This is a genomic window from uncultured Roseobacter sp. (assembly GCF_947493125.1).
Lineage (GTDB): Bacteria > Pseudomonadota > Alphaproteobacteria > Rhodobacterales > Rhodobacteraceae > Roseobacter.
This window is the reverse complement of sequence record NZ_CANLQB010000007.1, coordinates 1-57,671: the sequence shown is the minus strand read 5'-3', so window position 1 is coordinate 57,671 and position 57,671 is coordinate 1. Positions and strand designations below refer to the sequence as shown.

The following is a 57,671-nucleotide window of genomic DNA, read 5'->3' as shown; positions in this document are numbered from 1 at the left end:
CTGAGATGCGCTCATAAAGGAACTCGCGCACCTCGGCGAGCCCCATGTTCAGCGCCTTCTGCTGCCGCCCCAGGATCTGGTCCTCGGACCCCAGCGCCCAGTCGGGATGCGCGCGGTGAATGTTGCTGTCGGGGTTGATCATCTCCGGCTCGAACCAGATGCCGAAGGCCATGCCCGCGCCATGCACATGATCAATGAGCGGCCCCAGACCATCGGGGTACTTGCGCGGGTCCACTTCCCAATCCGAGAGGGAGGAGGTGTCGTCGTCGCGCTGTCCGAACCAACCGTCATCCAAGACGAAGCGCTCCGCCCCCAGAGCGGCGGCGCGGGTCGCGATGTCTTTCAGCACCGGCAAGTCATGGGCGAAATAGACCGCCTCCCAGCAGTTGTAATGCACCGGGCGCGGGCGGCCCGGCTTGGTCCAGGTCACGATGCGGTCGCGCAGATGGCGCTGGAACGACACCGCGCAGCCGTTGAACCCATCCGAGGAATAGACCGCATAAAGCGGCGCTGTGCGAAACTCGGTGCTGGGCGCCGTCTCCATCCGGGCGGCATGTCCGAACTGGATCTGCCGCCGCCCGTCGGGCAGCTCTTCGGCGATCATCCGGTGTCCGCCGGACCAGCCATAATGAAAGGCGAAGGCCTCGCCGCTGGCATTGGTCGCGCCCCGGCAGGGCACGATCAGCCCCGGGAAATGCTCATGTCCTGTGCGCCCGGTGCGGTTCTCGCGATAGCGGATGCCGGGCGACCAGGCGGTGCGGTTGAGCTGGAACTCGCCACACCAGCGCCCCGCCACGTCGATCATCTCATCCGACTGTTGCGGTGCGGGCAGCACGGGCGCGGCCAGCCAGTGCAGGTGCAGCGGCCGGTCAGAAGTCACCCGTGCCGACAGCGCAATCACATGGGTGTCCGGGTCCAACACAAACTCCGCCGTATAGGTCAGCCGGTTCCGGGCATCCTCGCAAATCACGGTCAGGTGCTGCCCGGCCTCCACCACCTCCCGCAACTTGAAGGCGGGCAGCAGCGGCGCGCCGTCGCTGTCGCGCACGATCAGACCGGGTTGGCCGGGAAAGGTGCGCGAGGCTTCCGGGCAGATCGACAGATCCGGGTTCTCATCCAGCATACCGCCGGTGACGTCCAGCGTCACCGCCGCTGCCAGTTGCGCCAGATCCTCTCCCTCAGGCAGCGGCGGCCCCCAGTAGATCACCTGGGGGCAGCGTCCGCCTGTGGAGGCGAGAACCATGGTCTGGCGATCATCGTCCAGACGCCAGTGGGTTGTCACTTTACGGCCCCCAGGGTCAGACCGGCGATGAAGTGTTTCTGCATCAGGAAGAACATCAGCACCGGCGGCAGGGCGGCCACAATTGAGCCCGCACTCATCAGGTGATAGGCGGCGCGGAACTGCGCGTTGAAGCTGGTGATCCCGGCGGTGACCGGCTGGCTTTCGGGGCCTTGGGTCAACACCACGGCCCAGAAGTAATCGTTCCAGATGAAGGTGAAGATCAGCACGGAAAGCGCCGCAATTGCGGGCTTCATCAGCGGGATGACCACGTACCAGAAGATCTTCCACTCGGCGATGCCTTCGACGCGCGCGGCTTCCACCAGTTCGATGGGCAGCGCGCGGATGAAATTGCGCATGAAGAGTGTGCAGAACCCGGTCTGGAACGCGATGTGAAAGAGCACGAGGCCCGTCTTGGTGTTGTACAGCCCCATGTCGAGCGTCAGGTCCCGCACCGGCACCATCAGGATCTGAAAGGGCACAAAATTGCCCGCCACGAACATGAAGAACACCCAAATGTTCGACTTGAACTTGTAGATCCCCAGCGCAAAGCCCGCCAGACACGACAGCGCCACAGCCCCGATCACCGTCGGCACCGTGATCAGCACCGAATTCAGCATGTACCGCGGCATATCGGAGTTGAAGAACACCTGCCCGTAGTTGTTGAACATCTCGAACGACGAGGGCATCCCCCAGTAGTTGCCTTGTGTGAAATCCACCGCCGGCTTGATCGAGAAGACGGCCACCGCAATGAGCGGCAACAACCACATGATCAGAGCGACGGGCAACAGTGACTGATAGGTCAGCTGCCAGGAGCGCGGGGTTTTTTCAATGGGTGTCGGAAACATCTCAGCACTCCTCCGGCAGGGGGGGCAATGCGGCCTGCGCCTTCTTGGTCAGGCCACTGCGAATGGTTGTGTAGGAGACGGCAACGCGGTGCCGCGCCTCCTCCGGGTCCAGCGCGGGCAGGTCCAGCCGCACCCAGGCGCCCCGGAAATAGGCGGGCTTCCCGGCCGCCCCGCTCTCGATCAGCATGCGCGCCATCTCCGTATCGGCACAGCGCACCACCACATGATCGTCATTGGTCGCGCGCTGATCTGTATGCCCGAAACAGGCGAACATCTTGCCGCCCACCTTCCAGGCGTCGAGCTCGCCGGGCCCCGAGAGCACAGCCCCGGGATGCACGGCACAGAGGTCATCGAACTCAGGCCGGGTCATGCGCGCGCGCTCTTCATTCTTCGACAAATACTCCCGCCGGAGGCGTCCTGACGCTGCACCCCGCTCATCGGCCCTTCTCCTCGGCCCACATTGACCAAAGGAAGTACGCAATGAAGACCAGCATGATCAGGAAGAGCACCACCGCGATGGCCGCACCATAGCCCATGCGGAACCCGTATTCCGACAGCGCCTTTTCGAACATGTAGAACGACAGCACCCGGGTCTGCCCGAACGGCCCGCCGTTGGTCATGATGGAAATCAGGTCAAAGGACCGCAGCGCGCCGATGATCGTCACCACGAAGGCAATGAAGGTCGCGGGCTTCAGCTGTGGGATGATGATGTACCACAGCATCTTCCAGCCCTTGGCCCCATCGAGCCGCCCGGCTTCGATCTGTTCGGGGTCCACCGCGTTGAGACCCGTGAGATAGAGGATCATGCAATAGGCCGTCTGCGGCCAAAGCCCGGCGGCAATAATACCATAGGTGGCCATGGTCGGGTCGCCCAGCACGTTGATCGGCCCCAGACCCACAAGGCCCAGGATGCCGTTCAACAACCCTTCATTGGGCAGGTAGAACCAGGAAAACACGAGACCCACAACCACCTGAGACAGAACAAAGGGAAAGAAAAACAGCGACTTGTAGATGCGAATGCCCGTGACGGTCTGATTGAGAAACAGCGCGATGAACAGCCCGCCTGGAATCGCCAGCAGGTAAAACAACAACCACTTGAGATTGTTCCACAGCGATACCTCAAAGGCACTGTCATCCATCAGCTCGACGTAATTCGCCATGCCCACAAAGCGCGCCTCGCCCAGCCCGTCCCAGTCGTAGAAAGAGATCGCAATCGACTGGTAGATCGGCCAGATCACGTAGAAGGCAAAGAACAGAATCGCGGGCGCCAGAAACAGCCAGGGCGTGACCGCAATCTCGTTGCGCTTGTACCAGCCGCGCTGCGGCGCACTGGTAACAGGGACAGCTGGGGCGTTTGTCATCGACGCGTCTCCTCTGTGGTACGGCGCAGGGTCTGGTCTGCGATACGGCTCTTGCGGCGCATTCGGCAGAATGACGGATCATGCTGGCGGATGTGTCGCGGTCCAGGGAAAGGGCCGGGCGTTTGGGAGCCGCCCGGCCAGGTCTTGTTATTGGTAGACGCGTTCCTGCACCTTATCGAGGCGAGCCAGGATGTCGTCGAGGTTGTCCGGGAAGACCATGAATTCCTGCAGGCCCTGCATGGCTTCAGCGGCCATCTCGGCGGGGAAGTCGCGGTCGAAGAACTGCGCCACACCGCCGGGGCTGTTCTCGGACAGCATGGTAAAGCCTTCATTCAGGAACTTGTCATCATCCACGGAGGAGCCGGCGTTTACAGGCAGCTGGCCCAGGTTCTCGCCGTTGTTGATCTCGGTCTGCACGTTGGCCGAGACGACAAAGCGCAGGAATTCCTTGGCGTTTTCCTTGTTCGAGGCATTGGCCGGGATGTGGAACGTATCGGTCGGCGCATCTTCGGCCAGCGCCACGCCTTCGGTGATCGCCGGGAACTGGTAGAAGTCCAGCTTGCTGTCATCCAGACCCGCTTCGCGCAGTGGGGCCACGGCAAAGTTGCCTTTCAGGATCGCGGCGGCCTCGCCGTTCACGATGAACGGCAGCGATTCCTGCCAGCTGTAGTTCTGGTGGTTGTCGACAAAGGCGCCCATATCAATCAGCTCGCGCCAGTTGGCGAAGGTCTGTTTGACGCGATCGTCGGTCCACTTCACATCCCCATTGGCCAATTCCATATGGAAATCAAATCCATGCGTGCGCATGTTCAGGTAGTCGAACCAGCCGCCCGCGGTCCAGAGGAACTTGGTGCCGATGGTGTAGCACTTGCGCCCGGAATCGAGGATCGCCTGGCAGTTGGACTTCATTTCCTCGAAGGTCGCCGGCTCGTTCAGCCCCAGCTCCTCGTAGATGTCCTTCCGGTAGTAGATGCCCCACTGATAGTAGGTGTAGGGCACGCCCCACTGCTTGCCGTCGATCGTCATCGCCCCCTTGGTCGAGGCGAGGTTTTCGGCAATCTCGGGCTCCGCCCAGAGGTCGGAAACATCTTCAAAGAGGCCGGCTGAAACATAAGGTGTCATCCGGTTCGCCGCATACCAGGTGGCCACATCGGGCGCATCCGCCGTCAGGAAGTTGCGGATCTGCGTCTTGTAGGCCTCGCGGTCGATCACTGTGGTTTCGATGTTCAGATCCGGGTGCAGCTCGCCGAAATCCGCGATCATCGCTTCCATGGTCGCGCGCGGCGCCGGGTTCGATGTGTCGAGGAAAATCTTGAGATCCCCGGTCAGCTCGGCCGTCGCAGCGCCGGCCAGCATGGTGGAGCCCGCCAATGCCATGAGCATTGTCTTGGTGGTGAAACGCATGGTGTCCTCCCTCAGGTACGTGCGTGTATGTCCTCCCTGGCTCCCAATAATGATGTTCCATTATTTGAAACCAAGTTTTATATATTGAAAACTACAGCGCAATCTGCTTAGCCTGTCAACAGTGTTCTTAATGCGATGGAGGACACAGCGCAGCCTGCAAGGAGGCGGAAAAGCGCGCAAGCCACTGGTTTGCAATAGATTTTCCGAAACGCAGGCGGTTCGCGCATCACGGGAGGAGTGGGCCATGTCCGGTGACGGCACGGTTGGCAAAGCGCTGGATGTTCTGGATCAGGTGGCCGCATATGGCCAGCCGGTGCGCTTTGCGACGCTGCTCGCCGAGAGCAAATTTCCCAAGGCGACGCTCTATCGCTTCCTACAGACGCTCACGTCGCAGGGCATGTTGGAATACGACCCGGACCGTCAAACCTATGCGCTGGGCGTGCGGCTCGTGCGGCTAGCCCATGCCGCCTGGACGCAGAGCTCGCTCGCGCCTATTGCGCGCCCCTTCCTCGACCAGCTCAGCGCCGAGACCGGGCAGACCGTGCACCTCGCACAGCTCGACAACGCTCAGGTGCTCTATGTCGACAAGCGCAACGCCGCGCAGCCGGTCGAGATGTTCTCGGACGCAGGCAAGGTCGGCCCCGCCTATTGCACCGGCGTCGGCAAGGCGATGCTCGCCTTCCTGCCCGAGGAGCATCTGGCCCGCGTGATCGCGCAGCAAAGCTTTCACCGCTTCACCGAGCACACGTATACGACGCCCGAGGCGCTCTGTGCCGAGCTCGCGGCGATCCGCACCCGCGGCTATGCCTTCGACCGCGAAGAGCACGAGCCCGGCATCATCTGCATCGCGCATCCGATTCTCACCGGCACCGGCCGCGTGCTGGGCGCGATGTCGATCACCGGCGCGCTGCAGGCCACAGATCTCAAGCAACTGGAAAGCTGGGCCCCGCGCCTTGCGCGCACGGCAGACGCCATCGCGCAGGAAGCACAGACCTGGCGCTTTCCAGACACCCACCTTCAACACACGGGGACCTAAGACCATGACAGGCGTGACACTGAACCAGGCCATCAAACGCTACGGCGATGTGCAGGTGATCCACGGGATCGATCTGCAGATCGAGGACGGCGAGTTCTGCGTCTTCGTCGGCCCCTCGGGCTGCGGCAAGTCCACGCTCTTGCGCATGATCGCGGGGCTCGAGGAGACCAGCGACGGCAAGATCGCCATCGGCCCGCGTGACGTGACCCACATGGATCCCTCCGAGCGGGGCGTCGCCATGGTGTTCCAGACCTACGCGCTTTACCCGCATATGAGCGTGGAAGAGAACATGGGCTTTGGCCTCAAGATGAACGGCGTGCCCAAGGCCGAGATCAAGGAGAAGGTGCAGAAGGCCTCCGACATCCTCAAGCTCGACCAGTTCCTCGCCCGCAAACCCAAAGCCTTGTCGGGCGGTCAGCGCCAGCGCGTCGCCATCGGTCGCGCCATCGTGCGCGGGCCCGAGGTGTTTCTCTTTGACGAGCCGCTCTCGAACCTCGATGCCGAGCTGCGCGTCGAGATGCGGGTCGAGATCGCCCGTCTGCACAAGGAAATCGGTGCGACGATGATCTATGTGACCCACGACCAGGTCGAGGCGATGACGCTCGCCGACAAGATCGTGGTGCTGCGCCTTGGGAATATCGAGCAGGTGGGCGCGCCGCTGGAGCTCTACCGCGACCCGGACAACAAGTTCGTGGCCGGTTTCATCGGCTCGCCCGCAATGAATTTCCTGAATGGCACCGTGGTCGAGGGCGGTGTCGAGGTCCCCGGCCTCGGGCGCACCGTCGCGGTCGAGGCAAGCTTGCCCGCTGCGGGCACCTCTGTGATCCTCGGCATCCGGCCCGAACATATCGAAGTCCAGATGGGGCAGGGCGCCTTGAAGGCGGAGCTCTCGGAAGCCTTGGGCGGTGTCAGCTACCTGCACCTCGATACGCCCACCGGCGAGCGCATCATCGTTGAAGAACGCGGTGACGAGCGCGCCAATGAAGGCGACACGGTCGACATCACCTTCGAGACCCGCCGCGTCTACGTCTTCGACGCCAAGACGGAAGAGCGCATCCGCTGATCGCTGCACAGCTTTCGACGCCCCGGCTCACATTTTGCGCGGGGGCGTCGGGTTTTGCACAGCCGCGATCTACTCTCCCTCCCGTCGAAGCCTATATCAAAGGTTGAACAGGCCACACGGCCCTCAACCCCACGGGAGGAACTTCATGAAATCTGCGCTGACCCTTGCTCTGTCCGTCTCTGCCATCACGGCTGCCTCATCTCTGGGTGCGGCGACAGCCACCGATGCGGACATTGCCGCCCAACGCGCGGCCTTGGCGGAGGCCACGAAAGACGCAGGGTTCGGTCCGCAATCGCCGCGCGATCTCAGCACGCTGGAGGGCGAGAACGACCGGGTTTTCGCCACCGCGCCCGCACATACCGAGATGAACCTCTGTAACATCCACTTTCATGAAAACGCCGAACACCGCGGCGGCCAGTTCACCACCTACGCCGGCAACGGAGACGGCGAGGGCGCGGGCACCGGCTTTCGCTATGACGGCACCCTGACCGAGGCGGAACTGGCGCCCTATGAGACCACCGTTGGCCCGACCAAATACGGCGATCTGCAGCCCGGCGACACCATCGAGGTCCACTACGTCCATACCACCGCGCAGGTGCAGCCCGGCCCGACCCTCGGCTCCTGTCTCAGCGAGGCCATCGCCAACCCGCAGCTGCGCGTCGAAGCGCAGGTCTTCGTGCTGGTCAATGACGACAGTGCGCTCGATTTCACCGCACTGACGGCCCATGAGGTGGTCGACGGCCTGCACCAGGCCCCTGCGATCCCCACAGACACCGGCACGCCGATCCTCTATCCGGGCTCCACCACGGGCCCCAGCTTCAACACCGCCGGCTCGCCGCTGCAAGTCACCTGGAGCGTGCGGCCCGATGTGGCCAAGGTCTCCATCAGCTCGGTCGAGGCCTGGCTGGCTGACAACGCCTTTGACGAGACCGGCGCCCATGGCGTGCGCAACCTTGTGACCAACCCCGCGCTGCTCGCACCGATCACCCAGACGGGCGGCTAGGGGCCTGCCGCCGCGCGGTCCGGCCCAAAAGGGCCGGGACCTGCTGATGCGGTGACACATGAGCACGGAGCTCCAATGGCCGCACCGCGTCCCGACCCTCTGCCGCGCCTGGCCGCAAGCTTTGACGCCTACCTCACAGCCGTGCAGGACCCCGCGCTGCCCGAGCGCGTGCGCGATCATGACCTCCGGCACATGGCCTTCTGGCACGCTTACTATGCCGACACGCTCACGGCCTTTGCCTCCGGACAGACGCCCGAAGTGCTGTCCGGCACTTACAAGGTGATCAACCGAAACGCACAGCGCGCCCATGCCGAAGCCGGGGTTGAGGCGCTCCTTCCACGGCTGCAAACCGCACAGGGAACGGTGTTGGCGGCGGCGGCGCAGGTCCCCGCACAGACGCTGATTCCCTACAAGAAAGGCAGTCGGCCCTACGCTCGCGACGCCTATATCGGTGTGGTCGCTGAGCACTTCGACATGCATGTGCGCTATCTTCACGGCATCGCCAAGGGCGCGCCGGAGGACACCTGGGTGTTTCACATCTGACAAACCCTCACCCGGGATACGTGCATTTTCGAGGCGGAACGGTCCGCCGTGCCAAAATATACTTCAAGGTTGAAATATTTGTTCTTGAAATAAATCCGGAGCCAGCCTAGCCTTCTGCAAGGTGGCGGGCGGTCCGGCCCTGATTTATGGGCGTCTTTACATCTGCCCGATGGACAAATCCGCCCGAGGTGTTCCACAGTCGGGCCGCATCGATATTCAAGAGGGCACGCCAAGAGGCCCTGCATAACCGGGAGAGTATACATGTATCTCAAATCACTGATCCTCGCAGCGGGTCTGACGGCGCTGGCCAGCGCCGGGCTCGCCGACGGGCATGGCGGCACCGTCAAGGTTGGCATGATCACCACCCTGTCGGGCGGCGGCGCGGGCCTCGGCATCGACGTGCGTGATGGCTTCCTGCTCGCGACCAAGATGGCGGGCAACGAGAACCTCGAAGTGGTGGTTGAGGATGACCAGCGCAAGCCCGAGATCGCCGTGCAGCTGGCCGACAAGATGATCCAGTCCGACAAGGTGGACATCATGACCGGCATCATCTTCTCCAACCTCGCCATGGCCGTGATCCCCGCCGCCACCGCACAGGGCAAGTTCTACATCTCGCCCAATGCGGGCCCCAGCCAGCTTGCGGGCAAGGGCTGCCACCCGCTCTATTTCAACGTCGCCTGGCAGAACGACAACCTGCACGAAGCCGCGGGCGCCTATGCCAATGACGCAGGCTACACCAACAGCTTCATCCTCGCCCCCAACTATCCGGCGGGGCAGGACGCGCTGACCGGCTACAAGCGCACCTATGGCGGCGAGCTTGCCGGTGAGATCTACACCAAGCTCGGCCAGACCGACTACGCCGCCGAGATCGCGCAGATCCGCGCCTCGGGCGCCGACTCTGTCTTCTTCTTCCTGCCCGGCGGCATGGGCATCTCCTTCCTCAAGCAATACGCAGGCTCGGGCGTCGACATCCCCGTCGTTGGCCCCGCCTTCAGCTTTGACCAGGGCATCCTGCAAGCGGTCGGCGAAGCAGCGCTTGGCGTGAAGAACACCAGCCAGTGGAACAAGGACCTCGACGTGCCCGCGAACGCGACCTTTGTCGAGGCCTTCCAGGCCGAATACGGACGTCTCCCCTCGCTCTACGCGAGCCAGGGCTATGACGCGGCGAACCTGATCCTCAGCGCGATGGAGACAGCCGACGTCAAAGACGCCGACGCCTTCCGCACGGCCCTCGCAGCTGCCGAATTCGACTCGGTGCGTGGCGACTTCAAGTTCGGCACCAATCAGCACCCGGTGCAGGACTACTACGTGCGCGAGGTCATCAAGGAGGGCGATGTCTTCACCAACAAGATCATCGGCGCCAGCCTTGAAGACCATGTGGACGCCTACGCCGCCGAGTGCAGCTACTGATCTGACCGCACGGTCTGGACGCGCCGCCGAAGGATGACGCATATGGAAATCCTGCCCCTTCTTCCGCCGATCCTCCTGGCGGCGCTGATTGCCTCGGCCTCGCCGGGCCCGGCCACGCTGGCCATCGCGGCCACCTCGATGTCGCGCGGAGCCGGGGCAGGGCTGCGCCTTGCGGCGGGCGTGCTGACCGGATCGCTCATCTGGTCGAGTGCGGCGGCGGCGGGGCTGGCCGCCCTTATGCTGCGCCATGGCTGGGCTGTCGAGCTGATCCGCTACGCCGGGGCCGCCTATCTCTTCTGGCTGGCCTTCAAATCCCTGCGCGCCGCCTGGCGCGGGGGCCTAACCGAAGGCACCGTGCCCGCGCGCCACCCGTTCCGGCGCGGGCTGCTGCTGCATCTCACCAACCCCAAGGCGATCTTCTTTTTCGGCGCGCTCTACGCGGTGATCCTTTCGCCCGGCCAAAGCCCCGCAGCCCTCGCGCTCGTCGTCGCGGCCGTCGGGGTGCAGAGTGCCACGGTGTTTCTGGGCTATGCGCTGCTCTTCTCGCGCCCCGGGCCGATGCGGCTCTACCGGCGCGGCGCGCGCGGCATCAATGCGCTGGCCGGGGTGGCGTTCGCCGGGCTTGGCCTGCGCCTGCTGACCAGCCGCCTCGCATGAGCACACTGCTGCTGATCGAGCAGATCCTCAACGGTCTGCAATTCGGCGTCATGCTGTTCCTGATGGCCGCCGGGCTCACGCTGATTTTCGGTGTGATGGGGCTGATCAACCTCGCGCATGGCTCGCTCTACATGGTCGGTGCTTTCGCCGCCGCCGCCGTCGCGGGGGCGACCGGCTCCTTCCTGCTCGCCCTCATCGCCAGCCTGATCGCCGCCGCCGCCGCCGGTGCCATCATCGAGCTCGCCGTGATCCGACGGCTTTACGACCGCGACCACCTCGATCAGGTGCTCGCCACCTTCGCGCTGATCCTGATCTTCTCCGAAGGCACCCGCTGGCTCTTCGGCTCTTTCCCGCTCTATCTCGACATCCCCTCCGCGCTGGCAGGCCCCGTCACGCTGCCCGGCGGTATCCAGTACCCCGCTTACCGTCTGCTGATCATCGTGATCGGCGGGGTGATCGCGCTCGGCCTCTTCCAACTCATCGCCCGCACCCGCATCGGCATCCAGATCCGCGCAGGGGAGAGCGACCGCGAAATGATCGCGGCCCTCGGTGTCGACATCTCGCGGCTCTACACCATCGTCTTTGCCCTTGGCGCAGCCCTCGCGGGGCTCGCAGGCGCGCTGGTCGGCGCGCTGCAGTCGGTGCAGGTCGGCATGGGCGAGCCGGTGCTGATCCTCGCCTTTGTGGTCATCGTCATCGGCGGCATCGGCTCGATCAAGGGCGCCTTCGTTGGCGCGCTGCTCGTGGGCCTCACCGACACGCTGGGCAAGGTCCTGCTGCCTGGCCTCTTCGGTGCGTTCATGGAGCCTGCCGCCGCCACCGCCGTGGGCTCGTCGCTCGCCTCCATGGCGATCTACATCCTCATGGCCGCCGTGCTGCTCTTCCGCCCCACCGGCCTCTACGGGAGCGCCTGAGATGACCCGCAGCGCCCTCATCAACCTCGTCCTCTTCGCGATGCTGCCCGTCACCGCACTCATCGCCCTGGCCCTCGACGAGCCCTTCATCATCACGCTGGCCACCAAGGCCGCAATCCTCGCGCTGGCGGGCGTCGGCCTGAACATCGCGTTGGGCTTGGGCGGCCTGGTCAGCCTCGGCCACGCCGCCTTCTTCGGTCTGGGCGGCTACGCGATGGGCATCCTCGCCCACCACGCCCAGACCTTCACGCCCCTGATGGAGGCGCCCTTCCTCATCGAAGGCACCAAATCCATGCCCGTGATCTGGCTCACCGCCGTCATCGCCGGCGCGCTCGCCGCCCTGCTGATCGGCGCGCTGTCCTTGCGCACCTCCGGCGTCTATTTCATCATGATCACGCTCGCCTTCGGTCAGATGCTCTACTATTTTGCGATCAGCTGGCCCGCCTATGGCGGCGAGGACGGCCTGTCGATCTACGTGCGCAACGGCTTCCCGGGCCTCAACACGCTCGATCCGATCCAGTTCTTCGCCATCGCCTTCGTGATCCTGGCAGCCGTCCTTTTCATCGCCGGCCGCCTGGCCAGCTCCCCCTTTGGCCTTGCCCTGGCGGCAGCCCGTCAGAACCCAGAGCGGGTTGAGACCGTGGGGCTTTCACCTTACCGCTTGCGCCTCCTGGCTTTTGTCATCTCAGGTGCCATCACCGCCCTCGCAGGCGCGCTCTTCGCGGACCTGAACCGCTTCGTCAGCCCCACGATGCTCAGCTGGCATATGTCCGGCGAGATTATGATCTTCGTGATCCTGGGCGGTGTGGGGCGCCTCTACGGCCCAGTCGCGGGAGCGGCCCTTTTCATCCTGCTCGAACACATCCTCGGCGGGCTCTCGGACTTCTGGCACGTCTATCTTGGCCTGCTGCTCCTGCTCGTGGTGCTCTTCGCGCGCGGCGGCATGATCGGCGCGCTGGCAGGCCGCGAGGTGGCGCATGACTGAGCCGCTGCTGCACATCGAACGCTTGAGCAAATCCTTCGGCGCGCTGAAAGCCACCGATGACGTCTCGCTGACGCTCAAGCCCGGCGAAATCCACGCCCTCATTGGCCCCAACGGCGCGGGCAAATCCACCCTGATCAAGCAGATCGCGGGCGGTCTCGCGCCCGACGCAGGCCGCATCCACTTCGCAGGCCAGGACATCACCACGCTCCCCACACCCGCCCGCGCGCGCGCCGGGCTGGGCCGCACCTTCCAGATTTCCTCGCTCGCGATGGACTACACCGTGCTGCAGAACGCGGTGCTGGGCGCCGTTGGCCAGCGCGGCACCGTCTGGCGCTTCTTCAAGCCGGTGATGGGGGATGCCGAGCTGCGCGCGACCGCCATGGCCGCGCTCGAGCGCGTCGGCCTTGCCGATCACGCCACCACCCGCACCGCCGAGCTCAGCCACGGCCAGCGGCGTCTGCTGGAGGTCGCCGTGGCACTCACCCTCCAGCCGCGCGCCTTCCTGATGGACGAGCCCATGGCAGGCCTCGGCGCCAGCGGCTCAAAGCGGCTCACCGGCTTTCTCGACGGGCTGCGCAGCGAAGCGCCAATCCTGCTGGTCGAGCACGACATGGACGCGGTCTTTGCGCTGGCCGACCGCATTTCGGTGCTCGTCTACGGCAAGGTCATTGCCACCGGCACGGCGGAGGAGATCCGCGCCAACCCCGAGGTGCGCGAGGCCTATCTGGGCGAGGAGGACGCCGCATGAGCCTTCTGACCCTCGACGGCATCGAAGCCTCCTACGGCCCCAGCCAGGCGCTCTTCGGGGTCAGCCTCACGCTCGCCGAAGGCGAGGTCTGCGCGCTCATGGGCCGCAACGGGATGGGCAAATCCTCCACCATCAAAGTCATCTGCCGCCTGCTGAAACACAGCGCCGGGCAGGTGCGGTTCGACGGGCACGACCTCGCAAGCCTGCCGCCGCACAAAGCCGCGCAGGCGGGTCTGGGGCTGGTGCCCGAAGGCCGCCGTTGTTTTCCCAATCTCACGGTGAATGAAAACCTCATCGCCGCCGCGCGCCCGGGCCCCTGGGACGTGGCCGCCGTGACCCGGCTCTTCCCGCGCTTGGCCGAGCGGCGCGACCAATCCGCCGCGTCGCTCTCGGGCGGTGAGCAGCAGATGCTGAGCCTCGGTCGCGCGCTGATGACCAACCCGCGCTTGTTGCTGCTCGACGAGGCCACCGAGGGGCTCGCGCCGGTGGTCCGCCAAGAAATCTGGGCCGCGATCCGGCAATTGAAAGCGGAAACCGGCATGGCCATCCTGCTGGTGGACAAATCGCTGGCCGAGCTGCGGCAGGTCGCCGACCACGCGGTGATCGTCGAGCGGGGCGGCTCGGTCTGGTCGGGTGCGATGGGCGAGGTCACGGGGGATGTGGCGGACCGGTATCTGGGGGTTTGATCTGGGTTCCTCCGACGGACCGGCATAGTTTGAGCGTTGTGCGTAGCGCAGCGCCTGACCCTAGGGTGGGCGAGAAGCGCCCTCCCTGGGGGGAGGGTCGGGCGCTGCCCGGCGGTGCTGCCGGGCGAACGATTTGCGCAGTTCGACTCTCCTTGCCTGCCGTAAGGGCCTAAATCGGTACACAAAAAAGGCCCCGCGGGGGGATTGCGGGGCCTTGTCGCTTTTGAAATCGCCTTAACTATGGGGGTCCGGGCGCCGGGGCCATCGAGACCCCGGCGCCCGGTGGGCGCTCAGATGGCGATCTTGCCGCCACCTTGTTTCGTGACCACGACCACCGACGGGCGCGGCGGCATCGCGGGGTCAAAGTCGGGCCAGCGGGTCGCCGGATCCTCGAAGGTCGAGTCGCGCTCGAACCCCTTGAAGTCCTTCGTCCCATCCGTGCCCGGGTGCTGCACCGCGAGGAACAGCGTCTCGCCGCTGTCGTGGAAATACGGGCCACAGAGCTCACCCCCCACAGGGCAGCGGAAGAAGAGCTTCGAATGCCCGCGCAGATCGCCTTGCGTCTCCAGCGCATAAAGCCCGTCGGACTTGCCCGTCTTGCCCCAGCTGGAGCCCTGATCGGTCGAGATCCACAACCGGCCCTCGGTGTCGATGGCGCAGTTGTCGGGCGAGCCGAACCAGCCGTTCTCGGAGGTTTCCGGGTTCCACTGGGCGCCCACCTCCTCGATGGTCGGATCGCCACATTTCACCAGGATCGACCAGGTGCCCTTGGGCGAGGCGTGGTCTTCGCCGTCTTCCTTGATCTCGATGATATGTCCGAAAGAACTCTCGGGCCGCGGGTTGGCCGCATTCACCTGATCGGGCTGACGCCGTGTGTTGTTGGTCAGCATCACATAGGCGGTGCCGTTCGGGCCCGGGTTGGCATCCTCGGGCCGGTCCATCGGGGTGGCCCCCAGCAGATCGGCGGCCAGACGCGTGTCGATCATCACGTCACCCTGATCGTTGAAGCCGTTCTCCGCCGTGAGCGGGCCTTCTCCATGCACCAGCGGCATCCAGGTGATGGTGCCATCCGCGTCGAAGCGCGCCACATAGAGCGTGCCGTCCGACATCAGCGAGCTGCCGAAGACGCTGTTCTCCTCGGTCACATCCTCGGTCGAGACGTATTTGTATAGATAGTCGAAGCGGTTGTCGTCGCCCGAATAGATCACCAGCTTGCCGCTCGACGAGATCGTGGTTTCCGCACCCTCGTGGCGGCAGCGGCCCATGGCGGTGTGCTTGATCGGCTTGGCATCGGGGTTGCGCGGGTCGACCTCGACGATCCAGCCCCAGCGGTTGGGCTCGTTGGGTTCCTTGTCGATGTTCCAGCGGTCGTGGAACTTGCCCCAGGCGTACCAGCCACCCGGCACGCCATAGCGCTTCATGCTCGCCGCTTCCGGCTGGGCGGAGATGTCGGGCTTGCCCTCGGCATCCACCTTGTCTGTCCAGAAGTAGCCGTGGAAGTTCTCTTCGGCCATCAGGTAGGTGCCCCAGGGCGTCATGCCGCCGGCACAGTTGTTCACCGTGCCGATGACCGTCATGCCCTCGGGGTCGGCGTTGGTCTTGACCCTTGTGTGTCCCGCTGCGGGGCCGCTCATGGTCATCTCGGTGTTGAGCGGGGTGATGCGGCGGTTGTACTGGCTGTCGCGCACCAAGGCCCACTTGCCGTCCTCACCTTGCGCGATCTCGACGACCGAGCCGCCGTGCGCGGCCATCTCGATGTCCACCAGCTCCTTGGTCATGCCGGTGAAGCCGTCGCGGTCCTGGCGCCCGAGGCCGGGGAACATGACTTCCTCGTTGGTGTATTCGTGGTTCACGCAGAGCAGGCCACGGGTGCCGTCCTCGTTCAGTGCGGTGAAGCCCACGTAGTCGTTGTTGTAGCCGAACTGCTTCAGCTGCGCCTCGGCGGTCTGGTTCATCACGTCGAATTCGGGCGCGTCGGCTGTGATCGGATCCCCCCAACGCAGCAGGATGTCGGCGTTGTAGCCGTCGGCGATGTGGTGCCTTTCGTCATTGCCCCAGGGCAGCTCGTCGAAGGTGTAGCGGCTCGCGCTGGCGGCGGCGGCCTGTCTCGGTGCAACCATCGCGGAGGTTCCGAAGAGCGCGGTGGTCGCCGCCACGCCAAGCGCGCCTTTGAGCAGATCGCGCCGGCCATAGCGCGCGTTGATCACGTCGCCGATGGTGCGGCTCAGGTTCGGGTTGGTCGGGATATCGTCGAAAGCCTCGAAGGCTTCCGCCTTGTTGCCGTGCTCCGGGTCGTTGATGATGTCTCTGCGGTTCATGTGCTTCCTCTGTCGGTGGCGTTGATTATTTGCGCGCGGCGCCGAATCTGCGCCGCCGCTGACTGTCATTCGATCTGCCCGGAGCTTGTAACGCCCTTATGACGGATCACTGCTGTTTTTGAGGTCCCCGATGAAAAGGTTAACAACACCTCATGCGTGAAATCAACCGATACGGGAGAGCAGCGCCGGGATCTTCTTTTTGAACGGGAAGAAGCCCTTTGTGGCATGCGGCCAGGCAGCCCTGTCATAGCTGCGGCGGATCTGGTGCAGCGGCGGCACCTCCGGCTGCCGCCCGGCCTCGGCCAGCAGGTCTGCGGTGGGGCCGACGGGGGCGTAGGGTGTGACGATCTGTTCGAGCCCCGCCGCCGTGGCCCAGTTGGCAATCTGTGCCGCGGTGCGAAGATCGGGCGTGATCTCTCCCAACCGCTCCGACCACCGGCCGGCTGCATCCTGCTGGGCGGCCTCACGGAAAGCCGCCGCATGCGGCGCAGAGGTGAGCGGGCCGATATCCGTCGCCGCCGCGATCAGGCCGGTGGCCGCGACCTCCACCCGGTCCAACACGAAACCGGGGCTCAGATCGTCCGGGTGCAGCAGCAGCCCGGTGCGCGCGCCCTGCTTGGGGGGCGTCTCCTGCGGTAGCAGCCCGGGGGCAGGGGGCGGCGGGGCCACGCGTGGCTCGGCCACGCTGGCCAGCCGCCCCCGCGCGTCGAACCGGCCGTCGGTGTATTTGGCGATGTTGTCGGCGCGCGCGAGATAGGTCTTGCCCTGGGTCTGAATGCCCGCCACCCAGCGCCAGCTCAGTGTATTCGACGCCGGATCGCCATCGAGCAGATGCCGCAGGAAGAAATCCGCGCCGAGTTCCCAGGGCAGCTCCAGCGTGAAGATCCAGATCGAGGCGAACCACATGCGCGCGTGATTGTGCAGATAACCGGTGTGCACCAGCTCCTCCGCCCAGGCATCGAAACAGTCGACGCCCGTCTCGCCTTTACAGGCCTCTTCCCAGCGGTCGCGCAGCCCGCTCTGGGTCTGCACGTCATCCCAAAGCCTGCGCAGATCGTGCTGATACTGTGCCCAGACAGCCGGGCGCAGCTCCAGCCAGCCCTTCCAATAGGTCCGCCAATAGACCTCCTGGATGAATTTCTCCGCCGCCTGCGCCGAATGGCGCCCGCGCACCGAGCTCAGAACCTCCTCTTCCGTAATCAGCCGACAGCGCAGATAGGGCGACAGCGTCGAGACACCGTGATGCCGCCCCGGACCAAGGTCATAGTTGCGCCGCGCGGCATAGTCGCGGCCCGCGCAGGGCAGGAAGTCTTGCAGCCGTTCAAGGGCGGCGGTCCGGGTCGGTGGGAAGAGATCGAGCGCTGTCATTCCGCCCCATCTAGAGCGTTTCGAGGTGACTTGAAGCGCGCAAAGTCACTTTTTGCGGTCGACCGACGGGAGAGGCAGCGACCACGTGAGTCAGATTGAAGTCGAGCCGCTTCAGCCGCGTTCAGGATCCGTTCCATCCCTCCCGTCCTGATGGAATCCGCCTCTTGCAGCCCCCCCGCACCAATACTAAGATTTGCGTAACGTTTCGTCGGGTATGGTCCCGCGAATACCAACTGACAGGCATTCCCACATGAACGATCCCATCGACACCTATATGAATACGCTTGTGCCCATGGTGGTGGAGCAGACCAGCCGGGGCGAGCGCGCGTATGATATTTTCTCGCGCCTGCTGAAGGAGCGGATCATCTTCCTCTCCGGCCCGGTGCACGACGGGATGTCCTCGCTGATCGTGGCGCAGCTGCTGCACCTGGAGGCGGAAAACCCGTCGAAGGAAATCAGCATGTACATCAACTCGCCCGGCGGCGTGGTGACCTCGGGCCTGTCGATCTATGACACCATGCAATACATCAAGCCCAAGGTCTCCACGCTGGTCATTGGACAGGCAGCCTCCATGGGATCGCTGCTTTTGACAGCAGGTGAGGCGGGCATGCGGTTCTCGCTGCCCAACTCCCGCGTGATGGTGCACCAGCCGTCGGGCGGCTACCAGGGCCAGGCGACGGACATCATGATCCACGCGCAGGAGACGCAGAAACTCAAAACGCGCCTCAATGAGATTTACGTGAAGCACACTGGCCAAACCCTTAAAAAGGTTGAAGAAGCGCTGGAGCGCGACAACTTCATGTCGCCCGAGGACGCGAAAGACTGGGGGCTCATCGACGAGATCGTCGAGAACCGCAGCAAGGACGACGACGACAGTTAACCAGGGCAGCGGAACGCACAGTCAGTTTACCAATTAGCGATTGTGGACCTGTCACCGCTGGCCTAAGCTGTCATCCGTAACAAGTAGCGCGCGCGGACGGCCCGCCCGCGCCTCGAACAAGACCTGGAAGGCTCGACATGGCGACGAATACGACCGGCGACAGTAAAAATACCCTCTATTGCAGTTTCTGCGGCAAAAGCCAGCATGAGGTGCGCAAGCTGATCGCCGGGCCGACGGTGTTCATCTGCGACGAATGCGTTGAGCTCTGTATGGACATCATCCGCGAGGAGACCAAGGCCTCCGGGTTGAAAGCCACCGATGGCGTGCCGACGCCCAAGGACATCTGCGAAGTGCTCGACGATTACGTGATCGGGCAGGCGACCGCCAAGCGCGTGCTGTCGGTCGCGGTGCACAACCACTACAAGCGTCTGAACCATGCCCAGAAGGGCGGCGATATCGAACTGGCCAAGTCGAACATCCTGCTGATCGGCCCCACCGGCTGCGGCAAGACGCTGCTGGCCCAGACGCTGGCGCGCATTCTCGACGTGCCCTTCACCATGGCCGATGCGACCACGCTGACCGAAGCGGGCTATGTGGGCGAGGACGTGGAAAACATCATACTCAAGCTGCTGCAGTCCTCGGAATACAACGTGGAACGCGCACAGCGCGGCATCGTCTATATCGACGAGGTCGACAAGATCACCCGCAAGTCGGAAAACCCATCGATCACCCGCGACGTCTCGGGCGAGGGCGTGCAGCAGGCGCTGCTGAAGCTGATGGAGGGCACCGTGGCTTCCGTACCGCCGCAGGGCGGGCGCAAGCATCCGCAGCAGGAATTCCTGCAGGTGGACACGACGAACATCCTCTTCATCTGCGGGGGCGCCTTTGCGGGGCTCGACAAGATCATCGCCGCGCGCGGCAAGGGTTCGGCCATGGGCTTCGGCGCGGATGTGCGTGACGAGGATGCCCGCGGCGTCGGCGAGATCTTCACCGATCTGGAACCGGAGGACCTGCTGAAATTCGGTCTGATCCCGGAGTTCGTCGGCCGCCTGCCGGTGCTGGCGACGCTCGAGGACCTGGATGAGGACGCGCTGGTCACGATCCTGACCCAGCCGAAGAACGCGCTTGTGAAACAGTACCAGCGGCTCTTTGAGTTGGAAGACACGCAACTGAGCTTCACCGACGATGCATTGTCCGCAATCGCCAAGCGGGCGATCGAGCGCAAGACCGGCGCGCGCGGGCTGCGGTCGATCCTTGAGGACATTCTGCTCGATACGATGTTCGATCTGCCGGGCCTCGAAAGTGTGACCGAGGTGGTGGTGAACGAAGAAGCGGTCACCTCGGACTCGGCGCCGCTCATGATCCATGCCGATGCCGAGAAGGAACCGGCAAGCGCAGGCTGAACGCAGACCTTTCGGAACGCATATGCAAAAGAGGCGGGCATCGAACCCGCCTCTTTTGCTGGGCGCGCCGCTCAACCGTGAAGATCGGGTGAGGGCGCCGTGCGCTGCGCACCGACGTAATACCGACGTCATACCGACGCGATACAGACAGGCCACCGACACGCCGAAGGAGCAGCCTCATGACCATCCAACGCATCTCCTCCGGTGGGGTTTACGAGCCGCAGATCGGCTACTGCCGCGCCGTTGTTGCGGGAGGGTGGGTGCATGTGGCAGGCACCACCGGGCAGGGCGAGACCGTTGTGGAGCAGTGCGCCTCTGCCCTGACCACAATCGAGGCAGCGCTCACCAAGGCCGGGTGCGGATTTTCCGATGTCGTTCGAGTGACTTACATGCTGCCCGACCGCGCGGAATTCGAACCCTGCTGGCCGCTCCTGACCGAGGCGTTTGGCGCCGCGCCGCCTGCCGCAACCATGATCGAATGCGGGCTGATTGACCCCAAATTCCGGATCGAGATCGAGGTGACCGCGCTGCTGCCTGAATAGGTGGGGAAAGCCGCGCATCGAACTGGACGTTTACCCGACAATCAGCCATATGTGAGACAAGAGTGTGATCGGAGGCAATCCATGGGACTTCTGACATCTATCCTGCGTGCTGTGACCTGGTGGAACGGCCAGACGCTGAACACGCAGCTCTGGACCTGGCGCAAGGGCGTGAAGGTCGGCGAGGACAGTCAGGGCAATATATTCTATGAAAACAAGGACAAGAGCCGCCGCTGGGTGATCTACAACGGCGAGGCCGAAGCCAGCCGGGTGGATCCGGAATGGCACGGCTGGCTGCATCACACCTGGGACGCGGCCCCCACAGAGGCGCCGCTGCCGCGCAAGGCGTGGGAAAAGCCGCATCAGGAGAACCTGACCGGCACGGCGCTCGCCTATGCCCCCAAAGGCTCGATCCGCCGCAGTGATCCGGCCCCGCGCAGCGACTACGAAGCCTGGTCTCCGGAGTAACCCATGGCAGAGAACATCACCGAAGTGCTTGTTGGAGCGGGCGTGCTGGCGGCCGCGGTCGGCTTTGCCGTCTATGCGGGTCAGGTTGCGGATTTATCAACAAATTCAACTACTTATCCGCTAGAGGCGAGCTTCCGCAGCCTCGAAGGCGTCAGCGTTGGCACGGATGTGCGTCTTGCCGGCGTGCGCGTGGGCACTGTCGCCAACGTCGACCTGAACCCCGAAACCTATCGCGCCGATACGGTCGTTGCTCTCCAACAGGGGATCGAGATCCCGGATGACAGCGCCATCGTGATTTCCTCCGAAGGGCTGCTCGGCGGCAACTTCGTCGAAATCGTGCCCGGTGGGTCGCCCTTTTTCTTCGAGCCGGGCGATACCATCGAAGACACGCAGGGTGCGGTCAGCCTCGTCTCCCTGCTTCTGAAATTCGTGAGCGGGTCGTCGGAATGATCCTGCGGCTGGCCCTGACAATGGGGCTGATGGCCGGAACCGCGGGGGCGCAGCAGGTCAGCGAGGCCGAGGGCGTTGTTCTCCGTGGTCTGGATAAGATCAGCGGTCAAGTCTATGATATTGAAATGAAATCTGGCCAAACGGCGGCCTTCGAACAGCTGCGCATCACGCTGAACTCCTGCCGGTTCCCCGTCGGCAACCCGTCAGGCGATGCCTTCGCCGCGCTGGAGATTGCGGATGCTCTGGACGGCTCAACCGTCTTCTCTGGCTGGATGATCGCCTCGGCGCCGGCGCTGTCGGCGATGGACCACGCGCGCTATGACCTCTGGGTCATGCGCTGCACCACCTCCTGAGGGCTGCGCAGCGGCGGGTCGGTAAAGCTTGCTGGCAGATCCTGGGCAATCGCCAAGGCACGATGGTAGGTGGCACGCGAGACCTCGACGCCTCCAAGTGACGCGAGGTGCTCCGTCAGAAACTGTGTATCAAAGAGTTTGAACCCACCGTCGACAAGGCGATCCACGAGGCAGGCCATGGCGATTTTCGAGGCATTCGTGCGACGCGAGAACATGCTTTCCCCAAAGAACGCCGCGCCCAGAACAACGCCATAGACCCCGCCGACCAGCGTATTCTCCTCCCAAACCTCGAGGGAATGCGCCTTGCCGCGTTGATGCAATGCCAGATAAAGCCGCCGGATCTCCTCATTGATCCAGGTGTCCACCCGGTCCGCACACCCATCGACGACACCTTCGAAATCCTGATTGATTTCAATGCGTAAGGCGGTGTTCCGCATGGCCCGGCGCAGCGATCGGGAGGCGTGGAAGCCATCGAGCGGCATGACCCCGCGCCGCTGCGGATCTACCCAGAAGATTTCTGGGTCGTCGCGGTGTTCGGCCATCGGAAAGATCCCCGTGGCATACCCCTGCATCAGCACATCCGGGGTCAGGCGCACGGGCCTAGCTGCCGCCGAGATTGGTCTCCAGCCAATGCTCCAGCCAGTGGATGTTGTAGCCACCGGTGAGCACATCCTCTTCCTGCAGCAGCGCATGGAAGAGCGGCACGGTGGTGTCGACGCCGTCGACGATCAACTCCCCCAAGGCGCGGTTGAGCCGTGCCAGCGCTTCGGGCCGGTCGCGCCCATGCACGATCAGCTTGCCGATCAGGCTGTCGTAATAGGGCGGGATGGAATAGCCGTCATAAAGGGCCGAATCCATGCGCACGCCGAGGCCGCCCGGCGCGTGATACTGCGTGATCCGACCAGGGCAGGGGGCGAAGTTCGGCAGCTTCTCGGCATTGATGCGCACTTCGATGGCGTGGCCGTTGATGGTCAGGTCCTCTTGCTGGAACGACATCTCCATCCCCGCGGCCACGCGGATCTGTTCGCGCACGAGGTCCACGCCGAAAATCCCTTCGGTAACAGGGTGTTCCACCTGCAACCGCGTGTTCATTTCGATGAAATAGAACTCACCGTTCTCATAAAGGAACTCGATGGTGCCCGCGCCGATGTAGTTGATCCGCGCCACCGCATCGGCACAGGTCTTGCCGATGGCCGCGCGCTCTTCGGGGGAAATGGAGGGGCCGGGGGCTTCTTCAAAGACTTTCTGGTGACGCCGCTGCAGCGAGCAGTCGCGCTCCCCCAGATGGACGGCGCGGCCCTTGCCATCACCGAAAACCTGAATTTCGATGTGCCGCGGCGTGGTGAGGTATTTCTCGATATAGACCTCATCATTACCGAAGTTCGCCTTGCCCTCCGCGCGCGCGGTGAGGAAGGCCTTCTCCATCTGATCGGCGGTTTGCGCGACCTTCATGCCGCGCCCGCCACCGCCTGCCGTGGCCTTGATGATCACAGGATAGCCGATCTCCTCGCCAAGGCGTTTGGCCTCCTCCAACGAGGCAACACCGCCGTCCGAGCCGGGTACGCACGGCACCCCCAGCTTCTTCATGGTGTCCTTGGCAGTGATCTTGTCACCCATGATGCGGATGTGTTCGGCGGTGGGGCCGATGAAGGTCAGGTCATGGTCCTCCACCACCTGAACAAACCCAGCATTTTCAGAGAGAAAGCCATAGCCGGGGTGGATCGCTTCGGCGCCAGTCACCTCGCAGGCGGCGATGATCGCAGGCACCGAGAGATAGCTTTGCGTGCTTGACGGCGGGCCGATGCAGACGCTCTCATCGGCCATGCGCACGTGCATCGCGTCACTGTCCGCGGTCGAATGCACCGCCACGCTGGCAATGCCCATCTCGCGCGCCGCGCGCACCACGCGCAGGGCGATCTCGCCGCGGTTGGCAATCAGGATTTTGTTGAACATGGGCGCCCCCTATTCGAGGATCACAAGCGGTGTGCCGAATTCCACCGCGGCCCCGTCTTCCACGAGGATGCGTTTCACCGTGCCCCCGCGCGGGGCGGGAATGTGGTTCATGGTTTTCATCGCCTCGACGATCAACAGCGTGTCACCCTCGTTCACACTGGCGCCCACGGAGATGAAGGAGGCCGCACCCGGCTCCGGCTGCATGTAGACGGTGCCCACCATGGGCGAGGTCACGGCGCCCGGATGGTTGGCCGGATCTTCACTGCTCTCGGCTGCTGCGGGCGCAGGCGCGCTTGGCGCCGCGGCGGCTTCGACATGGGCAGCGGGCGCCGGGGCGGCTGCAGCCATTTGGGTGACCACCTGCTGGTGCATGTGACGGCTCACCCGCACGTTCAGGCTGTCATCGGCCCCGTAGTCCCGCTTGACCTGCAGTTCCGTCAGATCGTTCTCCCGCAGCAATTCGGCCAGGGCCTGAATGAAGGCCACATCCGCGTCATGGTTCTTTTTTGTCATGTAAGTCCTCGACCGTTCCGGGGGAGCCTTTTTGCCTGCGGCTCTTGTTCTTGTGGTGTCGTTATAAGGGAAGGGTCTTGCCATGAAAACCCGCCTCTTGCAGCGCGCCTTTCGCAACGTAAACTCAGATCGAAGGGGGAGATTTCATATGAACCTTGCGCTTTGGCTGGAACGCACGGCTGTGGCGGCACCGGAGAGGCCAGCGCTCTATTCCGGGCGCAGCCTGGTGGCGACATATGGGCAGTTCTGGGCGCAGGCCCGCGCCGTTGCGGGGGCGCTGAAGGCCCGCGGTGTGCGGCCGGGCGACCGTGTGGCCCTCTTCATGACCAACTGCCCCGAGTATCTCATCGCCTTCTATGGCATCTGGTGCGTAGGCGCGGTTGTCGTGCCGATCAACGCAAAGCTGCACGGCCGGGAGGCGGCCTATATTGTCGACGATGCGGGTGCCTCTCTGGTCTTTGCAAGCAGGCCCCTCGCCGCGACGCTGACCGACGCGGAGGTCACGGTGCCGGTGATCGTGGCACCCGGCGCGGAGTTTGATCACATGCGCGCGCATGATCCCGTGGTGACCCCCGCGCCACGGGCCGCCGCCGATATCGCCTGGCTTTTCTATACCTCCGGCACCACGGGCAAGCCTAAGGGTGTCATGATGACCTTCCGGATGCTGACGGCTATGAGCTTGTGCTACATTCAGGATGCCGATGTGGTGCGGCCCGAGGATGCCACGCTCTATGCGGCTCCGATGAGCCATGGCGCGGGTATTTACAATATGATGCATGTGCGGGCGGGGGCGCGGCATGTTTGCCCGGTTTCGGGCGGGTTCGACCCTGCGGAGATCTTTGACCTCGCAGCGGAGTTCGACAGCGTCCAGACGTTTGCTGCGCCCACGATGGTCAAGCGCCTGACCGAAGCGGGCAAGGCCTCTGGCCAGCGCGGCACCGGCCTGCGCACCATCGTCTACGCGGGTGGTCCGATGTACAACGCCGACGTCATCGACGCCGTGGATCACTTTGGCCCGATCTTCGTTCAGATTTACGGGCAAGGGGAGTGCCCCATGGGTATCACGGCCCTCTCCCGCACCGATGTGGCCGACCGCAGCCACCCGAACTGGCGTGCGCGGCTGCAATCGGTGGGCCGGGCGCAATCGGCGGTCGAGGTGGCAATTGGCGATGCAGATGGTCAGCCGCTGCCCCCGGGAACGCACGGCGAAATCATGGTGCGCGGTGACACGGTAATGCCAGGCTATTGGCAAGACGTGGAGGCCACGGCCAAGACTTTGGTGAACGGTTGGCTGATGACCGGTGACATGGGCTTCATGGATGCTGACGGCTATGTCACGATGCAGGACCGCTCGAAGGATATGATCATCTCGGGTGGGTCCAATATCTACCCGCGAGAGGTGGAGGAGGTGCTGCTGATGGACCCGCAGGTGCAAGAGGTTTCCGTTGTGGGTCGTCCACATGCCGAATGGGGCGAGGAGGTGGTGGCTTTCGTCGTTGGGCAGGTGGATGTGACGCGGCTGGATCAGCTCTGCCTTGAGAACATCGCGCGGTTCAAGCGGCCCAAGGACTACATCCAGATCGAGGCACTGCCCAAGAACAACTACGGCAAAGTGCTGAAAACCGAGCTGCGCGCGCTGTTGGCCGCTCGTTAGGGCGCGGGCACACCCGCATCTGCGTGCGGGTGTGTAGTGGCGAGGGCGCGGTCAGATCGCCAGATATTCCTCGCGCAGCTCCTTGTTCTCGAGCACTTCCGCCGCAGTGCCATCAAAGACGATCCCGCCTGTGTCGAGGATCACCGCGCGATCGGCCAGTTGCAGCGCACGCACCGCGTTCTGCTCTACAAGGATCGTGGTGATGCCCTGTTCCTTGATCACCCGCAGGGTCTTTTCGATCTCGTCCACGATCACCGGGGCGAGGCCTTCGTAGGGCTCATCGAGCAGCAGCACCTTGATGTCACGGCAGAGCGCCCGGGCGATGGCCAGCATCTGTTGTTCGCCGCCCGACAGCGTCACACCTTCCTGTGTGCGGCGCTCGCGCAGGCGCGGGAAGAGGTCATAGACCCGCTCCAGCGACCAGCCGATGGGTGGGGCGATCTGGGCGAGCTTCAGGTTCTCCTCGACGGTGAGCCCGGCGATGATCCGACGATCTTCCGGCACAAGACCCAGGCCGGACTGCGATGCCTGATAGCTCGACATGCTGTGCAGCGGCTGGTGGTCGAGCCAGATCTCGCCGCGCTTGACCTCCGGGTCGGAGAGCCTTGCGATGGCCCGCAGCGTCGAGGTCTTGCCAGCACCATTGCGGCCCAGCAGGGCGAGGATTTCGCCCTCGTGCACATTGAAGCTGATGCCCTGCACGATGTAGCTCTCGCCGTAGTAGGCGTGCATGTCCCAGACCGAAAGGAACGCCGGCGCCGTCGCGGCCTTATTTGCGTGTTTGGAGAAATCTGGCTTTACGTTCATCGTCTGTCTCCTTGTCGTCTGTCCCGAAGCGGTGGCCTGAAAGCCCACCGCACCTGCCTGTTCTGCCGTATGTGCCGGCAGGTGGGGTGGGCTTTCAGGCCACCCCTGATTGAGCGGTTATGCGGCGTCCTGGGTTTCGCCCAGATAGGCTTCGCGCACTTTCGGATTGCCCTTGATGTTGTCCGGTGTGTCCTCGACCAGCGGCGTGCCCTGCGCCAGCACGGTGATCCGCTCGGCGAGGCTGAACACCACGTGCATGTCATGTTCGATGATCGCGATGGTGATGTCGCGGTCCTCGCTGATCTGTTTCAGCAGGTCGATGGTGTTGTTCGTATCCGCTCGCGCCATGCCTGCGGTGGGCTCGTCCAGCAGCAGCAGACGCGGTTCCTGGCTGAGGCACATGCCGATCTCCAGCCGCCGTTTGTCGCCGCGCGACAGCGAGCCTGCGTGCATTTCGCGTTTGTCCGCCATGTTCATGTCTTCGAGCATATGTTCTGCGCGTTCGATCATGTCGCGCTGCGACGGGATCGAGGAGATGGCGTTGAGCTGAAATGCCCCGTCACGCTTTGCAAAGCAGGGGATCATCATGTTTTCCATCACACTCAGATCGGCGAAGATCTCGGGCGTCTGGAACACCCGGGAAATGCCCATCTGGTTGATCTCATAGGGCTTGCGGCCTAGTACCGATTGCCCGTCGAACATCACCGAGCCGGTGTCGGGGATGAGTTTGCCCACCAGACAATTCAGCAACGTCGATTTGCCCGCGCCATTTGGCCCGATGATCGCATGCACCGAGTTCTCGGCGATGCTCAGGTTGACATCCCCAAGGGCTTGAAGCCCCCCAAAGCGTTTGCCGACGTTCTTGACTTCGAGAATACCCATGTCGTCTCTCCTTACTCCGCCGGGGTTGTCCTGCCATCAGGCTTGTCATCCGCAGGCTTCTTTCGCTTGAAGAGCCGTCCGACGCGCTGACCGCCTTCGACCAGACCGCCGGGTAGGAAGATCACCACCAGCATGAAGAGGATGCCCAGCGTCAGGTGCCAGCCCTTGCCGATGAAGGGGTAGACCAGCGTGATCAGCAGATCTTCGATCCCGTCAGGCATGAAGGCGAACCACTGCTCCAGGATCGACTTGTTGATCTTGGACACGATGTTTTCCATGTATTTGATGAAGCCCGCGCCCAGTACCGGGCCGATCAGCGTGCCAGCACCGCCGAGGATGGTCATCAGAACGACTTCACCCGAGGCCGTCCAGAACATGCGTTCCGCGCCCACCTGCGTGTCCATGGCCACCAACAAACCACCGGCGAGTCCGGCGTACATGCCCGAGATCACGAAGGCCGCCAGCGTGTAGGGTTTCGCATTCAGACCGGTGTAGTTCAGCCGTTGCTGGTTCGATTTCACCGCGCGCAGCATCATGCCAAAGGGCGAGCGAAAAATGCGGATCGAGATATAGAAGGCGATCAGCATCACCACCGCCGCCATGTAATAGCCTGCATTGAAGGTAAAGACCCAGCCGCCGACCGCCATCTCATAGCTTTCGTTCATTTGCAGGCCAAAGAGGTTTGCACGTGGAGTCTCGCCAGCGGCCAGAGCGCCATCAAGGATGCGCGGGTCGTTCACTTTTGGCTGCAGCCCGGTTTCCCCGCCTGTGATCGGCGTCAGCACCGAATAGGCCAGCGAATAGGACATCTGCGCAAAGGCGAGCGTCAGGATCGAGAAGTAGATGCCGGAGCGGCGCAGCGAAATCCAGCCCACCAGCAGCGAGAAGAGACCTGCCACCAGCACTGAGATGATGATCGCCGGGATCACGTTCATGGTCAGCAGCTTCATCATCCAGATCGCCGCATAAGAGCCGACGCCGAGGAAGGCCGCGTGGCCGAAGCTGAGATAACCTGTGAGACCAAAGAGTATGTTGAAACCGATGGCAAAGATGCCAAAGATCACCAGCCGCTGCATCAGGTCCGGATAGCCCGCGTTGAACTGCGCCATGGCTGATCCTTCGGGGAATGGGTTCAGGATGAAGGGCGCAAACAGGCAGAGGATGGCCACGATGATCAGGAGGGTGACGTCTTTTTTGTTCAGGCCCATGGCTTAGTCCTCCATCACGCCCTTGCGGCCCATCAGGCCCCGGGGACGTGTCAGCAAGATGATGATGGCGACCAGGTAGATGATGATCTGGTTGATGCCGGGCAGGGTCTCGAGCACGATGGCCATGGAGGCGAAGCTTTCCAGGATGCCCAGCAGGAACCCCGCCAGCACCGCGCCCGAAAGCGAGCCCATGCCGCCCACAACGACCACCACGAAACTGAGTACGAGGAAGTCCATGCCCATGTGATAATTCGGCGAATTGATCGGCGTGTACATTACACCAGCCAGCCCCGCCACGGCAGCGGCAATGCCGAACATGATGGTGAAGCGCTTGTCGATGTTGATGCCCAGCAGGCCTACGGTCTCGCGGTCGGCCATGCCGGCGCGCACGACCATTCCGAATGTGGTGAACTGCAGGAAGGCAAAGACCGCGCCGATGATCACGGCAGCAAAGGCGAAGTACACAAGCCGCCAGTAGGGGTAAATGATCGTGTTGGGATCAAAGCCCAGCATCGCGCCGAAATCGAACGATCCGCGGAAAGCGTCGGGCGCGGGCGTGGGGATCGGGTTAGCACCGTAGAAATACTTGATGATCTCCTGCAGCACGATCGCAAGGCCGAAGGTCACGAGGATCTGGTCCGCGTGCGGGCGCTTATAGAAATGCTTGATCAGCCCGCGTTCCATCGCAAAGCCGATACCGACCATGACCGGGATCGCAAAAAGGATCGAGATGGGCACCGCCCAGTCTATGATCACATCGCCTGTGGCCTGGCCGAAGATGTCGTACAGATAGGGAACGTCGACTTTCAACGGGTTGCCAAGAAAGTCGGTCTTGGTCTCGTCGATCACCGTGTGACTGATCGTCAGGATGCGGCTGAGCGTGACCGCACAGAAGGCGCCGATCATGAACAGCGCGCCATGGGCGAAGTTCACCACGCCGAGCGTGCCAAAGATCAGTGTCAGACCCAGCGCAATTAGCGCGTAGGCCGAGCCTTTGTCGAGCCCGTTGAGAATTTGCAGGATGATTGCGTCCATGGTCCCACCTTCATGAAACGAGTGTGGCCGAGCGTGGCGAAAGTGTCAGGGCGGCGCTGGATCGCCGCCCTGGAGGTGCGCTTAGGCGCCCGGATTGCAGGTGCCCAAGCTACCGCCTGCGAACTGCGGGTGATCCGGCGCGTAGGTGACCTGCTCCACCGGCGTGACCTCGACGATCTCGAGAAGGTCGAACTCCGAGGTCGGGTTCTCTTTCCCTTTCACCACGAGCACATCCTTGAAGCACTGGTGGTCTTCGGCGCGGTAGAGGGTCGGGCCGTTGCCCATGCCGTCGAACTCGAAGCCTTCGAGGGCCTCGACAACCGCACAGGGGTTGAACGATCCCGCGCGCTCGACCGCATCCGCATAGAGCAGCGCCTGCACATAGCAGGTGTGCGCGGCCTGCGACGGCGGGAAGCCATATTTGGTGCCGAAGGACTGCACGAAGGCCTTGGAGCCTTCGTCCTGCAGCGACCAGTGCCAGTTGGTCGAGCCGAAGATCCCCTTCACGTTGGCGCCCGCACCCTTCGCCATCAGGCGGGAGTAGAGCGGCACGACGATCTCGAAGTTCTTGCCGTTCACCTGCTTGTCGCGCAGGCCGAACTGCACCGCGTTGGTCAGCGAGTTGACCATGTTGCCGCCGTAGTGGTTCAGCACCAGAACGTCCGCGCCCGATTGCAGAACCGGCGCGATGTAGGAGGAGAAGTCGGTCTGCGTGAGCGGTGTCAGCACCGTGTTCACGGTTTCCCAGCCCATCGCCTCGGTCGAGGTGCGGACCGCTTCTTCGGTGGTGTAGCCCCAGTTGTAGTCCGCCGTCAGGTGATAGGCCTTGCGGTCCGAGCCATAGGCGTTCTGCAGCACCGGTGCGAGCGCCGCACCCGACATGTAGGAGTTGAAGAAGTGACGAAAGCCGTTGGCGCGGCGGTCTTTGCCCGTCGTGTCGTTGGAGTGCGTGAGGCCTGCCATGAAAATCACGCCTGCCTCCTGGCAGAGCGCCTGCACGGCCACCGCCACCCCGGAGGACGAGCCGCCGGTGATCATGATGGCGCCGTCTTTTTCGATCATCGACTTGGCCGAGGCGCGGGCGGCGTCCGACTTGGTCTGGGTGTCGCCGGTGACATATTCGACCTTCTTGCCGAGGATGCCGTTGCCCTGCAGGGCCTTGGACGTGAATGTGTTCATCAGCCCGCCGTCGCCTTCACCGTTCAGGTGTTCGACCGCCAGCTCATAGGCGCGCAGCTCGTCGGCGCCTTCGTCCGCGTAAGGTCCGGACTGGGGCACGTTGAAGCCCAGTGTCACGGTGTCGCCCGTGGGCGCGTTCAAAAAGCCCGCGTGCCCATCAGCACGCAGATACGTCGGCAGCGCCAGGCCAGCAGCACCGGCCACGGCGCCGGTCTTGATCAGACCACGACGCGTCAGTTTCGTATTGGACATGAAAATCCTCCCATATGGTAAAGCCGTATGCCTGACACAGTCCTCTCCCGTCCGGCATGCGGGGCACAAAAGTGCAAATTACTTATCGCCCACGACCTGAAAACTGCGCAACAAGTGCATTGAAATGCTCAATTATTTTGTAAATAAATCGACAGATTGATGGTGCGCTTTGTAAATTAGGTGATATTGCGGCGCAGAAACCTGTTGAAAAGGCATGAGAATGCGGGAGGAGGTACCGTGGCACGCGAAGGACTGACAGGCAGCCGCATCCGGGAACGTCGCTCGGTGGCCGGCCTGCGGCAGGCCGATCTTGCGAGAAGTTTAGGCATCTCGGCCTCTTATCTCAACCTGATCGAGCACAACCGCCGTAGAATCGGCGGCAAGCTGCTGCTCGACATTGCACGGGTGCTCGACGTCGAGCCCTCGATGCTGACGGAAGGGGCTGAGGCCGCCTTGATTTCCACGCTCCGCGAGGCGGCGACCCAGGCCAACCTGCCGCCAGCCGAAGCAGAGCGCGCGGATGAACTCGCGGGCCGCTTTCCCGGCTGGGCAGAGGTGCTCGCAGCGGGTCATCGGCGCATTGCGAGCCTGGAACGCACCGTGGAGACCTTGTCGGATCGGCTGACCCACGATCCGCATCTTGCGACCTCGGTGCATGAGCTTCTGACGACCGCTGCCGCCATTCGGTCAACCGCAGCCATTCTGGCCGAAGATGCAGATCTCACGCCGGAATGGCGCGATCGGTTCCACAACAACATCAATCAGGACAGCCGCCGCCTTGCAGACAGCTCCAAGGCGCTGGTGGAATATCTCGATGCCGGGCAGGGGGTCGAGGACGCGGGCGCTAGCCCGCAGGATGAACTCGAGGCATTTCTCACCGATCACAACTTTGCCTTCGAGGCCCTGGAGACGGGGGCCACCACACCCGACACCATGGTTGCGGAAGCCGCGACGCTGCGCTCCACCGCCGCCCGGCACATGGCGCGGGGTATCCTGCAAACTGTTGCGGACGATGCCGCGCGCGCACCTCGGGCCCTGGTGCGCCGGGCCGTGAAAGATCTTGGCCCCGAGCCCGTGGCGCTGGCGCGACGGCTGGAGATCCCGGTGCCGATGGTACTGCGCCGCCTTGCCGGCCTGCCGGAGCTTGATCTCGGCCTCGTCGTCTGTGACCGCGCGGGCAGCCTGCTGTTTCGCAAAGCTGCGGCGGGCTTCGTGATCCCCCGTTTTGGCTCGGCCTGCGCGCTGTGGCCGCTCTTTGCGGCTCTCGCACAGCCGGGGCAGGTCATCCGCACGCCCATCGTACAGCTCGGACGCGGCCGCGCCGCCTTCCAGTGCATCGCCGTGGCCGAGGTGGTGGGACGGCCCACTTACAACACCGCACCCCTGCTACAGGCCAGCATGCTGGTGCTGCCAGAGGCGTCCGCCGATACGCCTGATGCCCTCGAAGTCGGCGCCTCGTGCGGCGTTTGCCCGCGTGAACCGTGCCCGGGACGGCGCGAGCCGTCTATCCTCGCCAGCGGTCTTTGAGCCGTCCCGGTGGTGTTCAAAGCTTTGACAGGGCGCCTGAAACCAACGATAGTTCAGGCTCCGCCCTGAGGAAGACAGGCCGCGCGCCTGACGGGGCGTGCGCCTTTTGGGAGGAGGCCGAACATGGGAAAACACGTGCTTCTGGTGGAAGACGAGATGAACATCGTCGAAGCCATACGTTTCTTGCTGAGTCGCGAAGGCTGGGAGGTCGACACGCATTCGGACGGGGCAAGCGCCCTGGATGTGATCCGCGACCGCAGACCGGATCTGGTCGTTCTTGACGTGATGCTGCCCGGCAGGAGCGGCTTTGATATCCTCGAAGAACTCCGCGGCAACGATGACACGGCTGATCTGCCGGTGCTGATGCTGACCGCACGCGGGCAGAGCCGCGACCGCGAGATGGCCGAGAAGGCGGGCGTCAGCCGCTTCATGACCAAGCCGTTTTCCAACACCGAGGTGCTGACAGCGGTGCGCGATTTGCTCTACGTGCACGGCCAGCGGACCTGACCCATGGCCGAGCCCCGCTCACCGCTCTTTCTGGAACGGGGCAGCTATCGCCAGCGGCGCTGGATGGATGCGATCCGTCTGCTCGTGATCCTCGGCGTCGTACTCTGGATGATTCCGCTGCTCTGGCCATCGGGTGAGGCTGCGGACGGGTCCATTTCGATGTCACGCGCGCTCCTCTACATCTTTGGCGTCTGGGTGCTGTTGATCGGCGCCTGCTACGGGCTCGTGCGTCGGGTGCAGACACTCCCTGACAGCGCAGACGATGGCGAGGAGGCGTAATGGCCTCGCTCAACATCCTTGTTGCGGTCTCTCTGGCCTATGTGGCGCTGCTCTTCGGCGTGGCCTTCCTGGCGGAGCGCGCGGGCATGCGGGGGCGGGCAGGGTGGTTGCTGCGCTCGCCGTTGGTCTACACGCTCTCGCTGTCCATCTACTGCACCGCCTGGACTTTCTATGGCGCGGTTGGCTATGCCGCGCGGTCCGGACTGGAATACGTGACGATCTACCTTGGACCCAGCCTTGTGATGGTGGGCTGGTGGTGGATCTTGCGGCGGCTCGTGCGGATCGGGCGCAGTCACAAGGTCACTTCGATTGCCGACCTCATCTCCTCCCGCTACGGCAAATCCAATGGGTTGGCTATCGTTGTGACCCTCATGGCGGTGATCGGGGTCACGCCCTACATCGCGCTACAGTTGCAGTCGGTTACCGCCTCCCTGTCAATCTTTGCTGCTGGCGGGCAGGAGGGTCTCGCGGACCAGGGCGCCGCACGGGCCGCCGGGTTCTGGATCGCGGTGGGACTGGCGGTCTTCACGGTGCTTTTCGGCACGCGCAACCTCAATGTGAACGAACGTCAGCACGGGGTGGTGATCGCTGTCGCGGTTGAGGCGGTGGTCAAGCTTGTCGCCCTCCTCGCGGTCGGGGCGTTCGTGGTCTGGGGGATTGCGGGCGGCGTCGCCGAGACGCTGGCCCGCATCGACGCTTCTGATCTCGGCACCTGGGAGATGGACGGCAGCCGCTGGGCCGGACTGACCTTTGTCTCCGCCGCCGCCTTCCTCTGCCTGCCACGGATGTTTCAAGTGATGGTGGTCGAGAACGATGACGAACGCCACTTGCAGATCGCGAGCTGGGCCTTCCCGCTTTATCTGATGATGATGAGCCTCTTCGTGGTGCCGATTGCGGTGATCGGTCTCGACCTGTTGCCCGTCGGCTCCAACCCGGATTTCTTCGTGCTCAGCCTGCCGCTCAGCCAAGGGCAGGAGGGTCTTGCCATGCTGAGCTTTCTTGGCGGCTTCTCTTCCGCCACATCGATGGTGATCGTCGCAACACTCGCGCTCTCCACGATGGTGTCGAACCATGTGGTTATGCCGGTGTTTTTGCACCTGCATCAGGGCGGGGCCACCCAATCCGGGGATGTGCGCAACGTGGTGATCATGGCGCGGCGGCTGTCGATCCTGACGATCATCGCCTTGGGCTACATCTATTATCAGATTTCAGGCGGCTCCAGTGCGCTGGCCGCCATCGGGCTGATTTCCTTTGCCGGCGTGGCGCAGTTTCTGCCCGCGATGCTCGGCGGGATCTTCTGGCGCGGCGCGACGCGTGCGGGCGCACTTGTGGGGCTGGGCATCGGCTTTGTGGTTTGGGTGTTCACCATGCTGCTGCCAAGCTTTGGCCCGGGCGCCGCGCTCAGTGTGGCGACCTTCGACAGCGGCCTTTGGGGGATCGGCTGGCTGCGCCCGCAGGCTCTTTTCGGCGTCAAGGGACTCGACCCGACGGTGCACGCGATCTTCTGGAGCCTCCTGCTCAATGTCACTGGTTTCGTGAGTGTCTCGCTGATGACGTTCCCGCACCCGCTGGAGCGTTTACAAGGTGCGCAGTTTGTGAATGTGTTCGAGCATTCAGGGCAGACCCGCGGCTGGCAGGCCTCCGTCGCGGAGAGCGAAGACCTGATGATCATGACCCAGCGCATCCTGGGCGCGCGGGAGGCGCAGCGGCTCTTTCAAACCGCAGCGGAAGCGCAGGGGCGCGGCGGCTATCTGCCGGAACCGACCGCGGATTTTCTGCAGCAGCTGGAACGGGAGCTCGCGGGGTCCGTCGGGGGGGCGACCGCACACGCGATGATCAGCCAGATCGTCGGCGGGACAGCCGTTTCTGTGCAAGACCTGCTCGCAGTGGCCGACGAATCCGCCCAGATTCTGGAGTATTCGAACCAACTCGAAGCCAAATCTCGGGAGCTCACCCGCACCGCAGCCCAGTTGCGTGACGCCAACAACAAATTGATGCAGTTGAGCGATCAGAAGGACGCCTTTCTGAGCCAGATCAGCCATGAGCTGCGCACGCCCATGACCTCAATCCGGGCGTTTTCCGAGATTCTGCGCGATACGGACGGCCTCGGCCCGATGGAAAAGTCCAAATACGCTAATATCATCCATGTGGAAGCCATCCGCCTGACACGTCTGCTCGATGACCTGCTGGACCTGAGCGTGCTTGAAAACGGGCAGGTGACCCTGAACCAGCAGTCCGGGCGCCTCGTCGATCTGCTCGATCACGCCGTTGCGACGGCAGAGGTGAGCGAGGCCCGCCCCATCACCTTCCGCAGGCGGCGTCTGGACGAGACCGTGACGCTGCACACCGACCTGGATCGGTTGAATCAAGTGTTCATCAATCTGATCACCAATGCCCAGAAATACTGCTCTGCCGACGCGCCGGAACTGCGCATCGAAGTCAGCCGGCCGGGCGAGGCGGTGGTTGTGGATTTCATTGACAATGGCAGTGGCATCCCGCCCGAGTCCCGCGATGTGATGTTCGAGAAGTTCAACCGCATCGGCGCTGAGGATGGCTCGGGCGCCGGTCTCGGTCTCGCGATCTGCCGCGAGATCATGGCGCGTCTCGGCGGTGATGTGCGCTACCTGGAGGGCACCGGCGGCACCGGCTTCCGCGTGACCTTGCCGCAGTCGCAAGCGCTCGCTGCACAATAAAATCCTAACAAAAAAACTGCGTGTTTTTGCAGGCATAAAGGCAATGGTAACCATTCGCCGCTATGCCCTGCGAGGTAGGACCGGGCGCGCGGGCGAGGTGCCGGTGATCGTGACAAGGGCTGTCGATGTCAGTTTTGCAGCGCAAGGCGCAGGCAGGAAAGCAGGAACATCAGGCACGGGCAATGACCGTGCCAAAAGCCTTGCGCGTGAGCGTAGCCAAGATCGCCGACGAAATCTTCGACATGGCGTTGGTGGTGATCGGCATCACACAGGAGACCTGCGAGGGCGACGCGATTGCAGAAAAGCTCGACGACTCCGCTCTTTTGATGCTGCTTGATGGCCCGACCGGCGCTGCGGGCGGTGCGATGGTGGGCCCCGAACTGGTGGGTGCCATGATCCAGCAGCAGACCACTGGCAAAGTGACCGACGCCGCACCAGAACCGCGGCCGCTCACCTCCACAGATGCTGCACTTTGCGCACCGCTCGTTGACGCGCTGTTTCAGCGGGCACATGGCTTGCTGGAAAACGATGAGGACCGCCGCCTTTTGTCATTGCACAAGTTCGGTGCACGTGTGGAAAACACGCGGCTCTTTGGTCTGGCGCTCGATGCGACCGAGTACCGGCTGTTCAAGCTCACCTTGGATATCGCTGGCGGTGCGTTCCAGTCGGGCCTTACCCTGATCCTTCCCGTTCTCGAGCAGCATGTCATCATGACGGAAAGCCAGATGGACGAAGGGGCTGTGGTCGCCGCGCCGGTGACCCTCGACCAGACCATGATGGACGTGAAGGCGGACCTGACAGCAATCCTTGGCCGCGTGCGAATGCCTCTTTCGCGGCTGGAGAGCCTCAAACCGGGAGACGAGTTGGCGTTGCGGCCCGACGCGTTCGACACCGTCGAGATAAAGACGGTCGATGGTCGTACGATCAGCCGTGGTGCAATGGGTCAGTTGGAGGGCCAGCGCGCGGTTCAACTCTGCAGCATTGCGTCCAGCTCGTCGCATTCGAAGCGGACAGCTGAAGGTCGGCAGGACTTCGATGCTCCAGAAGTACAGATGGCCGGAGCCGCGCCACAACTGGTCGCCGATGCGGACCCCGATCAGACGCTCGCCTTGCCGGATGATCTGCCGGACCTTCCGGACCTCCCTGATCTTCCCGATCTGCCTGACTTGCCCGATCTTGACGAGGGGCAGGAGGCGGGGGCCTTGCTTGATCTACCAGACTTGCCGGATGCCGGTGGCGGTGGTGATCTTCCCGATTTGCCGGATCTTCCGGATTTGCCTGATGCCGACAGCGAAGATGGCTTGCCGCCGATCCCTGGGCTGTCCGATTTGAAGACGGCCTGATATGCGCGGCTAAGCGGCGCTAGAGCGGCAGTTTCGAAATTGCGACCAGGGTCGGTTGCAGACTTCGCAAATCATACCCGCCATCGGCCGCCGCGGCGATCACCTCGTCCACCGGCATTTCTCGGGCGGCGGCCAGCGCCCAGGCAATTGTCGAGCGCGTCCCGGAGGCGCAGTAGGCCAGCACCGGGCCCTCGCACGCATCTATTAACGCATGGTTCGCGGCAATGACGTCCGGTGTCATGGTCTGGTGTGTGAGCGGTTGCACGGCGAACTCCAGTCCCGCGGCTTCCGCTGCACGCTGCATCGCGGCGCATTGGTGGCTGGGCGGCACTTCCATATCCGGCCGATTGCACAGAATACGGCGGATGCCTGCCGCAGCGATGGTCTGCATATCTTCGGGGCCGATCTGAGGCGCCGCAAAGAAGCTCGGTGTGATCTGTCGCATATCCATGTCCAAAGCTCTAGGCAATGGCCCTCCGGCTGTCCAGATCGGTTCAACTTGAACCCGGCGTTTCAGACGATTGCTGCCGCTGATGTGAACGGATTTCAGGCGAGGAATATGCCAAGGATCACGAGCATCAGTCCAATCACCGACAGAAACAGCGATCCAAGGTTCATCGGCAGCGCCCGCCGCAACCGCCCGCGCATCTCGTCATCCGACAGCTTTGATCCGCGGGCGCGGGCCACATAGACGATGCACCACACCAGACCGAGAAGCCCGATAAACGACAGAGAGGCGCCTCCCCAAATCAGCAGATCAAAAATAGAGTGTTCGGCCGCTTCCATGGTTTGCAGCTACCCAATCCGTTGGCGGAGCGCAAGCCGGGTGGCGGCTGGCACCAAAGCAGCTTGCAGGCCGTGCCTGGGACGGCTACGCAGAGCGGCGATGATCAGACCGCCAGTTTCAGGAGATTCCCATGAGTGACACCGCCACCGATCCAGCCGGTCAGGACGCAGAGGGGGATGCAACATACCGCGTGACCGCGAACGAGCTGCGTCAGTTCGTCGAGCGGATCGAGCGGTTGGATGCGGAGAAGAAGGATCTTGCCGAGCAGCAGAAAGAGGTGATGGCAGAGGCCAAGGCGCGTGGCTACGACACCAAGGTCATGCGCAAGGTGATCGCGCTTCGCAAACGCGATGCGGACGATATCGCCGAGGAAGAGGCGGTATTGGAGATGTACAAACAGGCGCTTGGCATGTAGGCGCGCCGGGTCCGTCGAAGTCGGACGGTCTGCGACAAAAGGACATGATCCAGTGGCGCGACCGGCATAATCTCGGGCGGTCTACGCACAAGCGAAGCGATCGTGGCGGGTGCAAGCAATGCGACTGGTTCACACGCGTCTGACCGAATGCCGCACCGGCGACCCCGGATGTTGCAATGTGTTCCCTTCTTTACGAGACCCGTTGAGTTGCGACGTGCTTAAGCTCGGATTGCGTGGTGCCGCATCTTGATCACCCGTGATCCGGTCGCGCGGCCACGCGGCGTCGGCCTACGGCTCAGAAAAATTGGTTGGTCGTTCAAGCACCTGAGAACTGTTACTATCCTCTGAGCTTCATCGCGGCAGGGTCTGCTTGCGTTGGTTCGGGGTTTGCGAAGGTTCTCCGCCAAGCACATCATGAACTCGAAAGTTCGTGTCTGCGGTGTTCCGTCGTATTCAAGACGATCTCGCAGACTGCGCCGCCATACGATGCGCGACACTGCAGAGTGTGAGGATTGGAGGGTCCAAGTGCTGGTGAAGACCGGCACCCGTCAGGGCATGAAGCGTGATGTCGCAATGGCGCGGCCAAGTCGTGTCGCCTCTAAGGACCATCAGGTGGCGCTCATCGCGCCCTGCCAGCGCACCGACCAAATGAGCGAACAACTCGGCACTTTCACGTCCCCCAATCAAGAAGCAGACCCGATGCGCCGCGTCAAAACACCGGATCTCGCGCAAGGCGTGGGATCAGTGCGGCTGAATCAAACATGCGTCCCACAGTTCACCATAACAAGTATCACGCGCTCGACGCAGAGCATCGGGACAAGATGAGCAACGCCAACGCGCTCTGCCGTCCACCGTCACACTACTCAGGACGACCACATCGATATCAATGCCCATCCGGAGTACATCGACCACACTTGGATTCGGGAGGTTTTCGGTCACGGCGGCAACGACACGACTTACCAGACCTAGGGTCAGGACAACGATGTCTATGCATGCCACCTTTATGACCGCTATTACTTCGGTGGAACCGGGGTGGATACCGTGAACTATGGGTGACCGGATTATGACGTCTCCGTCTACCTGCATCTCGGATGGGGAGAGATTCACTGCCAGAGCTACCCGCTCAAACTCCGAAAACCGGTCAGCCGATCTCCACCGAATATGACGCGCGTGAGCACTACGATACGATTGAAAATGTCGTCAGGGGTCTGGGAAGTGATGACATCACCTAAACGGCGCGCGCACGTGCTTTCCAGTGGTGATGGCGCCGATACCGTGCACGGCGATCATGGCGGTGACCGGATGAGCGGTGATGACGAGAAAGCCGTGATGTATGGGGGTTCGGGTGCCGACACACTGTTGGGCGACGATGTCTCCGATGACCTTTGCGGAGGCAGTAAGAACGACTCCGTCTTTTGGGTGTTAGCGGAGCACGACGAACGGCACGGCGATGAGCGCGACGATACGCTGAAAGTCGGCGGCAACAACTGTACGGGAGACGCGTTGGCAATGATGAGTTGAACGGTGGCACCGGCTTCGGCACTGCGGTTTATGATACGGGCGGCTTTGTCGAAATGCTGCCGGATCTTGGTGAGCCCTCTGGTGTACTGGGCGAGGACACACGCAACGGCATTGAGGGCGCCCCAGTGATCGGCGCATGCGATGAGCTGGCTTACGGCAGCAGCGGCGGCGACGCTCTTCTGCTAGGCGCCGAGGACGATACGGCCTATGGGCAGGATGCGCCGACACGATACTGGGCAACGCTGGAGCGGATGACCCTTGGGGCGACGGCTCCGTCGGTGGCGGAACCGGCAATGAAGACATCAGATGCAGCAATGGTGCGGATGTACACAAAGGCAGCTGTGGCCATGTCACATTGGACGGCGGTGAAGGGGCGACGTTGTCCGTGGTGGTTGCGGCAATGTCCTGCTGATTTGAGGTGAGGGGACCAATGAGATCCGTATCCGCAAGGGCGACGGCATTGTCGCCTGGGAAGCGGGCGCAGTTGGTTTCTACCACATCGCTGATTTCGACTTCTATAGCGATGTTCTGCAGTTAGGCCCTGGTTTTCTGAAGGTCTTTGCGACCAAAGGCACCACGCTTGATGATCTGACCCAATTTCTGATGGTCGGCAACGGCACCTTATGTCCGCATAGGCCCAAGACGCCGGTTGGCAGCTTATCTCCGTGTTCCGCAGTGTCGATGAGAACGACCTGCAGGCGAAGATCGAAGACCTCTCCATCGTTGATGTGGCGCCCAGAACGCGCGCTCCGGATGGCGGTGTACCGGAAGAAGAGAACCCGCTTGGCGGCCTCAACCTGAGTGGAAAAGACGAGTTCGTTTTTTGATGTGTTCGGGCAACACGAAGGGCGGGTCGACCGCATCACCAAGATGATTGACCAAAATGACCGGTTTCCAAGACCCGTTCGGAAAGACGTGCAGAAATGCCAAAAATAGGACAATGATCGCGACACACGACCTCCATGGCACCGATAGGCAACGGCTATGACGCCATCTATTGGCTTGATCTCGAACGGGATCGGCTCGCCTTTGATCCGCACTAGGTCCACCCGCTCTTTGGCTATGACGAGGAGTTTGGCGCGGACCCCGACAACCTGCTTTGGGTTTTCCATCGGCATAAGGACAGTCTTCTTACTGCCCACAGGTATGACGCTGACTTTAACGAGATGGAGTATCGGGGGATCGCCTTGTTCAAAATTGTCGATGCTACGGCGTTTGCAAACAAGCGGCAAGATGATCCACGCGGAGATCGACGAACGAGCCCACGCCCGCGGCGAAGTACGATCTGCCGTTATTGAGTTTGGTATGGCTCAGGAAGACAGGTTCCAATTCCGAGACTTACGCGCCACGAGGGATCGTCTTCGCGGCGTCCTCGATGCTTGTTTGCCCTTAGTCAGAGAACTGCTGCGTCCAGCGCATTGCATTCTCAACCTCTCGCGCTTTTACGGTGGCAAGCGCATCCGAAGCATCCATGTCGAATGTCGCTTGCGCCCCGGCCGCGATCGCCGCGATCCGCATGGTATACCACGCCGTGACCGCACCAGCTGCGTTGGATGTCAGCCGCGGAAAGGTGGGCGCGGTCATCTCGTTGGTCTGCCAGAGGCGCGGCAGGTCCGGATACAGCACCAGTGCGCGCGCAAGACCAATGGCGTCAACATCACCGGACGTCAGCAGATCAAGGGCCTGGCCGAGTGTTTTCACTCCACCCGTCAGCATGAGCGGGCGCTGGGTCCGTCGGCGCGCCTCCTTCGCAAAGGCAGCGAAGTAAGGCCCGCTGCCGCTGCCGTCCGAGGAGGAGGCTGCGCCGGGAAAGTACGTCCCGCCGCTGATCTCGATCATGTCGATGGGTGAGGCCTCTAATTCATCGACCAGAGCCAAGGCCTCGGGTTCGGTCAACCCGCCGTCAAGAAGATCGGAGGCGTTGATCTTTATAGCGACGGGGAACTTCGGCCCGACGGCATCCCGCACGGCGTCCACGACCTCCAGCACAATCCGTCGGCGCGCAGCAGCCGAACCGCCGTAGGCGTCGTGGCGCCTGTTGAAAAGCGGTGAAAGAAACTGGCTGAGCAGAAAACCATGAGCGGCATGGATCTCAACACCACCGAATCCGCTGTCCCGAGCGAGCGCGGCCGTGCGCGCAAACTGATCGGGCAGCCTGCGGACCTCCTGTAAAGACAGCGCCGCGCAGCGCAGGCCAGGCACATCGATGGCGCTTGGACCAGCCGGATGGCTGATGTCCAGATGGGCGAGGGCACCCGCGTGCCCCAGCTGAAGCCAAAGCGCCGAGCCATTGGTCCCTCCGGCGCTGGCCAGCGCTTTGAAGCGCGGCGCCGTCTTTGGTTGCAATATCAGGTTGCCAGGGTTTTCAGGAAAATGCGCCGAGCCCTGAACTTCGCCAACGATGCTTGCCGCGATGCCGCCCCGCGCCCAGGTGGCGTAGAGCCGTTCCTGCGCAAGGGTCGGCAGACCGCAACCATTTCCAAGGGCGTCGGACATGGCCGCCTTGACCAGCCGGTTTTTCAGCGTCACGCCGCATGGCAGATCCAGCGGTTGGAACAGAGGGTCGACAGTCATAGAGGATCTCCCTTGCCCGGTCTGGCGTTCTGCGACCTGAGTGCCGCAATCGCACTGGTTTGGCCACCCGCTGGCCCTGAACCCATGAGTTCACGCGCGATCACGTCCGCGCCGCACATCTCAATTGCTGAGCAAATCGGCCTTGCGAAAGTCCGGGATGGCGGGTGTCCATCCCAGCAGCCTTCTCAGCTTGTCGCCGCTCATCTGTTGGTCGAGTGTGGGGCCAAGCGCCCAATCGCCATGCTCCGCAATCAAGACGTCGCTGGCGAGAATGCGATGCGGCTTCGATGTCCCGAAGTGCTCGGCGATATGATCCGCGATAAGGCGCACCCGTACGCCTTCTTCAGCGACTGCGTTGAAATGACCGATCAGGTCCGGCCTTTGCACCATGGTGCAATAGATGTCCGCCAGATCTCGGCGGTGGATAAGGGGCCAACGTGTGTCTCCATGGCCCCATATCTCGATGGCCTGTTTTTGCCGCGCGGCTCTGATGAAGCTGTCAAAAGCGCCGCCCGCCTCGTGATATACGATGGCTGGGTGGATCACCGCGGTGGAGAATGCTGCGGTCGCAAGCAACCGTTTGGCATTTCGGGTCATCCAGGCAAACGCGGGCAGCGGATCGAAAGGATGCTCTTCATCCGCGACGATCTCTCCGGTGGCACCATAGAGCCAGCAGCCGCCCGTATAGATCAGCCGAGGTCTGTGTGTGACACGCTTTGCGGCGTCGAGCAGCGCCGCAACGGTGCGGTCGTCTGCGTCTGCCATATCGTCGTCCAGCGTGCTGGCGAGATGCACGATGGCGTCATGGGTGACGGCCTTGCGCGCCCAGTCGTCTGGTGCCCGCAGATCTCCGGCATAAGGACAGGCGCCAGCAGAGGCGACCTTTTGCCGAGCCGACTGCGACCGGGTCAGCGCGGTCACGTTGTGGCCACGCGCCACAAGGGCGCGCAACACAGCGGTGCCTATGGAGCCGGTTGCCCCTGTTGCAAAGACATTCGCCATGCGCTTCATCCCCTCATTTCCCAACGTGAAGCTAGAGTGGTTCCGGGGCAGTGGTCAATTCAGTGGACAGGTGCAGTTGAGCGTCGAGGTGCTGCGAATGACCCAAACAGAAACAATGTGTTGCGGGCCGCCTTTCGCAAGTTTTCAAGGCGCCGATCAACAGGGTTTATACCGGCCATGTGAGATTTTATGAGGCGTTGGTCGGGGTTGTAGAGGCTCCATTCAATCCGCCTGCCACGCGTGCAACCACGGCTCAGCTCCGGCACAGGTTCCGGCCACATGCCCCGGAGACTTGTCCCGATCCAAGAGGGGACTCCTTCAAGTCATTGACTTATAAGTGTTTACCATGGCCGAATTCAATGCCGATGTATCCGTCGAGGCCATGGATGAAACCCGCCAGCGGGGCGTGGCCCCGCTGCGGATGCGCAATCAACCTTCGCCATGGCCAGTGCCCTAGGAAACAGACCGACTGCGAGAGCGTTTGAGGTCGGCGGGCAGGGCTGTCTTGGTGCGGATATCTCTGGTAGAACCCGTCTGGTCCCGAATGGCTGCTTGACCGATGATTTTCCAGTTCTTGACTTATGAACTCGACACGGATCGGCGCGAATTGCGAGAACAGGATCAGCCTGTCGCGCTCACGCCCAAAGCATTTGATGTCTTGTGCTACCTTGTGGAGCATCGCGACCGAATGGTTGCAAAAGCGGAACTGCTGGATGCTTTTTGGTCGGCGCAGGTGTCCGAAGCCGCGCTTCAGAAGACCGTAAGTCTGATCCGCAAGGCTGTTGTGGCCACGGGTGCGACACCTGAGGTGCTGAAGACATATCATGGGCTTGGGTTTCGTTTCGTCGCCGATGTCGTGCGGGTGGACCATGCACCGCAGGAAGAGGCGCGGCCAGCGGTTTCCGTGCGCGAACAACGATTTATCACGGCTCTTTGCGTCCGGCTGAATAGGCCGGCGGCGCAGGATAACGGCAAAGCCCAATTCGATCTCGCGGATGCCCTCGAGCCTGCCAAACAGATCGTTGAGCGCTATGAAGGCAGTCTTTTGCGGATGATGCTTGAGGGCTTTACCGTCTCCTTCGGACTGGAGACAGTCTACGAAGACGGCGCTCGGCGCGCCGCTCATTGCGCGTTGGAGCTCAAGACGCTTGCCAAACTGCTCTCGCGGGATGGCTCTGCTCTCAGCTTGAGCATGGGTTTGCATAGCGGCGCGGGTGATCTTCGGTCTGGGGATATGGCCGAAGTGTGGGTGGCCCCAGGCGAGATTGAACGGGCCGCCACCCGCATCGCCGAGACCGCTGCTCCTGGTGAAATTCTGATCAGTGGGGCCACAAAAGATCAGTTGGGAGATGAAGTCGAAAGCGTCGCCGCATCGACCGGGTATCGGCTGATCCGAATGGCGGAGATGCAGGCTGGCGTGCCCGCGCGACCGCGGAAAACTCCCGCCAGCTTTGTCGGTCGGAGTGCTGAGCTTGGATTTCTCAACCGCAATCTTGAACTGATGATTGCGGGCAATGGACAGGCGCTCGCGCTCTCCGGACCCGCCGGCATTGGCAAGACCCGGCTGGTGTCGGAATTCCTCGCGGGTTTGGAGCAGACGTCTTGTCGACATGTGACGTTGCATTGTTTGCCGGGGCTGTGCAATTCGCCGGGCGCGCCCATCGTCGACCTCTGCCGTACCCTCTTCCCGCAGGCGCCTGAGGGCGCGGTCCGCGATCACATTGATGCCGCGCTGCTGCGGGAGCTCCACGAGGACCCGCCGGAAAAGGACCCCGCCCTAAAGGCGCTGTCCGACCACCAGCACCGGTCGCGAAGCTATGCGCTCGTCAATCGGATGCTGAAGGCCTCCAGCGATCAGCATCCTATCGTCATCGTGATTGAGGACACACATTGGATCGACGCAACTTCGCAGATGTTTCTCGACGCGATCGTACGCGAAATTGACGCCAAGCGATTAATGGTGCTGATGACCACACGTCCGACAGAGACGCCGCCTTTGGCCGAAGGTGTGTTGCAGCTTTCGCCTCTCGGACATGCCGACAGTCTCAGGCTCCTGCACCAGAACACGGAAGAGCAGCCACTGGCCCGAGAGACCGCAGAGCGTTTGGTGCAGCGGGCTGCGGGCAATCCATTTTTCATTGAAGAGCTGGCCCTGGCTGCGCATGTGGGTTCGGATCGGTCAACCGACCTTCCCGATACGGTGCAGGCCGTTATCGCGGTGCGGATCGGAGCGCTGGAGGTCCAGCATCGGGTGCTGATCTATATCATCGCCGTGATCGGACCGCCCGCACGGCAAAGCCTGATCGAAGCACTCACCGGGCTGGAAACGGGCGCCGTGGACGCCGCGCTCGATCACCTGATGCGTGCAGGCTTTCTGCAGGTGGAGGCGGACGGATACAGTTTTCGCCATATGCTGATTCAGGACACGGCCTATGCCACCGTGGCGCCGGACGAACGACAGCGGCTGCATCGCGAGATTGCGCAGCTGTTGGAGAGCGCGGATTTCGCAGGGCAGGCACGTCCCGAGACCTTGGCATGGCATCATCAGGAGGCTGGGCAGAAGGATGCCGCCTTGGATTACTGGATCAAGGCAAGCCGCGATGCTCTGCGGCGCTCCGCGCGTCAGGAAGCGGTTGTCTTTGCCCGCAACGGCCTGCAGCTGATTGAGCCGGGTTTGGGCGACACGAGCCGTCAGGAGCTCGACCTCCAGCTGTGTCTCGCATCGACGTTGGGAGCGCTGCGGGGCTATGGTGCGGTTGAGGTCGGCGAAGCATATCGCCGCGCCCGTGTCCTGAACGGTGACATCGGCAACCAGAAAGCGGACGTCCGCATTCTTGTGGGTTTGTGGATCCACACCTGGGTCCGTGGGCAATTGACGGAGTCACTGAACTTCGCGCGCCGGCTCGCCGAGAGTGAGGTGACAGCCAAAGATCCGGCGCGCAAGCTGCAGGCGGAAGCCAGCGTGGGGCAGGTGCTGGTGCACAAGGGGGCCATCACACCGGCGCTTGCACATTTGACCGCCGGGCTCCGGTCGGTCGAGCATGCGCCCCCCGCGACTTTGCCCTCGCAGAACGCGGCGGTCGCTTGTGCGTCCTACGCCGCTTGGGCCACCAGCCTCGGCGGTCAGTGTGAGGAGGCACGGAGGTTTATCGCGTTGGCGCAACGGCTCAGCCAGACCTTCGAAAACCCGTTCGCCGAAGCCATCCATCATGCGCTCTGCGCCGAACCCTGCATGTTCATGCAAGACGCGGAAGGGTGCTTGGCGTTGGCGGACCGTGCGGTGGTGCTCAGCCGCGAGCACGGGTTCGACTTCTGGCTCGGAACCGGGCTTGTCATGCGGGGTTGGGCCTTGAGCCAGACCCGGCACATGGATGCCGCATTTTCCGCGTTTGACGAGGGCCTCTCTGTCTTCGAGGCGACCGGTGCCCGCGTGCAGTTGGCCAACTGGTACGGCCTCAAAGCCGAAGCGCATTTGGTTGCGGGTCAGCTCGAAGAGGGCTGCGCGACGGCTGCCCATGCACTTGAATGCGCAGGCCGGGCGGAGGACATGTTCTTCGTGCCGCGCATTCATACGACGTTGTCGATGCTCCATCGCAAGGCCGGTGCGGAAGAGGCTGCCCGCGCGCATGCAGAACAGGCCACGCGTCTTGCGCGATCCTTTGGCATGACCATCCCGCTCTTGCCGGCGCAGAGACTATCCCGCTAAGGCCGCAAGCGCTTGCGTCAGGGTTTGGTCAGAACTCTGTCAGGATTTATCGCCCGCTTTTTGAAAACACTTCCACAGGCCTTGGCGCGCATGACGCCCGGGTGTTTGGATTGAGCAATTGGCGCTGGCGCGCCTTGTGTTGTTTTCTGTGTCTCCCCTCCGTCCGCCTTCGCCGGATGCGTGCCCGATATGTCATTTGGCGGGCCAGGGCTGGCGAAGGATCTGCAACATCACGGCGGTGCGCTGCCTTGGGTGTGACGGAAAGGTATCGGGTCATGAACTTGAATTGGGACGATCTGCGGATACTGCTGGCGATCGTCCGGTCGGGGTCACTTACGCGGGCCTCGGTGATGTTGGGGATCGACCAATCGACTGCGGGGCGACGCTTGTCTGCGCTGGAAGCCGCGCTTGGCACGACCTTGTTCCTGAGATCGAAGACCGGCATCCTGCCCACTGAGATTGGCGAAAAGCTGATCGTGCATGCGATGGAGATCGAGCGTCGTGCCGAGACCATCGCAGAGGTGGCGGCCGCACCGGACTCAGGCCCGGTTGGTCAGTTGCAGATCATGGGCGATCATTGGGTGCTTGAGCAGTTGGCAAATCAGTTCCTTCCGCCGTTCACCAAGGCACATCCGCAGATGTCGCTGAGGCTTTCTTCGGGGCCTCCGACGGTGTCCATGTGGACCGCGGCGACCATTTCGCTTTGGTTCGAGGAGCCACCGCAAATGGGTGAGTTTGCCATCAAGCTGGTGGAGGTGCCTTTTGCGGTCTATGCGCCCCGCGGCACAAACCACGATGATTTGCCCTGGGTTTCAATGATGGACGACAGTGCCACCCGCCGCGCGCCAGCCAAGTTCCTGGAAAAGATGCGCAAACCGGATGACAGCGTGCAGTTGACGGCGAATGACGCCCGGCTGGTCAGAACCGCCGTGGCAGGGGGGATTGGCAAAGGGCTGTTGCCAATGTGTCTGGCGGAGGGCGATCCTGCACTGAAGCGCATTCAGGATCCGGACTACGAGATCACGCGTGTGCTTCATCTGCATGCGCATCCAGACACGGTGCAGACCTTGCGTGTGCAAACAGCCATTCGGTGGCTCCGAGAGAGGACCGAAGGCATCTTCGGGGCCTCTTCCGTCGCTGTCGACCAAGGTGTGGTATCAAAATTCGAAGATGGAGCGGCTGCGCGCAAGATCTGTGCCTGAAGGCCGCCTTTGGTTTCTCTGTGAAGGTGGATGAACTACCGACAGACGAGCCTGTTCGTGTCAACGCGCGAGCTTGCAGATCTGACGTATATTAACCAAATGCCGTGCTCTGCCTCGGGGATCTTGGTTCGGCCGTCGGTGCAGGAGCAACATCTGATTGTAATTTTCTGAAAGAATTCAAGTTGTTGGAGTGACGCCTGCGTTAACCATCAACAGATGTGGACGTATTCGTTTCAAATTTTCTGCAGTATGATCAGATCCTGTTAAACATGGTGTTCAGGATCTGGAGCGGAACAAATGGCAGCAACACCAGAGCATGCGGCACGGGTTCTCGGGCTCACCGTCGACGCGACGCTCGAGGAGGTGCGCCTCGCCCGCCGGTCGCTTGCGCTGAAGTATCACCCTGATCGCTGCACCGACATGGATCGCGCCTCCCGCCATATGGCGCGGATCAATGCCGCGGTGGACACACTCGTGGCCCACATCCGTCTGCAGACCAAAGCAAAATCGAAGGTGACGCGCCAGCCGGACTGGGAGAGTGTGCGCCGAGCCAAGGCTGCTGAAAACATCGCGCGAGCCCGCGAGACGGCGCGCCGCGCCAAAGCATCTGCCGCAGAGGCCGACGCCGCGCAGACCGTGCACCGCGAGCGCTCAAAGACATCCGTCACGCACCCAACGGCCTTCGCAAGCGACGCGGACGAATTCCCGAGGGCGGAACTCGCCTTGATCCGTCTGGCGGCTGCGTCTTATCGCACGGTTCTGGAGCGGATCAGCGGCACGCAGCCGGAACCGAAGATAGACGTCACAGTACTCGCCTATCCGGCCTGATACGGTTGTCCGGGTGGAACAGGCTCCAGATGCCGGGCAGCCCAAGTCGAACACGCTGAGATCCCACCGCATTAGGCAACCTCCTCTGTTTTGTGTTTCAGTTTCAGACCTTTGAGGGTTCGTCGGTATTTGCGAGAGGCGGGGTGCCGTTGCCCCACATCTCGTAGCGGAGCGTCACTGTATCCTTGCCACTAAAGGTTTGCATGCCTGCGAATAGGGCTGCTTCGGCGTCACCTTTGAAGCTCGTCCGGCTAAGGGTCAGGTCAAGAGATCCCATCTCAGCTCCGGCGTCATCTCGTTTGATCGCAACCCAGGAGAATGCCTCATCAGGCGCCAGCCCTGAGGCGGCTTCCGCCCGTGCAAAGGCGAAGCCGAAGCCGTCTGCGCCGAGGTCGAACAGGCGGTGGGTCGCGGCCTCCGCTGGCTGTTCATCGGTTTGACCAAAGACCAAGACATCGCCGCCCATGTCATTGAGCGCGACCAATCCCCTGTCCGCTGCCTTGGCGATGCCGAATGCCGCCCGCCGGCGTCAAGGATGTGATCTCTGGCACTTCCGGCCATTCAACCGATATCAAGCAGGAGGTGCGTCCCATCAAGATAATCCTATTCGTCGATCTGAAATTCGAAACCGACTTCTGTCACATTGCGTGTCCGGACAGAAAATGGGTGGCTGCGATGCTGGGAGCCAGGCCACATAGTGACGTAGGCATCCGAAATCGGCCGTTCAAATATGACGCTGTGCCAGGCGGTGGTATCGGTTTGTTCAACGCGGGGCTGTCCGTCGGTGGCCGCGCTTCGTCTTCCTGTTTGGCGGCAAGCTAGCCTGCGGCATAGGTGATATCAGTGATGTCCAGCTGCACGGTATATTCGGTCGGCGGCACGTAGATGCTAGAGCCTTACCAGCTTTCGGAAACGGGTGCTTGGCCCACATGCGGCTATCCATCAGCATAGACAATGTCGTGGTAGAAATCCCATCCGAATAGTGAATGTCATAGTCGCAATAAACGGTGATATCCGGAACCGACGCGTAACCGAGCGTTTCGGCATCAAGGTTCAGGATATCTTGGGCTTCGCGGACCATGTCCAAACCCATTGTGTAAGTCATGTTGAGTGGACTGGCTCCAAGCGCGTATTGCAGATCACTTTGGATCACCTTGGGAAGCGCGTTATCCCCGGTCAGGTGGTGCAGCCGCACCATGACCTCACTGGAATGACTGGGCCGGGTGGCGGTGTTGCCTCAGCCTTAGGGCGCATAGGGGTTGTAGAGGTTGCCAAAGGCGGCCCCCCCCGCCCGAGGTCGATCAGCAGATCCACCGGTATTGATCGTAGGCCTGCAAGTATAGGCAGTCGGTGCCGGTCTGGCGACAGATCCATCCGTTCTCGTACACAAAACCCTGGTAGTCCGGTGAAACGCCGGCGGGGACATCGGCGCTTTGTGCATCGTCGGCGATTGTGCTGAGTTCAAATCTCACTTGAATTGTTGTGTCGTCGATAAATCCGACGAATATGATGTGTGTCTGGTGGCTGATCGCTCCTGTCTTTCCCTCCCGAACGCAGTCTGGCGCGTCATGCTGTCGCTCAGTCAAAAAGTGTCGGTGGCGATTTCCAAGTAGAAATATCCGTCAAACCCAAACGAGTGGCTTTTCGCGGATTCTCATAACCATACGGCAGCGCACCGTCGCACGAAACGCCTGTTTTGGGGCGTCTGCTCCGGGCCGGATCCGGCCTGCGATTGTTCCCAGTTAAGAGGCCGTTTGAGCGCGGTGCGATTAACCGGTTCGATGGCTTGAATAACATCAGCCCGCGCGCCGTCGCGCCGGACGGTCGGGTCATTGGGTCGGTGAGGGAGCAGAGGATCGCGGATCCAACGCCCTCTTCTAGCATGAGTTGTGGGCGTGTTTGGCGGATTGTCGGCCGACCCATTATTCTTCGTTGACACGATGAGCGTTTTTCTGCCTATTTGAGGTAATTTAAAGGTGTGGGGTGCGGATCGTACGAATGTTGGTCTTTTGTTGGCCGATTTAAGTTCTTGATACTTAACGTTATTTGCAAATCTCACACCTCCATTGATTTTTAGCGGGGGTTCATCATGGCAAATTTTGATAACACTGATCGTGCCATTTCAGGCTTGACGACTGAACTGATCGGCAGCGGAAACGACGACGACATCACCTTGTCGGGAACCTTCCTGCTTTCAGGAACGACATCTGGAGTTATTGATGGCGCCGGAGGCTCGGATACGCTGAACCTCAGCAGCTCCAATCTTGAAAATGTCACCATTTCAGGCATCGAAGCAACAAACCTGGCCAATAACGGGACGCAAGTCATTGAGGCGCAGCAGATCGAGAATCTGGGCACCATCGGGCTGACCGGGAATGGATCGACCTTCGGCGGCTCTATTCAGTTGCGCGGGGACTCGGGAGATACGGCGGATTTCTCCGGCCTTGATTTGAGCGGCACGGAAGAATTGACGGTTACGAGCAACTTCGGCGTGGGAACCACTCTGACATCTGACTTTTCAGCCGCGACTTTTGGCGGGTCCAGCTTCGTCGACTACAACGGCGGGTCTGCAAATGAGAGCGTGACCGGCGGAACGGGGAACGATCAGCTCTCCGGTGCCGGCGGCAATGACACCTTGATCGGGGGCCTTGGCGATGACCTGATTGAGGACACCAGCGGTACGAACGACCTGCAAGGTGGGGCAGGCAACGATACGATCTCTGTAAGCAACAACTCGGCCACCACCGTCGACGGTGGCGCGGATGATGACGAAATCAACATCAGCGGTACCTTTACTGACGGAACCGTTGACGGTGGCGCAGGCAACGACACGGTGAACTTCAGCAGTGCCAACGTGACGGGCACCACCTTTGTCAACATCGAGAGGTCGAACCTCGCTAACAGTGGCACGCTGTTCATCGATGCTGTTCAGATCGAGAACCTCGGGACAATCAACCTGACCAACAACGGGTCGGCCTTCGGCGGGTTCATTCAATTGCGCGGTGTCTCGGGAGATGTGGCTGATTTCTCCGATCTTGAGCTGAGCGGTACGGAAGAGCTGACGGTCAGCAGCAATTTCGCGGCAGGCACGTCGCTGACATCGGACTTCTCTGCAGCCAGTTTCGGCGGGTCCAGCTTCGTCGACTACAACGGCGGGTCTGCAAATGAGAGCGTGACTGGCGGAACGGGGAACGATCAGATCTCCGGTGGGGGTGGCAACGATACGCTGATCGGTGGTCTTGGCGATGACCTGATTGAGGACACCAGCGGCACCAACGATCTGCAAGGCGGCGGCGGCAACGACACGATCAACAGCAGTTCGAATGCAACCGGCTCCATCGACGGTGGGTCAGATGACGATACGATCAACGTCTCAAGTACCTATACCGATGCGAGTATCGACGGCGGTGCGGGTACGGACATACTCAACCTCAGCAGTGCAAATCTGACCGGGACGACCATCTCGAATATCGAGACGACCAATCTCGCCAACAACGGAACCCAATTCATTGACGCGGTCCAGATTGCGAACCTGGGCAGCATCAATCTGACTGGCGCTGGCTCCTCCTTTGGTGGCTTCATCCAGCTGCGCGGTGCCTCCGGCGACACGGCGGATTTCTCAAACCTTGCATTGAGCGGCACGGAAGAGCTGACGGTTACCAACAACTTCGCGGCAGGCACGTCGCTGACATCGGACTTCTCGGCAGCCACGTTCGGCGGTCAAAGCTTCATTGACTACAACGGTGGCTCAGCGAACGAGGTTGTCATCGGCGGAACAGGGAACGACCAGCTCTCTGGGGGCGGCGGCAATGACACCCTGATCGGCGGCCTCGGTGATGACCTGATTGAGGACACCAGCGGCACCAACGACCTGCAAGGCGGCGCGGGCAACGACACGATCAATAGCAGTTCGAATACAACCGGGTCCATCGATGCAGGGGCTGATGACGATACGATCAACATCGCCAGTACCTATACGGATGCGACGATCGACGGTGGTTCGGGCACGGATACGCTGAACCTCACGAGTGCCAACGTCACGGGTACCACCTTCTCGGGCATCGAGACGTCGAACCTCGCCAATAACGGCACGCTGTTCATCGATGCGGTACAGGTCGCGAACCTGGGAACGATCAACCTGACCAATTCCGGATCAGCCTTCGGCGGGTTCATTCAATTGCGCGGCACGTCTGGTGATGCGGCCGACTTCTCGAACCTTGTGTTGAGCGGTACGGAAGTGCTGACGGTCAGCAGTAACTTCGCCGCGGGAACAACCCTGACCTCTGATTTCTCGGCGGCGGCATTTGGTGGGTCGAGCTTTATCGACTACAACGGCGGATCCGCGGATGAGGTTGTCATCGGAGGGGCCGGGAACGACCAACTGTCCGGAAGCGGTGGCAGCGACACGCTGATCGGGGGCCTTGGCGACGACCAGATCGATGATTCCAGCGGCACCAACGACCTGCAAGGCGGGGTCGGCGACGACACCATTACCGCCAGCGGCAATACCTTCACCACCATTGACGGTGGCGCGGACGATGACGAAATAAACATCGCAAGCACCTTCACGGACGGAACCGTTGACGGTGGCGCAGGCAACGACACGGTGAATTTCAGCAGTGCCAACGTGGCGGGCACCACCTTTGCCAACGTCGAGAGGTCGAACCTCGCCAACAACGGCACGCTGTTCATCGACGCCGTGCAGATCGAGAACCTCGGGACAATCAACCTGACCAACAATGGGTCGGCCTTCGGCGGGTTCATTCAATTGCGCGGTATCTCGGGAGATGCGGCGGATTTCTCCGATCTTGAGCTGAGCGGTACGGAAGAGCTTGCGGTCAGCAGCAATTTCACATCGGGCACCTCGCTCACAGTGGATTTCTCCGCAGGAACCTTCGATGGGTCAAGCTTCATTGACTACAACGGTGGCGCTGCGAACGAACGCGTGACTGGCGGGTCTGCCAACGACCAGCTTTCGGGAAGTTCCGGCGATGATACCTTGATCGGCGGCCTCGGCGACGACCTCATAGATGACTTCAGCGGTGCCAATGATCTGCAAGGTGGCGCGGGGAACGACACGATCACCGCCAGCTCAAATTCGGGGACGTCCGTCGACGGCGGGGCAGATGACGACACCATCAACATCTCCAGCACCTTCACGAATGGTGCCATCGAAGGCGGTGCAGGCACGGATACGTTGAACCTGACCAGTGCCAACCTGACCGGCACGACAGTCTCCGGCATCGAGAACACCAACTTTGCCAACAATGGCAACCAGCGGATCGATGCGGCACAGATTGCCAATCTTGGAGAGATTGCTCTGACAGGAAACGGGGCCGCATTCGGTGGTTTCCTGCAGTTGACCAATATTGATGGTCAGGTCGTCGATCTTGCAAACTTGACCCTTGCCGACAATGAGTTCTTCCGGGTCAGCACGATCGGGAACACAACTGAATCCGTCACCGTCGATCTGTCGAACGGGACCTATGGCAACAACGTGACGCTCGAGTTCTTTGGATCGAGCGCTGTCGACACGGTCATCGCGAGTTCGGTGGCAGAAGACTTAAACGGAAACTTCGGCGCAGATCGCTTGTCCTATGAAGCTTCGACCTCGGGCGTCACTGTCGATCTGCTGAACGGTACGGCCAGCGGTGGCTTTGCCGAAGGCGATGATATCTCCGGCTTCGATAACATCACCGGCAGCAGCAGCAACGACCTCTTCAACAGCGCCGCCCGGAACAATGACTTCGATGGGGGCGACGGAACCGATATCGTTGTCTTCCAGGGCAACCGGGCCGACTATACGATTGTCGAACTGGCCGGGAACACCACGGTTACGGATAATAATGGCTTCACCAACGGGTTCGACGGCACGGTCACGACGACGCGCGTTGAAATTCTGCGGTTTGCCGATCAGGACGTCGTCATTGTGCAACCGGGGCTGCCGCAGCTTACGATCTCCGGGTCGCCATCGCTTGCCGAAGGTGACAGCGGCACAACGGTCTTCGAGTTCACCGTAACCCGCACGGGCACCGATCTTTCCGGCACCAGCAGCGCATCCTTCGCTGTGAGCGGTATCACTGCAGATGCTGGTGATTTTGTGGGCGGCGTGTTGCCCACGGGGACAGTGAATTTTGCAGCCGGTGAGACCAGCCAGATCATCTCCATTCCGGTTCAAGGCGACACGGTGTTGGAGGGCGATGAGACCTTCACAGTGACGCTCTCCAATCCGGTCGATTCGGAAATCACAGGCAGCGCCTCCAATACCGGCACGATCCTGGATGATGATCCCCTGCCGACGCTCTCGATCGCCGGTGCCGGGATACTTCCCGAAGGCGATGCCGGAGTGACCACCTTTGAGTTCGTGGTCACGCGCGCGGGGGATCTGAGTGGCGCGAGTTCGTCGACATTCAACGTGCTGAACAATGGCACCAATGCGGATGACTTCGGCGGCGTGATCCCAAGCGGCACGGTCGACTTCGCGGCAGGAGAGGACACGGCCGTCATTTCCATCGATGTGACCGGCGATGTAGACCCGGAGAACAACGAGTTGTTCTTTGTGCAGCTCTCCGCACCGACAGGCGCGACGCTCGCCACATCGACAGCTTCCGCGACCATCGAAAACGATGATCCTTTCGAGCCCGCCTTGCTGCTCTCGAATGCGACAGCTCAGGCCGAGGGTGACACGGGCACAACCAGCTTCGAGTTTACGGTCACGCGCAGTGGCATCCTGACCCAGGCAAGCTCCGCCGATTATGTGGTGAGCGGCGGGAGTGCGAACGCCGACGACTTCGGCGGAACCTTCCCGTCGGGAACCGTCAACTTCGCCGCCGGCGAGGATACCGCGACGATCACCATCGATGTCACGGGCGACACGGACATCGAGAGCAATGAGAGCTTCGTGGTGACGCTGTCCAATCCCACCAATGCTCGGATCATTGATGGCGTGGGTGTCTCTACGATCCTGAACGACGACGCGCCGCTGCCGACGCTCTCGATTGCGGATGCCGGGGCGCAAGAGGAAGGCGATACCGGCACAACCGATTTCAATTTCACCGTAACCCGTTCGGGCGATCTGTCGGAGGCCAGCTCTGCGGCCTACGCTGTGGTTGGCAGCGGCGCGAATGCGGCGGACTTCGGCGGCGCATTGCCGTCGGGGACGGTGAGCTTTGCGGCGGGCGAAGACACGGCAGTCATCACCATCGAAGTATCCGGTGACGTTGATTTGGAAGGCGACGAGCAATTCCTTGTTAGTCTGTCTGCTCCCCAGAATGCGACCATTGCGGACGGTCTGGCCGTGGCGACGATCCTGAACGACGATACGACTCTGTCGATTTCAGATGCGGGCGCTCAGTTTGAAGGGGACGCGGGGACCACGGGCTTCGAGTTCACGGTCACAAGAACAGGTGATTTGTCTCAAGCCAGCTCCGCAGCCTATCAGGTTTCCGGAGGCACCGCTGATGCAGCAGACTTTGGTGGAACCTTCCCGTCCGGGACGGTCAGTTTCGCCGCCGGAGAAGATACAGCCACGATCACCGTGAACGTGTCAGGCGACACCGATCTTGAAGCTGCCGAAACCTTTGTTGTCACACTCTCCGGCCCAACGAACGCGACGCTTGCGGATGACACGGGCACGGCGACGATCCTGAACGACGACAGCGCGCCGCTGCCGACGCTCTCGATTGCGGATGCGGGGGCGCAGGCCGAGGGCGACGCGGGCACCACCAGCTTCGTGTTCACGGTGACGCGCGCGGGCGATCTGAGCGCGGCGAGCACGGCGGCCTATGCGGTGGTCGCGGGGGACACGGATGCGGCGGACTTCGGCGGCGCGCTGCCGTCGGGGACGGTGAGCTTTGCGGCGGGCGAGGACACGGCGGTGATCACCGTGGATGTGACCGGCGATCTGGATGTGGAGGGGGACGAGGCGTTCAGCGTCGTGCTCTCGGCGCCGGACAACGCGACGCTTGCGGATGACACGGGCACGGCGACGATCCTGAACGACGACAGCGCGCCGCTGCCGACGCTCTCGATTGCGGATGCGGGGGCGCAGGCCGAGGGCGACGCGGGCACCACCAGCTTCGTGTTCAC

51 protein-coding genes (1 of these 51 running past the window's edge) are annotated in these 57,671 nt (G+C 62.2%); 31 read left to right on the top strand and 20 right to left on the bottom strand.

What is annotated here, in order from left to right:
* From Q1A71_RS15760 to Q1A71_RS15740, 5 genes are all read right to left on the bottom strand, one after another.
* Window positions 1-1,282 carry the 5' portion of an alpha-galactosidase gene (locus tag Q1A71_RS15760; protein WP_299678301.1) on the bottom strand. Its footprint begins 803 nt before the window's first position, so the window shows 1,282 of its 2,085 coding nt (coding positions 1-1,282); its start codon is at window positions 1,280-1,282; the stop codon falls past the left edge of the window.
* Window positions 1,279-2,127 (bottom strand): carbohydrate ABC transporter permease, encoded by an 849-nt coding sequence (locus tag Q1A71_RS15755; protein WP_299678298.1) that lies wholly within the window; start codon window positions 2,125-2,127, stop codon window positions 1,279-1,281. Before Q1A71_RS15755 ends, Q1A71_RS15760 begins: the two co-directional genes overlap by 4 nt.
* Before the next feature lies 1 nt (window position 2,128).
* Window positions 2,129-2,497 carry an MmcQ/YjbR family DNA-binding protein gene (locus tag Q1A71_RS15750; RefSeq protein WP_299678295.1) on the bottom strand — a complete coding sequence of 123 codons (369 nt, stop codon included), beginning with the start codon at window positions 2,495-2,497 and terminating at the stop codon, window positions 2,129-2,131.
* Window positions 2,498-2,561: 64 nt separating this feature from the next.
* Complete coding sequence (locus tag Q1A71_RS15745; protein ID WP_299678292.1) at window positions 2,562-3,488, bottom strand: sugar ABC transporter permease; 927 nt, start codon at window positions 3,486-3,488, stop codon at window positions 2,562-2,564.
* Between the two features lie 147 nt (window positions 3,489-3,635).
* Window positions 3,636-4,871, bottom strand: coding sequence for an ABC transporter substrate-binding protein (locus Q1A71_RS15740; RefSeq protein WP_299679121.1), 1,236 nt, complete (start codon window positions 4,869-4,871; stop codon window positions 3,636-3,638).
* A 265-nt stretch (window positions 4,872-5,136) separates the two neighbouring features.
* Between Q1A71_RS15740 and Q1A71_RS15735 the strand changes: the two genes are divergently transcribed.
* From Q1A71_RS15735 to Q1A71_RS15690, 10 genes are all read left to right on the top strand, one after another.
* On the top strand, window positions 5,137-5,928 hold the full coding sequence (locus Q1A71_RS15735) for an IclR family transcriptional regulator (RefSeq protein ID WP_299678289.1): 792 nt from the start codon (window positions 5,137-5,139) through the stop codon (window positions 5,926-5,928).
* Between the two features lie 4 nt (window positions 5,929-5,932).
* Window positions 5,933-6,991, top strand: a complete 1,059-nt coding sequence (ugpC, locus tag Q1A71_RS15730; RefSeq protein ID WP_299678286.1) for a sn-glycerol-3-phosphate ABC transporter ATP-binding protein UgpC — start codon at window positions 5,933-5,935, stop codon at window positions 6,989-6,991.
* Window positions 6,992-7,136: 145 nt separating this feature from the next.
* The gene (locus Q1A71_RS15725) at window positions 7,137-7,994 is read left to right on the top strand and encodes a delta-class carbonic anhydrase (protein ID WP_299678283.1); all 858 of its coding nucleotides are present in this window, start codon (window positions 7,137-7,139) and stop codon (window positions 7,992-7,994) included.
* 75 nt (window positions 7,995-8,069) lie between these two features.
* The gene (locus Q1A71_RS15720; protein ID WP_299678281.1) at window positions 8,070-8,537 is read left to right on the top strand and encodes a hypothetical protein; all 468 of its coding nucleotides are present in this window, start codon (window positions 8,070-8,072) and stop codon (window positions 8,535-8,537) included.
* A gap of 261 nt (window positions 8,538-8,798) precedes the next feature.
* On the top strand, window positions 8,799-9,947 hold the full coding sequence (locus Q1A71_RS15715) for an ABC transporter substrate-binding protein (protein ID WP_299678279.1): 1,149 nt from the start codon (window positions 8,799-8,801) through the stop codon (window positions 9,945-9,947).
* A gap of 42 nt (window positions 9,948-9,989) precedes the next feature.
* Complete coding sequence (locus Q1A71_RS15710) at window positions 9,990-10,604, top strand: LysE family transporter (RefSeq protein ID WP_299678277.1); 615 nt, start codon at window positions 9,990-9,992, stop codon at window positions 10,602-10,604.
* Entirely contained in the window at window positions 10,601-11,518 is a 918-nt protein-coding gene (locus tag Q1A71_RS15705) for a branched-chain amino acid ABC transporter permease (RefSeq protein ID WP_299678274.1), read from the top strand. Before Q1A71_RS15710 ends, Q1A71_RS15705 begins: the two co-directional genes overlap by 4 nt.
* A gap of 40 nt (window positions 11,519-11,558) precedes the next feature.
* Window positions 11,559-12,503 carry a branched-chain amino acid ABC transporter permease gene (locus Q1A71_RS15700; RefSeq protein ID WP_299679118.1) on the top strand — a complete coding sequence of 315 codons (945 nt, stop codon included), beginning with the start codon at window positions 11,559-11,561 and terminating at the stop codon, window positions 12,501-12,503.
* The gene (locus tag Q1A71_RS15695) at window positions 12,496-13,251 is read left to right on the top strand and encodes an ABC transporter ATP-binding protein (RefSeq protein WP_299678271.1); all 756 of its coding nucleotides are present in this window, start codon (window positions 12,496-12,498) and stop codon (window positions 13,249-13,251) included. Before Q1A71_RS15700 ends, Q1A71_RS15695 begins: the two co-directional genes overlap by 8 nt.
* Window positions 13,248-13,937, top strand: a complete 690-nt coding sequence (locus Q1A71_RS15690) for an ABC transporter ATP-binding protein (protein ID WP_299678268.1) — start codon at window positions 13,248-13,250, stop codon at window positions 13,935-13,937. The genes Q1A71_RS15695 and Q1A71_RS15690 overlap by 4 nt, the downstream gene beginning before the upstream one ends.
* 290 nt (window positions 13,938-14,227) lie before the next feature.
* On the opposite strand, the gene Q1A71_RS15685 is transcribed toward Q1A71_RS15690, so the two are convergent.
* Both Q1A71_RS15685 and Q1A71_RS15680 read right to left on the bottom strand, forming a co-directional pair.
* Window positions 14,228-16,255, bottom strand: coding sequence for a PhoX family phosphatase (locus Q1A71_RS15685; protein WP_299678265.1), 2,028 nt, complete (start codon window positions 16,253-16,255; stop codon window positions 14,228-14,230).
* Between the two features lie 162 nt (window positions 16,256-16,417).
* Complete coding sequence (locus Q1A71_RS15680) at window positions 16,418-17,623, bottom strand: FAD-binding domain-containing protein (RefSeq protein ID WP_299678262.1); 1,206 nt, start codon at window positions 17,621-17,623, stop codon at window positions 16,418-16,420.
* A 250-nt stretch (window positions 17,624-17,873) separates the two neighbouring features.
* On the opposite strand from Q1A71_RS15680, the gene Q1A71_RS15675 reads away from it, so the two are divergent.
* From Q1A71_RS15675 to Q1A71_RS15650, 6 genes are all read left to right on the top strand, one after another.
* A complete protein-coding gene (locus Q1A71_RS15675; RefSeq protein WP_299678259.1) occupies window positions 17,874-18,503 on the top strand; it encodes an ATP-dependent Clp protease proteolytic subunit in 630 nt (209 codons plus the stop codon).
* Between the two features lie 137 nt (window positions 18,504-18,640).
* The gene (gene clpX, locus Q1A71_RS15670) at window positions 18,641-19,906 is read left to right on the top strand and encodes an ATP-dependent Clp protease ATP-binding subunit ClpX (protein WP_299678256.1); all 1,266 of its coding nucleotides are present in this window, start codon (window positions 18,641-18,643) and stop codon (window positions 19,904-19,906) included.
* Window positions 19,907-20,085: 179 nt separating this feature from the next.
* Window positions 20,086-20,448 (top strand): RidA family protein, encoded by a 363-nt coding sequence (locus Q1A71_RS15665; protein WP_299678253.1) that lies wholly within the window; start codon window positions 20,086-20,088, stop codon window positions 20,446-20,448.
* A gap of 81 nt (window positions 20,449-20,529) precedes the next feature.
* A complete protein-coding gene (locus Q1A71_RS15660; RefSeq protein WP_299678250.1) occupies window positions 20,530-20,913 on the top strand; it encodes an NADH:ubiquinone oxidoreductase subunit NDUFA12 in 384 nt (127 codons plus the stop codon).
* A 3-nt stretch (window positions 20,914-20,916) separates the two neighbouring features.
* Entirely contained in the window at window positions 20,917-21,363 is a 447-nt protein-coding gene (mlaD, locus tag Q1A71_RS15655) for an outer membrane lipid asymmetry maintenance protein MlaD (protein WP_299678248.1), read from the top strand.
* Window positions 21,360-21,716 (top strand): DUF2155 domain-containing protein, encoded by a 357-nt coding sequence (locus tag Q1A71_RS15650; RefSeq protein ID WP_299678245.1) that lies wholly within the window; start codon window positions 21,360-21,362, stop codon window positions 21,714-21,716. The genes mlaD and Q1A71_RS15650 overlap by 4 nt, the downstream gene beginning before the upstream one ends.
* On the opposite strand, the gene aat is transcribed toward Q1A71_RS15650, so the two are convergent.
* Genes aat through accB form a run of 3 tightly spaced genes read right to left on the bottom strand, consistent with a single transcriptional unit; the run spans window position 21,680 to window position 24,182 of the window.
* A complete protein-coding gene (gene aat, locus Q1A71_RS15645) occupies window positions 21,680-22,312 on the bottom strand; it encodes a leucyl/phenylalanyl-tRNA--protein transferase (protein WP_299678242.1) in 633 nt (210 codons plus the stop codon). The genes Q1A71_RS15650 and aat overlap by 37 nt on opposite strands.
* 4 nt (window positions 22,313-22,316) lie before the next feature.
* On the bottom strand, window positions 22,317-23,669 hold the full coding sequence (gene accC / locus Q1A71_RS15640; protein WP_299678239.1) for an acetyl-CoA carboxylase biotin carboxylase subunit: 1,353 nt from the start codon (window positions 23,667-23,669) through the stop codon (window positions 22,317-22,319).
* A 9-nt stretch (window positions 23,670-23,678) separates the two neighbouring features.
* A complete protein-coding gene (gene accB / locus Q1A71_RS15635; RefSeq protein WP_299678236.1) occupies window positions 23,679-24,182 on the bottom strand; it encodes an acetyl-CoA carboxylase biotin carboxyl carrier protein in 504 nt (167 codons plus the stop codon).
* Between the two features lie 148 nt (window positions 24,183-24,330).
* Between accB and Q1A71_RS15630 the strand changes: the two genes are divergently transcribed.
* Window positions 24,331-25,836, top strand: a complete 1,506-nt coding sequence (locus Q1A71_RS15630; RefSeq protein ID WP_299678232.1) for an AMP-binding protein — start codon at window positions 24,331-24,333, stop codon at window positions 25,834-25,836.
* Between the two features lie 51 nt (window positions 25,837-25,887).
* Here the strand turns inward: Q1A71_RS15630 and Q1A71_RS15625 are convergent, their stop codons facing one another.
* The 5 genes from Q1A71_RS15625 to Q1A71_RS15605 all read right to left on the bottom strand — a co-directional run bounded on the left by Q1A71_RS15625 (window position 25,888) and on the right by Q1A71_RS15605 (window position 31,199).
* Entirely contained in the window at window positions 25,888-26,643 is a 756-nt protein-coding gene (locus Q1A71_RS15625; protein WP_299678229.1) for an ABC transporter ATP-binding protein, read from the bottom strand.
* Between the two features lie 117 nt (window positions 26,644-26,760).
* Entirely contained in the window at window positions 26,761-27,525 is a 765-nt protein-coding gene (locus tag Q1A71_RS15620) for an ABC transporter ATP-binding protein (protein ID WP_299678226.1), read from the bottom strand.
* A gap of 11 nt (window positions 27,526-27,536) precedes the next feature.
* Window positions 27,537-28,733 (bottom strand): branched-chain amino acid ABC transporter permease, encoded by a 1,197-nt coding sequence (locus Q1A71_RS15615; protein ID WP_299678223.1) that lies wholly within the window; start codon window positions 28,731-28,733, stop codon window positions 27,537-27,539.
* Between the two features lie 3 nt (window positions 28,734-28,736).
* The gene (locus Q1A71_RS15610) at window positions 28,737-29,768 is read right to left on the bottom strand and encodes a branched-chain amino acid ABC transporter permease (protein WP_299678220.1); all 1,032 of its coding nucleotides are present in this window, start codon (window positions 29,766-29,768) and stop codon (window positions 28,737-28,739) included.
* Window positions 29,769-29,849: 81 nt separating this feature from the next.
* Entirely contained in the window at window positions 29,850-31,199 is a 1,350-nt protein-coding gene (locus Q1A71_RS15605; protein WP_299678178.1) for a substrate-binding protein, read from the bottom strand.
* A gap of 237 nt (window positions 31,200-31,436) precedes the next feature.
* Between Q1A71_RS15605 and Q1A71_RS15600 the strand changes: the two genes are divergently transcribed.
* From Q1A71_RS15600 to Q1A71_RS15580, 5 genes are all read left to right on the top strand, one after another.
* Entirely contained in the window at window positions 31,437-32,726 is a 1,290-nt protein-coding gene (locus Q1A71_RS15600) for a short-chain fatty acyl-CoA regulator family protein (protein ID WP_299678175.1), read from the top strand.
* A gap of 123 nt (window positions 32,727-32,849) precedes the next feature.
* On the top strand, window positions 32,850-33,233 hold the full coding sequence (locus tag Q1A71_RS15595) for a response regulator (protein WP_299678172.1): 384 nt from the start codon (window positions 32,850-32,852) through the stop codon (window positions 33,231-33,233).
* 3 nt (window positions 33,234-33,236) lie between these two features.
* On the top strand, window positions 33,237-33,512 hold the full coding sequence (locus tag Q1A71_RS15590) for a hypothetical protein (RefSeq protein WP_299678169.1): 276 nt from the start codon (window positions 33,237-33,239) through the stop codon (window positions 33,510-33,512).
* Window positions 33,512-36,205, top strand: coding sequence for an ATP-binding protein (locus Q1A71_RS15585; protein WP_299678166.1), 2,694 nt, complete (start codon window positions 33,512-33,514; stop codon window positions 36,203-36,205). Before Q1A71_RS15590 ends, Q1A71_RS15585 begins: the two co-directional genes overlap by 1 nt.
* 125 nt (window positions 36,206-36,330) lie before the next feature.
* A complete protein-coding gene (locus Q1A71_RS15580; RefSeq protein ID WP_299678163.1) occupies window positions 36,331-37,548 on the top strand; it encodes a FliM/FliN family flagellar motor C-terminal domain-containing protein in 1,218 nt (405 codons plus the stop codon).
* A 19-nt stretch (window positions 37,549-37,567) separates the two neighbouring features.
* Here the strand turns inward: Q1A71_RS15580 and Q1A71_RS15575 are convergent, their stop codons facing one another.
* Both Q1A71_RS15575 and Q1A71_RS15570 read right to left on the bottom strand, forming a co-directional pair.
* A complete protein-coding gene (locus Q1A71_RS15575; protein ID WP_299678159.1) occupies window positions 37,568-37,999 on the bottom strand; it encodes a TIGR01244 family sulfur transferase in 432 nt (143 codons plus the stop codon).
* 95 nt (window positions 38,000-38,094) lie between these two features.
* Entirely contained in the window at window positions 38,095-38,334 is a 240-nt protein-coding gene (locus Q1A71_RS15570; protein ID WP_299678157.1) for a hypothetical protein, read from the bottom strand.
* A gap of 131 nt (window positions 38,335-38,465) precedes the next feature.
* Here Q1A71_RS15570 and Q1A71_RS15565 point away from each other — a divergent pair, with 131 nt between their 5' ends.
* The 5 genes from Q1A71_RS15565 to Q1A71_RS15545 all read left to right on the top strand — a co-directional run bounded on the left by Q1A71_RS15565 (window position 38,466) and on the right by Q1A71_RS15545 (window position 41,098).
* Window positions 38,466-38,750, top strand: coding sequence for a DUF2312 domain-containing protein (locus Q1A71_RS15565; protein ID WP_299678155.1), 285 nt, complete (start codon window positions 38,466-38,468; stop codon window positions 38,748-38,750).
* A gap of 525 nt (window positions 38,751-39,275) precedes the next feature.
* Entirely contained in the window at window positions 39,276-39,575 is a 300-nt protein-coding gene (locus Q1A71_RS15560) for a hypothetical protein (RefSeq protein WP_299678153.1), read from the top strand.
* 393 nt (window positions 39,576-39,968) lie between these two features.
* Window positions 39,969-40,271 carry a hypothetical protein gene (locus Q1A71_RS15555; protein WP_299678151.1) on the top strand — a complete coding sequence of 101 codons (303 nt, stop codon included), beginning with the start codon at window positions 39,969-39,971 and terminating at the stop codon, window positions 40,269-40,271.
* Window positions 40,268-40,693 (top strand): hypothetical protein, encoded by a 426-nt coding sequence (locus Q1A71_RS15550; RefSeq protein ID WP_299678149.1) that lies wholly within the window; start codon window positions 40,268-40,270, stop codon window positions 40,691-40,693. The genes Q1A71_RS15555 and Q1A71_RS15550 overlap by 4 nt, the downstream gene beginning before the upstream one ends.
* 243 nt (window positions 40,694-40,936) lie before the next feature.
* Window positions 40,937-41,098, top strand: coding sequence for a hypothetical protein (locus tag Q1A71_RS15545; protein WP_299678147.1), 162 nt, complete (start codon window positions 40,937-40,939; stop codon window positions 41,096-41,098).
* Between the two features lie 562 nt (window positions 41,099-41,660).
* Here Q1A71_RS15545 and Q1A71_RS15540 read toward each other — a convergent pair.
* Together Q1A71_RS15540 and Q1A71_RS15535 are read right to left on the bottom strand one after the other, a co-directional pair.
* Window positions 41,661-42,845, bottom strand: coding sequence for an oxidoreductase (locus Q1A71_RS15540; RefSeq protein ID WP_299678145.1), 1,185 nt, complete (start codon window positions 42,843-42,845; stop codon window positions 41,661-41,663).
* A 120-nt stretch (window positions 42,846-42,965) separates the two neighbouring features.
* Entirely contained in the window at window positions 42,966-43,847 is an 882-nt protein-coding gene (locus tag Q1A71_RS15535; RefSeq protein ID WP_299678142.1) for an NAD-dependent epimerase/dehydratase family protein, read from the bottom strand.
* A gap of 559 nt (window positions 43,848-44,406) precedes the next feature.
* Here Q1A71_RS15535 and Q1A71_RS15530 point away from each other — a divergent pair.
* The 3 genes from Q1A71_RS15530 to Q1A71_RS15520 all read left to right on the top strand — a co-directional run bounded on the left by Q1A71_RS15530 (window position 44,407) and on the right by Q1A71_RS15520 (window position 49,583).
* A complete protein-coding gene (locus Q1A71_RS15530; RefSeq protein WP_299678139.1) occupies window positions 44,407-47,553 on the top strand; it encodes an AAA family ATPase in 3,147 nt (1,048 codons plus the stop codon).
* 275 nt (window positions 47,554-47,828) lie between these two features.
* Window positions 47,829-48,755, top strand: a complete 927-nt coding sequence (locus Q1A71_RS15525; RefSeq protein ID WP_299678136.1) for a LysR family transcriptional regulator — start codon at window positions 47,829-47,831, stop codon at window positions 48,753-48,755.
* 297 nt (window positions 48,756-49,052) lie between these two features.
* Complete coding sequence (locus Q1A71_RS15520; RefSeq protein ID WP_299678133.1) at window positions 49,053-49,583, top strand: J domain-containing protein; 531 nt, start codon at window positions 49,053-49,055, stop codon at window positions 49,581-49,583.
* Between the two features lie 103 nt (window positions 49,584-49,686).
* Here the strand turns inward: Q1A71_RS15520 and Q1A71_RS15515 are convergent, their stop codons facing one another.
* Window positions 49,687-50,067 (bottom strand): hypothetical protein, encoded by a 381-nt coding sequence (locus Q1A71_RS15515; RefSeq protein ID WP_299678130.1) that lies wholly within the window; start codon window positions 50,065-50,067, stop codon window positions 49,687-49,689.
* 1,605 nt (window positions 50,068-51,672) lie between these two features.
* Here Q1A71_RS15515 and Q1A71_RS15510 point away from each other — a divergent pair.
* The coding region (locus Q1A71_RS15510; RefSeq protein ID WP_299678127.1) for a Calx-beta domain-containing protein at window positions 51,673-57,671 on the top strand (5,999 nt) is incomplete at its 3' end.

Coding starts and splice junctions, on each gene's coding strand:
- Q1A71_RS15755 (WP_299678298.1), bottom strand. CDS start 2,127: ATGTTTCCGACACCCATTGAAAAAACCCCGCGCTCCTGGCAGCTGACC.
- Q1A71_RS15750 (WP_299678295.1), bottom strand. CDS start 2,497: ATGACCCGGCCTGAGTTCGATGACCTCTGTGCCGTGCATCCCGGGGCT.
- Q1A71_RS15745 (WP_299678292.1), bottom strand. CDS start 3,488: ATGACAAACGCCCCAGCTGTCCCTGTTACCAGTGCGCCGCAGCGCGGC.
- Q1A71_RS15740 (WP_299679121.1), bottom strand. CDS start 4,871: ATGCTCATGGCATTGGCGGGCTCCACCATGCTGGCCGGCGCTGCGACG.
- Q1A71_RS15735 (WP_299678289.1), top strand. CDS start 5,137: ATGTCCGGTGACGGCACGGTTGGCAAAGCGCTGGATGTTCTGGATCAG.
- ugpC (WP_299678286.1), top strand. CDS start 5,933: ATGACAGGCGTGACACTGAACCAGGCCATCAAACGCTACGGCGATGTG.
- Q1A71_RS15725 (WP_299678283.1), top strand. CDS start 7,137: ATGAAATCTGCGCTGACCCTTGCTCTGTCCGTCTCTGCCATCACGGCT.
- Q1A71_RS15720 (WP_299678281.1), top strand. CDS start 8,070: ATGGCCGCACCGCGTCCCGACCCTCTGCCGCGCCTGGCCGCAAGCTTT.
- Q1A71_RS15715 (WP_299678279.1), top strand. CDS start 8,799: ATGTATCTCAAATCACTGATCCTCGCAGCGGGTCTGACGGCGCTGGCC.
- Q1A71_RS15710 (WP_299678277.1), top strand. CDS start 9,990: ATGGAAATCCTGCCCCTTCTTCCGCCGATCCTCCTGGCGGCGCTGATT.
- Q1A71_RS15705 (WP_299678274.1), top strand. CDS start 10,601: ATGAGCACACTGCTGCTGATCGAGCAGATCCTCAACGGTCTGCAATTC.
- Q1A71_RS15700 (WP_299679118.1), top strand. CDS start 11,559: ATGCTGCCCGTCACCGCACTCATCGCCCTGGCCCTCGACGAGCCCTTC.
- Q1A71_RS15695 (WP_299678271.1), top strand. CDS start 12,496: ATGACTGAGCCGCTGCTGCACATCGAACGCTTGAGCAAATCCTTCGGC.
- Q1A71_RS15690 (WP_299678268.1), top strand. CDS start 13,248: ATGAGCCTTCTGACCCTCGACGGCATCGAAGCCTCCTACGGCCCCAGC.
- Q1A71_RS15685 (WP_299678265.1), bottom strand. CDS start 16,255: ATGAACCGCAGAGACATCATCAACGACCCGGAGCACGGCAACAAGGCG.
- Q1A71_RS15680 (WP_299678262.1), bottom strand. CDS start 17,623: ATGACAGCGCTCGATCTCTTCCCACCGACCCGGACCGCCGCCCTTGAA.
- Q1A71_RS15675 (WP_299678259.1), top strand. CDS start 17,874: ATGAACGATCCCATCGACACCTATATGAATACGCTTGTGCCCATGGTG.
- clpX (WP_299678256.1), top strand. CDS start 18,641: ATGGCGACGAATACGACCGGCGACAGTAAAAATACCCTCTATTGCAGT.
- Q1A71_RS15665 (WP_299678253.1), top strand. CDS start 20,086: ATGACCATCCAACGCATCTCCTCCGGTGGGGTTTACGAGCCGCAGATC.
- Q1A71_RS15660 (WP_299678250.1), top strand. CDS start 20,530: ATGGGACTTCTGACATCTATCCTGCGTGCTGTGACCTGGTGGAACGGC.
- mlaD (WP_299678248.1), top strand. CDS start 20,917: ATGGCAGAGAACATCACCGAAGTGCTTGTTGGAGCGGGCGTGCTGGCG.
- Q1A71_RS15650 (WP_299678245.1), top strand. CDS start 21,360: ATGATCCTGCGGCTGGCCCTGACAATGGGGCTGATGGCCGGAACCGCG.
- accC (WP_299678239.1), bottom strand. CDS start 23,669: ATGTTCAACAAAATCCTGATTGCCAACCGCGGCGAGATCGCCCTGCGC.
- accB (WP_299678236.1), bottom strand. CDS start 24,182: ATGACAAAAAAGAACCATGACGCGGATGTGGCCTTCATTCAGGCCCTG.
- Q1A71_RS15630 (WP_299678232.1), top strand. CDS start 24,331: ATGAACCTTGCGCTTTGGCTGGAACGCACGGCTGTGGCGGCACCGGAG.
- Q1A71_RS15625 (WP_299678229.1), bottom strand. CDS start 26,643: ATGAACGTAAAGCCAGATTTCTCCAAACACGCAAATAAGGCCGCGACG.
- Q1A71_RS15620 (WP_299678226.1), bottom strand. CDS start 27,525: ATGGGTATTCTCGAAGTCAAGAACGTCGGCAAACGCTTTGGGGGGCTT.
- Q1A71_RS15615 (WP_299678223.1), bottom strand. CDS start 28,733: ATGGGCCTGAACAAAAAAGACGTCACCCTCCTGATCATCGTGGCCATC.
- Q1A71_RS15610 (WP_299678220.1), bottom strand. CDS start 29,768: ATGGACGCAATCATCCTGCAAATTCTCAACGGGCTCGACAAAGGCTCG.
- Q1A71_RS15605 (WP_299678178.1), bottom strand. CDS start 31,199: ATGTCCAATACGAAACTGACGCGTCGTGGTCTGATCAAGACCGGCGCC.
- Q1A71_RS15595 (WP_299678172.1), top strand. CDS start 32,850: ATGGGAAAACACGTGCTTCTGGTGGAAGACGAGATGAACATCGTCGAA.
- Q1A71_RS15590 (WP_299678169.1), top strand. CDS start 33,237: ATGGCCGAGCCCCGCTCACCGCTCTTTCTGGAACGGGGCAGCTATCGC.
- Q1A71_RS15585 (WP_299678166.1), top strand. CDS start 33,512: ATGGCCTCGCTCAACATCCTTGTTGCGGTCTCTCTGGCCTATGTGGCG.
- Q1A71_RS15580 (WP_299678163.1), top strand. CDS start 36,331: ATGTCAGTTTTGCAGCGCAAGGCGCAGGCAGGAAAGCAGGAACATCAG.
- Q1A71_RS15575 (WP_299678159.1), bottom strand. CDS start 37,999: ATGGATATGCGACAGATCACACCGAGCTTCTTTGCGGCGCCTCAGATC.
- Q1A71_RS15570 (WP_299678157.1), bottom strand. CDS start 38,334: ATGGAAGCGGCCGAACACTCTATTTTTGATCTGCTGATTTGGGGAGGC.
- Q1A71_RS15565 (WP_299678155.1), top strand. CDS start 38,466: ATGAGTGACACCGCCACCGATCCAGCCGGTCAGGACGCAGAGGGGGAT.
- Q1A71_RS15555 (WP_299678151.1), top strand. CDS start 39,969: ATGACATCACCTAAACGGCGCGCGCACGTGCTTTCCAGTGGTGATGGC.
- Q1A71_RS15540 (WP_299678145.1), bottom strand. CDS start 42,845: ATGACTGTCGACCCTCTGTTCCAACCGCTGGATCTGCCATGCGGCGTG.
- Q1A71_RS15535 (WP_299678142.1), bottom strand. CDS start 43,847: ATGGCGAATGTCTTTGCAACAGGGGCAACCGGCTCCATAGGCACCGCT.
- Q1A71_RS15530 (WP_299678139.1), top strand. CDS start 44,407: ATGATTTTCCAGTTCTTGACTTATGAACTCGACACGGATCGGCGCGAA.
- Q1A71_RS15525 (WP_299678136.1), top strand. CDS start 47,829: ATGAACTTGAATTGGGACGATCTGCGGATACTGCTGGCGATCGTCCGG.
- Q1A71_RS15520 (WP_299678133.1), top strand. CDS start 49,053: ATGGCAGCAACACCAGAGCATGCGGCACGGGTTCTCGGGCTCACCGTC.